Here is a 55,736-nt window from a genome sequence, read left to right as displayed (position 1 = left end):
AAATATATTCAGGCCCCGAATACATCAGAAAAACTGACGCTGAGCTTTCTCTCTCGCTTTAACATTATTTTTTTTACCACGAACCACACGAACAACGACAAGATATGTGCTAAAAGTTCGTGGTGTTCGTGCGGTTCGTGGTAAATTCTTTTGTTTCCTCTATCTCAGAAAATGCGTCATAGAGAAAGTTATTCAAGAAAAGCATTTTGTCTTTTTCTTTCCATTTTTTTAAGGTTTCGGGAATACATTCTTCAAGCGTGAGACCAAAACGGCTCTTGAACAATTCCCTGTCTGGGCCTTCTTTGAGGCGGAAACCCATTAAAATTACGTCTTTTAAAAGAGCGGTTTTATCAATGTTTTCACAACGCGCGGAAGTTATCAACGGTGATTTTATATAGGAGTCAACATCATTAGCGTAAGTAAAACGCTTCGCCCCAGCGGTTTCTTCGTTTATCAAGGTGCCTGACGCGGAAGGTCCCGCTCCAATCCAGTTTTTCATTTGCCAATAACGAATGTTGTGAAGACACTGTTTCCCATCCTGAGCGAAATTGGAAACTTCATAATGATTGTAACCTTCGCTTGTAAGCAAATCGCGCCCGAAAAGCCAAAAGGAATCGGATTTATCACTGTCAGGCAGAATTATTTTTTTGGCTTTTATTTTTTCTTCCAAGTCGGTGTTTTTTTCTACGGTCAGACTGTAAAGCGAAATATGCGAAGGGTTGTGGGCGCGAATACGGTTTATGTCTTCCATGACAATTTTTTCGTCCTGATGCGGGAGGCCGGTCATAAGATCAAAAGACAAATCCGCATCCGTTTGAGCGCCGGGAAAATATTTGCAGGCGAGGCTTAATTGGCTCTCCAAAAAACGAGCGCTTCCTTTCCTATTCACGGAAAGACGCGAAGGCTCATGAAAAGTTTGCGCTCCAAGACTCAGCCTGTTCACTCCACCCCGCCTGCAAAGAGCGAGAAATTCTTCCGTAATTGATTCGGGATTCGCCTCCACCGTAAATTCTTCCGGTGAAAAAAAGGGGATTTTTTTTAACGCGTCAAATATGCGGGATATTTTTGCTCCAAGAACGGACGGCGTTCCGCCTCCTATGTAAACGGTTGGAATTTTGTTAATGTCAAAATAATCTATCTGGAATTTTATGTCGTTTATAAGAGCGGTAATAAATGATTCAATATAGCCTTCATTTAAATTTTTCACGGTTACCGAATAAAAATCACAGTAATCGCAGAAGGAATCGCAAAAAGGAATATGAATATACAATGAAGCGCTTGTTTTCAATTTTAAAGCAGTTCAATTTTCGCGAAAGGCCAGAACCTGAGCAAAGCTCTCGTTATGATTAATGAAGGGGAGACAGCCCCCCAAGTCCGTGAATCGTTTGTGTTGCTTCTGTCGTCTGAAATTACAAAACATTCGTCAGGACCCAAAATAACGGTATCCATACTGCCCGAAAAAGGAATTGAGCCGTCCCATAACTCCGGCATTTTGGGAATATTCGGCTGATACGGCTTTTCTGAAAGTTCGAACTCTGTAAGGCTATACGTGCTTCCTGCGGCTTTTACCCTAAATACATAATTACTCATGGAAATCTCATCGCCGGGAAGCGCGATGACTCTTTTTAAATAGTATTGCCCTTTCCCGGAAAAAATGCTTTTCTTTTGCGCCGTAAAAAACCTTACAATTCCGTCAATAATACGCAAAGGCATTTTCTTGTCTTTATAATGCCCCATATCTACCAATACGATATTTCCGCGCTTAAACGGAAAATAATTTTGTTCATTCTTGTTACGGAGCCATGAAGGAGTAATAAATGACGTGAATATTAACTGATCTCCGGAATTAAGCCCCGGTTGCATTGTGTTATTATCAACTGACCATACCGAAAAGAAGAACGCGTTAAAACAATTATATATAACATACAAAATGATAAAAATAAAAAGATATTTAAAAAGCTTGTTTCTTTGTTTTTTTTGAGCGGTATATGAATATTGCGTCCATTTGTCAAACATATTTACCCTAATTCATTATTCCCATTCGCCACCACGGCCAATAAATAAACATCCCTTTTCCAAGAATTTTTGACTTCTTTACGGGGCCAAAATAACGCCCGTCCCTGGAATTGTCACGGTTGTCCCCCATCGGTAAAATCCTTCCGTTAGGCACATACCAGCCAAGACGGTGTTTCGCCAAAAGCGCGGCGTAACGCGCCTCGCCGGGAGACGCTTTTCGCAGCGTTTCAATCCTTATTTTTTCATAAGTAAGATAGTCGGGAAACCGCATTTCACTTGACGGCTGAGACTTTGAATATAAAGCCTCGGAAGGGTTCAATTTAGCGTCAATCCATCCCGCAGCTTTGGCAGCCGCGCTTAGGGCGGGATATTGTTCATACTGCATTAATCTGCTTATATGGTGGTTCCACCCGACAGCCGCGTTATATTCATTTTCATTTATCCAGCGGTCCTCTCCTGAAAAACGTATCTTCATGTTGCCATTCTCCATGATTAAATGATCCCCCGAATATCCGACGGCCCTTTTAATAAGAAAATGAACCCTTGGCTCCCCTTTTTCGTCCTTATCAATATCAATAAATGTTAAGGTAAGCATATAGATAATGCGCTGAGTTACGTCAAATGCGACCCCTTTGGAAATATATGAGGGATTTTCAAAGATAATAATATCATTACGCTTAGGGCTCATAAGGCTTGGCAGTTTAAAAAAACCGGGCAGTAATTCAGGCCCATAAACAATTTTATTAACAAAAACAAAGTCGCCGATATTAAGCGTGTCTATCATTGAACCTGACGGAATCCTGTACGCCTGTACCAGATATTGATTTGCCAGTAAAACCATGCAAGCCGCCCAAATAAACGCGTCCAACCAGTCTAAAACGGGGTTTTTTGCCTTGCGTTTTTCCTTTTTTTCATGGCGGAGACGCGCCCGCTTAGTCAGGAATTTTTCCGTAATTACTTGAATGTGGTCAAAAAAGTCAGCCTGTTTTGATGTATTCGACATTTATTCTATCTTAGCATGAATTGCAGTTTTAAAGCAAGTGGTTAGTGATTAGCAGGTGAACCTGATAATGAACTTGACAATATTTCTTTTATTTTGTAATTTTTAAATAAATTAGGAAGAAATGCAAAAAGTATTTAAATATCCATGGTTAATTACCGCTATTATCGCTATTATTACAGCCTTTTTCTGTTTTCAACTGCCAAAAGCCGAATTGGAAAATAACAACCTCCGTTTTGTGCCGCTTGATGATCCCGCCCTTAAAACGTCACGGTGGATTGACGGAATGTTTGGCAGCTCATTTTTTATTCTTGTAGGGCTACAGCGGCAGTACGGTACGGTTTTTGACGCGGATTTTATTAACAGCATAAGGGATTATACGGAGAAGGTTGAAGACATACCCATTGTTAAAAGCGTTACTTCATTAATCAACGCGGAATATATAACGGCGGAAGACGACGCCATTGTAGTAGAAAAACTTTTAAAAGACGGTTTTACGGGAACGCGGGAAGAAATAGCTGAATTAAAACGCCGTCTTCTCTCCTGGGATATGTATGAGCGCGCGCTTTTTTCTGATGATTTTACCGCGACTCAAATTTTAATACCGTTGTCGATAAACTCCGAGCAGGCAAGCTCAAAACAGACAAACGAATACTTTATTAAAATCAGGGACATAGCGCACAATATTTTTGACAATTACGCGACAGTCCATGTTACGGGGATGCCCGTCATTATCGCCACAGTAAACGAGGCGATGAACGCCGATCTTAAACTGCTTATTCCCGTTGTAATTCTTGTCGTGCTGTTAATACTGTTTATCTCTTTCCGCTCTTTTACCCCCGTCGTACTGCCCCTTATTTCGGTAATTATATCGGTAATATGGTCTGTAGGGGCAATGCCTCTTTTTAACATTAAACTTTCTGTTATTTCCACCGTTCTGCCCGTCATACTGGTAGCGGTCGGGAGCGCTTACGGAATTCACATTGTTACCCATTATCTTTTAAGGCGTGAAACAGATAATTCCGATATAAGCCGCGAAGAACACAACGCTCTTGTTGTTGAAACTGTAAATAAAATTATAAAGCCGGTCTTTCTTGCGGCGTTAACCACATTTGTAAGTTTTCTTTCATTTTGTTTTACGTCCGTGGCCCCTTGCAGGGAATTCGGCTATTTTTCAAGTTTCGGGGTAGCCGCAGCGTTTTTAGTTTCAATTTTGCTTATTCCTTCGCTTTTAATTTTAAGAGGGCCGAAAAAAATTAAAACCTTCAAAGGCTCGGGCGCAAAAAATAAGGGGGTAAGCGTTTTCCTTGCGGATAATCTTTCCGTCCTTGCGCTGAGAAAAAAGACGATTCTTTTTATTGCTTTTATAGTTGTAATTTTTTCCGTTTACGGTTTGTCAAAATTAATTATTGACAATGTAATGGTTGAATATTTCAGGCCAAATACCGAGATTTACATTGCGGATAAATTTATTAGACAGCAATTTGGCGGTTCAAAAGTTGTAAGCGTTGTCGCGAGCGCCGAAAGTACGGAAATTATCTTGCACCCGGATACCCTTGCGGCCATGGACGGGCTTTCTTCTTATTTGCAAAAGAACGTTCCCGGCGTAGGCAAAGTAATGGGTTTTACAGACCTTGTAAAGCGCATTAATCAGGTTTTTAACGCGAATGAAAGCCCCGATGGACTTCGCGTAACGTCATCCTCTTCCGCCGCCAATAATGTTTCCGACAGTTTTGGATTTGGCGATTTTGTTGACGATGATTTTGGATTTGCCTCTTTTGAGAATGATAACTCCGCCGTATCGTATTCTAATAACTCAAGTAATTCAAGCGCGGACAAAGATAAAGTTTACACTCAAACTGAATTGATAGAACTGTTTGACCGCGCAGCCGGAAAATCCCGCGCAATGAATGTTAATGACCTTATTTGGGAACTTAAAAAGCAGATCAATTATGAAGGCTCAGCTTATTATGAAATACCCGTTGATCCCAAACGTTACGGAAAAGAAAGTAAGGAAGACTTACAAAAATTAATAGCAAATTACCTTGTCCTTCTTTCGGGAAACATCAGCGAATACGCAAACGATCCCCTTGAACCTACGGCGTTTAAATCAACGGTTCAGCTTCGTACTGTGGGAATGGAAGACAGCCACGCCATTTTCCGCACGATAGAACAATATGCCGCAGCTAATTTTCCCTCAGGCGTAAAATTTACTTTGGGCGGCACTACAATGGTGGAAAGCTCTTTAAACGATCAGGTCGTGCAAACGCAGGTTGTTTCCATGTTATTTTCCATCATTTGCGTTTTTATTATAGTATCGTTAGCCAACAAATCTATAATAGCCGGCATTATCGGAATTATTCCGCTGTCAATTTCCATACTGATTAATTTTGCCGTTATGGGATTTGCCGGTATTAAACTGAATCTTGGCACTTCGATGGTTGCCGCCGTCGCCGTAGGCATTGGCATTGATTACTCCATTCATTGCATGGAAGCGTACAAGCGCGAATATCTTGCCTCAGGCGGCAAGGGCGATTTTTTGCGCCAGGTTTTTTTCAGTTCGGGGAAAGCCATTATCATCAACGCTTTGTCGGTTGGCGCCGGGTTTGCCGTTTTGATATTGTCTAATTTTGTAATGTTATGCGATCTTGGAATGTTAATCGCGATTACCATGTTTTCAAGCGCGTTTGTAAGCCTGACGGTCCTCCCCGCCTTGCTCGCGCTGATTAAGCCAAAATTTATTTATAAGTAGAATATTTTAAAGGGCCTGAAAAGAAGAAGTTTTACCGCGAACCACACGAACACCACGAACTTTTAATACATAGCTTGCCGTTGTTCGTGGAAAAAAATTCTTTTTTTATCATGTATTAATTTTTTATTTATTAAGATATAATTATTCTATGAACATATTAATAATAGGCGGCGCGGGATACATAGGCAGCCATGTTGCAAGGGAATTCCTTGATAAAGGCTGCAACTGCGCCGTTTACGACAATCTTTCAAGCGGGCTTCGTGAAAATCTTTTTTTGGAAGCGAAGTTTATTCACGGCGACATTCACGATTACCAATCGCTCCTCGCCGCCATGAAAAGCGATGCATTTGACGCTCTCATTCATCTGGCGGCGTCCAAAGCAGCCGGTGAATCAATGCTGAATCCTGAAAAATATTCCCGCAATAACATCTACGGAACGCTTAATATTTTAAACGCCGCCTGTGAAGCCGGAATCAAACGTATCGTTTTTTCATCAAGCGCCGCCGTTTACGGAGAGCCTCAATACCTGCCTATTGATGAAAAACACCCTACAAATCCTGAGAATTATTACGGTTTTACAAAACTGGAAATCGAGCGTTTTTTAGGCTGGTATGAAAAATTAAAAAATATCCGTTATGCCAACCTCCGCTATTTTAATGCCGCAGGCTACGACGTAAAAGGCAAAATAAAAGGCCTTGAACAAAACCCCGCGAATCTTCTCCCCGTTATCATGGAAACAGCCTGCGGCATTAGAAAGGAAATGCAGGTCTTCGGCAGCGATTATGACACTCCGGACGGCACTTGCATACGCGATTATATCCATGTTAGCGATCTCGCGTCAGGGCATTTCATGGCGCTTGATTACATTATAAAAAATAATAAAAGCATAACCGTTAATCTTGGAAGCGAACAAGGTTTTTCCGTAACCGAAGTTCTTGAAACGGCGCGTAAAGTAACAGGAAAGCCAATACCCGCTAAAATTACAGACCGCCGCCCGGGAGACCCCGCAAAACTTACGGCTTCCGCGTCTCTTGCGCGTGAATTATTGGGCTGGCAGGCGCGTTACTCTGATATAGAAACGCTGATAAAAACAAGCTGGAGCGCGTATTCAAAATGAAAGAGAAATTATTATCATATATCAATAATTCTGCGGATTTGGCGGTTGAACTTGAAACTGAACTTACCAAACGCCAAGCCATTTCCCCCGAATCGGGCGGAGACGGCGAATTGGAAAAGTGCCTATTCCTTGAGAAGTGGCTTCGCGCTCACGGCATAACGCGGCTTGAGCGTTTTGACGCGTCCGATGACAGGGTAAAAAGCAAGATTCGCCCGAATTTAGTCGCGACAATTGACGGCGGCACGGACAATAAAGACGCGGGAAGACTGTGGATTTTAAGCCACCTTGACGTTGTGCCGCCCGGAGAAGAAAAATTATGGGAAAGCGATCCGTGGACTGTTATACGCAAGGATGATTCACCCGGCCCTAGGGTTATCGGGCGGGGGGTGGAGGACAACCAGCAGGGATTAACGTCTTCTGTTATTACTGCGCTGGCTTTTGTAAGTCAGGGATTAAAACCTTCGCGGACAATAAAGCTTTTATTTGCGGCTGACGAAGAAGTGGGATCCGCTTTTGGAATTGAGTGGCTTGTAAAAAATCACGGCGAATTATTTAATAAAAATGACATGGTACTGGTGCCTGACGGAGGGGACATAAAGGGCGAATGTATTGAAATCGCGGAGAAGCATATTTTTTGGGTGAAGTTTGTTACCCACGGAAAGCAAGCGCACGGTTCAATGCCGGATTTGGGCAGTAACGCTTTTTTGGCGGGGGCGGCTCTTGCTACACGCCTTCATCATGGGCTTTCGGCAAAATTTAAAAAAAGAGATTCTATGTTTGACCCTGACTACTCCACTTTTCAACCTACAAAAAAAGAAGCAAACGTCCCTAACATCAATACTATTCCAGGCGAAGATGTTTTTTACATGGATATGCGCGTCCTTCCCTGCTATTCAAAAGATTCGGTATTCGCGGAAATTGACAAAATAAAAACTAAAATAGAAAAAGAATATCACGTTACGGTTGAATACTCTTTATCGCAGTCAACGCAGTCAAAAGCTACCGATGTAAAAGCGCCGATTGTCACTTTACTGAATAATGCTATACCTCAGGTCTATTCAGTCAGGCCGCGCCCTATAGGCATCGGCGGCGGCACAATGGCGGCATATCTTCGCAACATTGGAATAGATTGCGCGGTCTGGACAAAAACGCAGGAAACCCTTCACCAGCCGAATGAGTACGCGCTTTTGGAAAATATTCTTGGGGATGCCAAAGTTTTCGCGTTATTGGCGATTAGTTAGCGTTTTTATGGGAGGGGGAGAAAATCAGCGCGGCAAAAATCATCGACTGCGAAAAAATAATAGCTTCCCTATGCGAAGGCGGATCTGTAGCGGAACTTCTTTCCTCCTATGAGCCGCGCAAATCTCAGCTTGACTTGCTTGCCCTTATTACCCGCGCCTTTAACGAAGACGCTCTTGTTATGGCGGAAGCGGGTACGGGCGTGGGAAAATCATTCGCCTACCTCCTTCCCGCCATGCACTTTGCGCTCGCAAACAAGGAAAAAGTTGTAATCTCAACCGCTACCATTACCCTGCAACAGCAGTTATTTGAAAAAGACATCCCGCTTGTCGCTTCAAGCATGCCGGACGTTAAAATTAAATCTGTTATAATGAAAGGAAGGGGCAATTATCTGTGCCTGCGCCGCCTAGACGACACGTTACGCGAAGGCCTGCTTTTTGACTTTGATAAAAATGAAATTGACAATATTGTTGAATGGTCGCGGAAAACAAAAACAGGGGCAAAGTCGGAACTTGCCTTTATGCCTTCCGAAACCCTATGGGCGGGCGTATGCTCCGAATCTGATCTATGTTTGGGAAATCACTGCCCTTGGAGGGATAAGTGTTTTATACTTGCCCTCCGCAGGGAAGCCAATAACGCGCACATAATCGTAGTGAATCATCATCTGCTTTTCGCGGATTTGGCGGCAAGGTATCAGGGCGCGGGTTATGAAAGCGCGGTAGTTTTGCCGCCTTTTAACCGGCTTATAATAGACGAGGCGCACACAATTGAAAACGCCGCGACTTCATTTTTTTCGCAGGAATTTGCAAGAACAGGAATTTTCCGCCAACTTTCAAGGCTTTACAATACGCGCAAAGCAAATATGCGCGGCTTACTTGTAAGACTGTGCGCGATACTGCCCACAGGCGAAGACAAGTTAGACGATATGGCGGATGTTATTCAAAAAATACGCTCGTCAGTTGAAAGTCTTGACGATTGCGCCTTGGAACTCTGCGGCATTGAGGGGATTTTTAGGCTTTCCCCGTCCGTTGATGAATCATTTTTAAAAAAAGCGTTATTCCCAAATTTTAAGGCGTTGCGAAAAGACATACTCAGCCTTACAAATATGATCCGTGATATTTTAGAAAACCTTGACGATGAGCAAATGGCTGACCCTATTGTTTGGGAGATTAAAACTATTGTAAGAAGGTTAGACGGCGCGGCTGAAATTTGCAATGTTTTTTGCCTTTATAAAAAACACGATGACCATGTTTTATGGATAGAAAAATTACGGTTAAAAAATAACCCCTGGGCCGTCTTTACAAAAACGCCTCTTGATCTGGCTCCAATACTGAAAGACAGCGTATTTTCGCCAAATAAAACCGTGGTCTGCGTATCCGCGACATTGGCAATTAACGATGATTTCACTTTCTGGGCAAGCCGTTGCGGCATCGGCAGCATCAATTCTCGTCAGCCGCTTTCAGGATGTTTCCCTTCTCCCTTTCCCTACTCAAGCGCCGTCCTCCTTGCCTCCCCGCAAGACGCTCCACTCCCAGATGAAGAAGGGTATCAGGAATTTGTCAATAAAGCAGTGGCAAGTCTTGCCGCCGTAGCAGGAGGCTCTGCCCTTGTGCTATTCACTTCTTATCAATCGTTAACAGGCAGTTACAACGCCGCTTTAGCGGAACTTACCCCAATGGGCATACGCTGTCTGAAGCAGGGGGATGACGACCGTACCCGCCTGTTACAGGCGTTTCTGTCCGATGAAAGCTCCTGCCTTTTTGCCACAGACTCGTTCTGGGAAGGAGTAGACGCGCCCGGCGACACCCTGAGGCTGGTCATTATATGCAGACTGCCTTTCCGCACGCCAGGCGACCCTGTTCACGAAGCGCGAAGGGAAGCTGTGGAAAAGCGCGGCGGAAACCCCTTTTTAGAGCTTTCCCTGCCCCAAGCTGTCATGAAGTTTAAGCAGGGCTTTGGAAGGCTTATGCGCAGAAGCGCCGACAAGGGCGTGGTAGCGGTTCTTGACGGGCGAATTTTAAAAAAAGCTTATGGTAGTTTATTTCGACAATCTCTGCCCGAAACAAAAACAAGCTTTAGCAATCTTAACAATATTTTACAAGACATAGAAAACTTCCTATATTAATGGTATAATTGACATAGAGGTAACGAATGTCAGATTATACGGATTCTGAAGAACTCGTGCAGGAGTCCGCAGAAACGGTAAACAGTGAAAAATTCCTTGTCTTCTCCATATTGGGAAAATTATACAGTTTTCCGTCCCGACTGATTGGGGAAATCGCGTTATTTGACAAAGTATTCCCGTTACCGCTCATGCCTTCTTATGTGCTTGGAGTTGTAAACAGATATTCGGCTCCTTACGCCTTATTTGACATCGGGCTTTTATTCCAAAAGACTCCAAGCCCGCGCAATAAAATAATAATTCTTAAAGAAGAAATTGACAGAATCGCATTTCTTATTGACGATGTGGCGGGCATTGCGGACATACAGAACGAGGAGCTTCTTATTGTTGAAAGAAATTCCGATTCAGGGGATCTGACGGACTTAATTTGCGCGTCTTTCAAGTGGGAAAACGGCGATGTTTTTGTTCTTGACGCGAACAGTATAATGAGCCGCGTCTCAAAGGAGATAGCTTAAAGATGAGAGTGTTCATTTGTTCCTATTCATGGTTTTCTCTCGCTATTCCAATGGACAGCGTTTCTTCAATTTTTCTTCATCAAGATAATTTAATTCATAAAATTGATTTTAATAATGAAAACTGCAATATTCATATATCCCTTCCATTGCTTTTTAATTGTCCGGACGCGAATGTAAAACACGGAATTATTTTAAAAGACGGCAGTAACAACCATGATTCAACGGACAACAGGGTGATATTATTCAGTACGGCGGTTGAAAGCGAAAGGGACCTCGCCGCCGAAAAAATTTATCCGTTGCCAAAAATCATGGGCGTTATGCAATTTGCGCTTATTTTTAGCGGCATTTTTTTTAATGACTGCCAAAGTGGCGCACCTAAAGAGAGCGGCGCGGTTGAAGACAAAACAAAAGAACTTGTCCTCCTGCTTAATCCGCACAAGTTGGTTAAAAATATTCATAAGGAATTAATAACATGATTAGAACATTAATTGTCGATGACAGCCCGCTGGTTCGTTCAATTCTGCGGGATTTTCTAGAAAGCGAAGGCTCTTTTGAAATTGTCGGCGAAGCCGAAGACGGGCGTGACAGCGTAGACAAAGCAAGAAATTTAAATCCTGATCTCATAACAATGGATTATGAAATGCCCGTAATGAACGGGCTTGACGCGATTGTAGAAATCAGGAAATTCAGCCAATGCGGCATAGTCGTAGTAAGCACCCACGATACCGCAAAGATGGCCTATGAAGCGGCCGTTAAAGGAGCGCATGAATTTTTCGCAAAGGATAATTTTACTTCTAAAATCAGCGACAGTCAGAGAAGCGAAATATTTAACACGTTAAAACATATAGCGAATATTAAGAAAAAATTTCCATTACAGGAAGCTTTAGGACAAAACAACGTTGTTCAAAAGAAAATTAAATGCGTAGTTATAGCGTCTTCCACTGGCGGTCCTATGGCCCTATGCCAGTTATTTTCCGCTCTTCCCGCAACTTTTCCCGTGCCGATATTGCTTGTACAGCATAATACATCGGGGTTTGACAAAGGTTTTGTGCAATGGCTGGACGGTTATTCACAACTTAACGTACAGATTGCTGAAAATGGAATTTATCCTTCAAGGGGAAATGTTTATGTAGGTCCTACGGAAAAACATCTTATTATAGGATCATCAGGCATCGCGTTTGACGACAGCGCCCCTGTCAACAGCCAGAAACCGGCGGCTGATTTTTTATTTAAGAGCGCGGCGGAACAATACGGCAGTTCCCTTGTAAGCGTAGTTCTTACCGGCATGGGCAATGACGGCGCGGAAGGCACCCGTTTAGTAAAAAATGCGGGCGGCATAACTATAGCTCAGGATGAGGCGACTTCCATGATCTATGGAATGCCCGAGGCCGCAGTTCAAACGGGCTGCGTGGACATGGTGCTGCCGTTAAACGAAATAGCGCTCAAATTAATATCGTTAACGGGGGGAGAAAGTTAAAAATGCCATTAAACGCAGCGGCTTCAGATAACGCAGTGGAAGTTCCGCCTGAAATACTCTGTGACCCCGCATTGTTATTCTTATATTACCGCATTGAACAGATACTTGGCATAAGGGCGGGAAGCGAATCTCTTATAAAACTAAATGAATATCTGGAAAATAACTGCGGCTCGTCTTTTATTAAAAACCCAGCCGCTTATGAATATCTTCTTACTTCCCGTGAACAGATATTCAGCATATCAAAATTTCTTACCGTCAACGAAACATATTTTTTCAGGGAGGGCGCCCATTTTGATCTTCTCGCGGGCGTTTTGCCCGAATTGGCTGAACTTGGCCGCCCGTTACAAATATGCTCAGCCGCCGTTTCAATCGGGTGTGAAGCGTACAGTATCGCAATGCTTCTTGATTACCATATAAAAAACGGGCTTAATTTTGATTTTACCATTGACGCGTTTGACGTAAGCGTTGACGCCATAGAAACCGCAAAAAACGCCCGTTATACATCAAACGCGCTGCGCTCTGACGGTTCCTCATGGAAACATATTCTTGACTCATACTTGATTCATGATAATAATGAATTTATCGTATCCCAAAATATCCGCAGAAAAGTGCGTTTTTTCCCGCATAACATCATGCGCGGGCTTGAAAAACAGTATGATATAATATTTTTTAGAAATTCCTTAATTTATTTTTCAAATAAGAACAGAATATTTGTCATTAATAATCTTGCGGAATCGCTCTTTAGTAACGGCCTTCTTTTTATGGGCATTTCAGAAACATCCGCCGTAAGACATCCTTTGCTCACGAATAAAAATTCCAGTGACGTATTTTATTTTCAAAAAACCGGAACTCCGTTTATTTACGATCAATTAGGAACATATAATAATTTGACGGAACCATATGCAAGTAACAATTATCAAAATAAAAAACAGGATAAACCCGCCGTAGAAAAACATACGCGGCATATCCAGCCAAGAAGGGAAGAAATTTCCGTAAGTTGCGCCGAAATAACGGAAATTTTAAAAACAGAAGACGGCAAACCAAACGCGGAAAAAACTCTTAATGCCCTTACAAATGAATATTTTTCCGCTCTTTCAGGAGGCGCTCTTGCGGCATCCGCCATTTATTTTTTAAATACGCAGGATTTGGAAAACGCGGATACTATTATTTCATACCTTGAAAAAAACAATTCAGGCGCGTTTACAAAATTCTTAAGGGGTGAACATTATTTTCACCGTAACATTTTACAAGAAGCGGAAAAATTCTATGTTGAATCTTCGGTAAAAGACAAATATTTTTGGCCCGCTTTTTACAGAATTGCCGTTATTGCCTCCGAAGGAAATCCCACAAGATATGAATATAAAATAAAAAAAACAATTGAAAGCATAGAACTTTTGCAAAACCTGGAACCCAACGGCGAACGTAATTATGAATGTTTTATGGGAGGATTTTCTCCAGATTATTTCCTGAGAATTTTGGAAAAGAAATTATCGTAAAAGAGGTTTTGCATGGAAACAAAATTAAAAAATATAAAAATAAAATTAATCACCAAATTAACGGTCAGCGCTTTTGTTTTTTTATTACCGTTGGGAATAATGCTACATTCCGTTATTTCCGCATCTTTTTCTTCGATAAAAAAAGATCGTATTGAACTTAAAGGGATTGAAGTTCTGCGCCCCGTCTTTGAGTTAATGCAAAACATTCCTTTTTATATCCGCATATATATTGATAATTCTCCGGGCGATATTGATTATACCAAACAACATATAACGGAATTACTTTTTGAAATAAAAGATAAATATGAAGAATATTTTTCAAATGAAGCTTATGTCGTGTCTCCCCAGACTCTTATTGAAAATTGGGAGAATATGTCAAAAACGGTGATTCGGGATTCTGTTTTATGGGCATACAGGCAGATAATGCAGGATTTAAATAGAATAATAGTTTATATAGGGGATATTTCAGGGCTGGTTACGGACAGTGATATTGAAAGCGCGTATCTTATCGCCGCATCAATTAATGAACTGCCTCAGGCGCAGGACAGGGTGGTTTTAATAGGAAATTTGTTAAGAACTATTGAATCCGGCGCTTTCACTCAAAGACGCAGAACGGAACTTCAGCTTAATCTTGAATTATTACAGTATTCAGACAATTCCAGGATACAAAACAGGTTTAATACCGCGGGAACTATGAGGAAAAAAAATACTGACACTCTTGAATCTTTTGAAATTCTTTTAAAAGCCTGTTATGACAACATCGCTTATTATGCGAGTACGGTAGGAAGTATAATTAATGAACCTGAATTAAATACTCAAGTTATTCCGGCTCTTTATGACGTGGCAAGCAGAGTAAACAACGCGACTTTTCGCCTTCAAACCGCTTCCCTTGACCGTTTGGAAGCCCTCATTTTAAAAAGAATTTCAACATACCGGCTTAGGTTAATATTATCGCTTACCGCCGCGATTTTTGCCACATTATTCGCGTTTGTTATAATTTTTATTACAAATTTCGGCATTCGTAAAGCTACTGACAACATGAGCGTAGTATTTAAACGATTAAATGAAAACGATCTTACCGTAAAAATAGAATCGCTTTCAAATGACGAACTTGGCGATTTTATGAAAGCGTTAAGCGTATTTTTATCAAAGTTACAGAATACATTTTCGTCATTTAATAAAAATACTTCAATGGTCTCCACGTCCGTATATGAACTTTCTTCAACAACAAAAGAAATGACCGCCGTCGCCAACGAACAATCCGCAAGCGTTTCCGAAATTGTAACCACAATGGAAAACAACAGAAACATTTCCGCCCAATCTGCCGAAAAAACCTCGGAAGTGGCGCATCTTGCCTCACAAACGCAGGAACTTAGCAGGCGCGGCGCTGAACTTAGGGAAATAAATGAAAACATGATGCTTGACGTGCGCAATCAAAACGCTAAGATTATTGAAATAATCAGAAACCTCGCCGAAATGCTTTCCAGAATTGACGAGTCGGTAAAACTAATTGACACAATCGCGGATCATACCAAACTTATCGCTTTTAACGCGGCTCTTGAAGCGTCGTCATCGGGTGAAGCCGGTTCCCGTTTCTCGGTAGTGGCTTCAGAAATACGCCGCTTTGCCGACAATGTCGTGGAGTCCGCTTCCGAAATAAAAGAAAAAATTTCAGAATTGCAGGAAGCTTCGCAGAGCCTGTTAACTGAAGCAAATAACGGTTCGCGTAAAATTGACATAGGTTACAACAGAATTGTCGAACAAAAAGAAGTTTTTGAAAATATAGTGGACGCTTCCAAGAATGTCGCAATACGCACGCAGCAGATTTCTTCCCTAACCAAACAGCAGGAATACGCCGCAACTCAGGTTTTCTCCGCGTTAAAAGAAATTTCCGCAGGCGTAAATCAATTTGTCCACGCAACAGTCATTACGTCGGAAACGGTGAATAAACTTAATAATATGTCAAAAGAACTAAAAGAAACTCTTGCAAAATATCATATAACGGGCGGTAATAATTAATGATGCCAGTTGCAAGAAAAGATTCATGGGAGAAGCCATGGCGATAGACAAGGAAAAATTCATCAAAAAATATATTGATGAAGGACTTGAAATTTTATCCACGGTCGAAACCCTAATATTTGACATAAAAGACGGCGTTTCGGTAGAAGATGATCTCGCCACTTTACTGCGCTCCCTTCATACCCTTAAAGGCACTTCCCGTATGCTTGAGTTTAAGCGTATCGAAGAATTAAGCCATCTGCTTGAAAGCGTTTTTGTCGCCATACGCGAGCAAAGAATAGGTTTTTCCGAGAACGCGTTAAAATTAATCCTGTCTTCTTTAGACATTCTTAAAGACGGCATCAACGTATTGCAAAATACAAAAGACGACAATATTGAAATTGGCGAATATGTAAAAAATCTTACTCTTCTTGCGGCCGGTGAAGAATATTCATTGCCAAAAACGGAAAAATCCGCTTCAATAAAAAAACAATCTTCGGAAAAAGATGCGGTTATGCCGCAAACATCCGAAACGGCGCAAGCGCCCGCTGAAAAAGAAACGGCAAATAAAACTCAAGTCCCGGAAAAACACAAAGATACAAAAAGCGAGTCAATACGCGTTCCTCTTGAAAAAATAGATGAAATAATAAAAAGCATCGCTTCTTTGCATACGCTGGAAATTTCTGCAAAAAGCCTTTCTCAAAACAGCATGGAAATTACCAAGCTTATGAAGGATTTTTCAAAATCGTTTAAAGAGTATAAAAAGTATGATCCCGTACAAGCGGCAAATTTCAGGAAACTGGAAAGAATGGGAGAGAGGTTAAATTCAGCTTTAAAAAATTACTTTATTGACGCTGAAACCAGCATAAGAACCGCTTATGACAGGGTAATTTCACTGCGTACCCTTCCAATTTCCACAATTTTTGACAGTTACCCCCGTTATGTGTTTCATCTCTCTCAGGAACTCGGCAAAAAAGTACGGCTTGTTATTGAAGGGCAGGAAAATGAAATAGATAAAAACATTATTGAAACAATATCGGAAGTATTTATTCACCTTGTGCGTAACGCGGTTGATCACGGAATTGAAACGCCGCAGGAACGCATTACCGCCGGAAAAGATGAAACCGGCATAATATCCATAATTTGTTCGCGTGAAAGCGGCAATATGAAAATAATTATTTCCGATGACGGACGCGGCATTGACCTTGAGAAAATCAGGCAGAAAGCGGTAAAAGGGGGATTTGTTACGGCGGCGGCGGCGGCAGGGCTTTCTAAGGAAGAACTGATAAATTTAATTTTTCAAAGCGGTTTTTCAACATCGGGCAGTTTAAGCAGCGTGTCAGGCAGGGGGGTCGGAATGGACGTGGTCCGCGAATGCGTGGAATCTTTAAAGGGAAGCATTCTTGTAGACAGCGTCCAGGGGGAAGGCTCAAAATTTACCATTATTGTCCCGCTTTCCATCGCCGCCCTTATGGGCTTTCCAATTGAATGTAACGGAATGAAATTTATTATTCCCGCTAATTTTGTCGAAGCGATAATGCTTTTAAACCGCGATGAGATAATTACCGTGGTGGACAAGCCTGAAATAAAATATAACGACCGTATTATTAAATTATATTACCTTAGCCAGATTTTACAAATTAAAACAGATGCCGCTGGAGTCTCGGATATACTTTTTGTCGTAATTATCCGTTCTTATGATGATATAGCGGCTATTGCCGTTAATAACATAGACAGCATGAGATCCGTAATTCTTAAAACAATGCCCGCTTTTATGGAAAACATGAGCATTTTTTCCGGTATTGTTTTAAACGAAGACTATGAAATGGTCAGCGTTTTGCATATTCCAACCGTAATTAAAATGGCAAAACGCATAAAAGCTCTTGATATTAAAAAGCACGCCATTGAATTTGACAAATTAAAAAAATCAATTCTTATTGTTGACGATTCGCTTCCCATACGTGAAATTGAAAGTGAAATTCTTTCATCGGAAGGATACGTTGTTGATACTGCGGCGGACGGGGCGCAGGCGTTAAAGGCGGCAAAAACAAATCATTATGATTTAATATGCACCGATTTAAATTTACCGGTTATGGACGGCTTTATGCTTATTGAAAATTTAAAAAAGAACGAAGACCTTTCAAAGATTCCAATTATTGTAATTTCATCCATGGATAATGAAGAAGAGCAAAAACGCACCTTTCAGCTTGGAGCTTCGCGGTATATTGTTAAAAATTCTTTTAATAATCATAATTTGCTCGATGCCGTTAATTCACTTGTAGGAGCGGGATAATGAGTGAAGAATTAAAACGCATATTAATTATGGAAGATTCCGATATTTTCGCGGAAATGCTGATAAGCTCCTTTGATCAGTCAAAATATAATATTCAAAGGGCGGTAAACGGGTTTGAAGGCATTAAAAAAGTTTTCGGCTTTATGCCCCACCTTATTATCTCTGACGTTGAAATGCCTCTTTTTAAAGGGTATCAGGTTACGCGCTTTTTAAAGTCGCGTAAAAATACAAAGAACATCCCCGTAATAATGTTCACGTCCCTTGATGAAACAAAAGATAAATTTTGGGGTCTGCAAACGGGAGCGGATTATTACATTGAAAAATCGCCTGAAAATATTAATATGCTGATTACCCTTATTGAAAAAATATTTTCTTCCGCGCATGAAATTGATTTTGACGCTATTGAAAAAGAAAGCAGAAAAATTAACGACGACTCCATTATAGAAATAGTAAATAACCTTCTTGATAATAAACTTTTCCAAACTACAATTATCGGACTTCTTTCTGATTTGTCAAAAAGGGTAAATTCAATTGAAATGACGGCGCAGGGAATAATTGAGCTTCTTCACACGGTTTGTGAAGCGGAAATTGTAACTTTAATAATCAAAGGAAATAACGGATTTGTATATGTTTATACGGATAATTTCAGCTCGTATTCAAAAGAAATATACGATAATTTTTTAGGCGTATGCACGTCTGATTTTAATAACTTGTTTCAGGGCTTTAAAATTATTTCCAACAGGATAAAAAATTTCCGTCCAACAGGACAAAACAGGAAAACCATATCTTCCTATATTTTTATTCCCCTATCTTCCGCAGGCGAGAGTTTCGCTTCCCTGCATATCGCAAATTCAATAAATGAGTATTTTACGCCGGCAATTATGGAAAATGTCAATGTGTTTGCAAGCTCGGCATCCCCCATCATCGCAAACGCGCTTTCCATCCATAATTTTGTCGAACTTCAAAAAAGAACCCGCGCCGCGTTCGCCCGTTATGTTCCCGGGGATGTGATGGACGAGATAATCAATGAAACCGCGAAAAAAACCATCTTAAGCGAAAATAGAAAAGTATCGGTGCTGTTCTGCGATATTAGGGATTTTACAAATATGTCCGAACATTATGACGCGCAGGTTGTCGTTGATTTTTTAAATAATTTTTTCGCTAAAATGGGAAGCGAAATAATTTCTGAAAGCGGGCATGTTGATAAATTTATAGGCGATGCCATTATGGCCGTATTTGGGGCGTTTAAGAATAATGAAGAATCCCCTGAAAACGCGATAAAAGCGGCGGTAAAAATGCTCGCCGCGCTTGAAAAAATAAACAATACGAGCATGGAGTTTTTTAAAGATAAAGTAAAAGTCGGAATAGGCATAAATTACGGTGACTGTATTTTAGGAAATATCGGGTTTAAGAGCAAAATGGACTACACGATAATAGGCGATACGGTTAATCTCGCCTCCCGGCTTGAGAGTCTTACAAAGGCATATTATCATCCTCTTATAGTTTCCGAAGCCGTATATGAAGCCGCTAAAGAAAAATTTCTTTTCCGTAAAATCGATAATGTGCGGGTAAAAGGAAAGGATAAACCCGTAGGCATATACGCCGTTTATTCGGGTTTTCAGGGCTCCGACGGAAAAAAACTGCGTTCTGGAGAAACCGCCGATATAACTTCAGTGGAGTCTCTTTTAATTAACCGCGATACGCTTGTAAATTACAATAAAGGGCTTAGGGTTTTTTACCTGCGCGAATGGAAACTCGCGCAGGAGTATTTTAACAATGCGTTGGAAAGCGATAAAGATGATTTTTTGTCAAAACTTTATCTTGAACGCTCTATTAAACTGTCGCAGTCGCAGGTGGGCGATGATTGGGACGGGGTAATTACGTTTACTGAAAAATAAATTATAAAGGAGTATAACATGACCAGCAAAGAATTAAATGAAAAAATCAGACGCGATGAATACGATGGAGAAAAACTGATAAACAAATTCAGATTTTTTCTTGCCCTGATTTTTATTCTATCCATTATTGTTGTTTCATTTTTAAGGAAATTAAGCGGCCTTGAGCATTTTCCTTTTAGGGCGTATACGTTTACGTCAGGTTTCTTGCTTTACTCAATTTTACTGTATTTCTATATAAAAAGAAGAAATACTCTTCATTCTTACTTTAAATATATTTGCGTAATTTTGGACTCGTTTCTTATCAGCGGCGCCATTTGGGCGGGCTGCACTTATCCTGAAATATCGCCTCCAATCACATTTCTTTCCATACAAGCCCTTTTTTATATCGTGCTTATCATGGCCGGCGCTTTCAGGTACAGCGTTCCTTGCGCGTTCTTTTCCGGCATCTTTTCAGCCGTTTGTTATCTGATTGTAGTCGTTGTTAATGGAAAAGTTCTTGATCTGCCTTATTCATTTACGCTTAACGACAAAGTAATACCTTTAAGTTTTCCCCTGTATAATGAAATGCTCCGCGTCATTGGGATGGTTATAGCGGGGGCTACGGCGGGAATGGCTTGTAAAAGGCATCTTACATTATTTAAAGGTATGATAGAATCCCAAGTTGGAGCCGCCGATGCGGCTTTAGCGACGGTAGAGCAAACCCGTACAATGGCTAAGGTTATAAAAAAATCTACTAATGACATATTCTTTTCATCTAAGGATATTTTTACAACGGCAAATAATCAGGCCGCAAGCATTCAGGAAATTGAAAGCACAATAAACGAAAACACCCAAATAGCCGGCGATATATCCGAGAAAACGGCAAGCGTATCCACCATCGCATCCAAAATGGAAAACGACGTTATTCAAGGATTTTCCGTACTTGAACGCAACGTTGACCAACTGGAAGACATTAAGAAAAAGAATGACGGCGTAATTACGGGCATTATAAACCTTGGAAACAAAATATTAAAAATACGCGATATTGTAAAAAACATAAATACTATAACGGATCAAACAAAAGTTATAGCGTTTAACGCAGCGTTGGAAGCCGCGAGCGCAGGGGAACGCGGCAAGCGTTTTTCCGTCGTGGCGAGCGAAGTAAACAGGCTTGCGGACGACATCGCCTCCCTTACAAGGCAAATTCGCGAACAAGTTGAAGAAATACAGAATTCTTCCTCATCATTAATAATTTCCAGCGAAGAAAGCGCGGATAAAATTACGGAAGGCAATAACCTTATCAAAGAACTTGAAGACATTTTCCGCGAAATTCGTTCAGGCGCGGAAATAACGGCAAATCAGGCCCAAACGATTACAATATCAACCCAGAAACAGCAAAAATCAACTGAACAAATTAACATAGCAATCTCTGATATTTCAAAGGGGCTGTCAAATTTTATACAATCAACAAGGGTGGCAACTTCGTCAGCGGAAGAACTTACGGGGATGATTCAGAAACTTGATTCCATTTTAAAAGGAGAAACGCCTCCATCAGATACGGACAATAAGTCAAAAGAATGAAATTAAATTTAAAAAAAATTATTATAATGGCGCTGTTTTTTCTTTCCGCCCTTCCCCTCTTCTGCCGCGATATTACCGTATTGGTGCTTGACGGAGACTTGGAGCTTCCCTTAGAAGGCGCGACAGTGCGCGCAAGAGGCGGAAATGAATACGTATGCGGCAAAGACGGAAAGGCTAGAGTTTCTGTTCCAGATGACAGGCAGATAATTCTTTACGCCGCATATCCGGGCTATGAAACAAGCGCCATAACAATTCCCGTTACGGGCAATTCTTTTACGGTCTCTTTAAACCTTTCAGGATTTTTGCAGGGTCGTGAACTTGTAGTCGAAGCGTCAAGACCCGGAACAAGCGAATCAAAAACAGGCCGCAGCGTCGCCGTAAGCGAGAAAGAAATAACCCAAACTGCGGAAATCGGAGTAATAGAAGACGTTATGCGCACTATAAAACTTCTTCCCGGCGTAGGTTACTCAGGGCTTTTTAACGCCGAGCCAAGTATCCGCGGCGGCCACCCCGGAGACATGAACGCGTCTTTGGACGGTTTTTATATCAATAACCCGTACTTCTGGGGCGGCGGCTTTTCAATTTTCGATCCCCGCATGGTAAAAAGCGCGCAGTTATCCCACGGCGTATTTTCCACCCGTTACGGGCATACAATTTCAGGGCTGCTTGAAGTAACGTCCAAAGAGCCTTCACCTACGGAGACTGAATTTGAACTTGGCTTAAACACAAGCGCCGCGAATTTTAACCTTTCTATTCCGTTGAACGGAAAGGGAGGCATACTTTTTATGGGGCGCGTTACATATTATGACCCTGTAATATGGGCCGCTAAAGAATTGTCAGTCATAATCCCTGAATTGGAAGTAATCAGTTATATAGACAGAGCGCCTTATATCAGATCGGCGACAATCAACGGTAATTATCGCTTTACTGACAACGTTGTTTTAACCGCGACAGGTTTTTTGGGGATGGACGGGGGAGGCGTAAATTTTTTAAATGAAAATAGAACGCCAAAATTAGACAGCGATACGTCTTTAAATTTTGATTATGTTAACTATCAAACCTTTTTAACGTCGTCTTTATCATGGAATCCCCATAATGACATGCTGTTAAAATTTATTGTAGGCGCGGGATATGAAGGTTCAGATTTAGACGGAAAAATAACATACAATATTCATAATAAATATTTTACTGATGGATTTTCCCAATTTATAAAAAATTTCTTAAAATCTAAAGGCATGGACGATGAGAAATATCAATATTCTCGAGACATGATCATAGCTTGGGTTGATTCTAAATACAACGTACAGGGACGCATTGATTATGACTGGAAATTATCAAATAGTTTCCTTGCCGCCATTGGAATACAAGAATTATTTTCATTCTCAGAAAATAAAGGCGAACAGAGAGCGGCTAATGTCACCCTTTTTAAGAATATTGATGAAACCGCAAAAAATAATATTAAAGCTTTTTTGGGGTTTGATCCAGGAGATAATTTTTTTGTTGAAATGCCTATGCTTTATAATCCTGTTTCACAAAATAAACTTATGACGACTTCCGGTTATCTGCTTGGAGAATTCAATACTGAAGAAAACCGTTTTAGTGCGGAATTTGGCATCCGCCTTGATCATTTTATGTTATTTGGAGACGGTTTTACATTGCAAAGCGAGCCTGTATTAAATCCGCGCATAAATCTAGATTATAATATTTTACGCAACAAAGGCATATTAAACTCGCTTGACATTTCCGCCGGAACCGGGCTTTTTTCATCAATAAACAGCATCGTTTTTGACGCGGAAAAAAAATATAACATTGATTACATAAAACCCAACAGAAGCTGGACATCCGTCCTTGGCGTCAGATTTGAATTCCCCGAATCAATAATTTTAAATATTGAAGGTTACTATAAAAAAGTATTTGACAGAATGTATATTCCAGTAAGCCCCGGAAATGATTCAGTTACAATTAATCCTCAATTTGACGGCGAGGGAAGGGTATGGGGAATAGATGTTATGCTGCAAAAAATTCAAAGCCGGTTTTGGGACGGCTGGCTTTCTTATTCATATACATGGGCGCAGTACCGCGATCCAAACGGCAATTCCGGCGGAACGGGAATATCCGGCGGAAACCAGGGCAACGACTGGTATTTCCCGTCATATCACAGATTTCATAATCTTAATTTGATATTAAATATTAAACCGACGCAAAGAATTAATATTTATCTGCGTTTTGGAATTGCATCAGGCGTACTATTGGCAAAAAGAGAAGGAGACGGACCTATAAGCTATCCTGTGTTAGTTTATGAAGGAGATAAAAGTTACTTTATAGAACAATTCTTTTGGCCTTCAGTTACTGATGAGAATAACCGCACTACCCCATCGCTGCCGATGGATTTAAAGATTTCATTCTTTGGCGGCAATAAGAACGGAAAAACAAGATATGAATTTTATTTTGCGATAGAAAATGTTCTTGGATTATTATATACTGCACAAGGGAATACAAGTTTTAACTCTTATACGGGCGAAATTGACACAGGTAATGATTCGGCGCGTTATGAAATACCTATTCCAATACCGTCATTTGGGTTTAAAATCAGTTATTAAAGGAAAATATGAAAGTTATAAAGATTTTTATTTTAATTATCTCAACATTTTTTCTTTTTAACTGCGTCTCTATTATGGAAAAAACAGGACAAGTACTTGACGGATCTGCCTTCAAATTTAAAACTCTTTCCGTTTATAAAACATCAGGCAAAGAAGAAAATCAACAGGAAATAAAAATCTCTGTTGTTGAAAAAAAAGATAAGGAAAAATCAATAATAATAACATTAGAAAATTTCCCCATGATAAAACTGCTTGGTTCATTCCCTGACGAGGACGGCGTTTTTATTCTTACAACGCTTGAATTCCTTTCAGGAAGCGTCCATGGCTGGAATGAATACGTAATGGAATTAACGGGTACGGGGAATTTAAAATTTGAAGATACTGCAATTCTTAAAATCGAAGAAATTGAGCCTGTTAAAATTACAAAAGGACGCGTTCAGCGGTACGACACCCGTTTAACTGGAAACGAAGCTTTGTCGGCATTACGCAACAGGCGCGAGCGCATACTCGCCCTTACGGATTGGTTGTCTCCTAGCCATGAAAAAGGGAAGAAAATTGACGATTTTGAAAGATTTTGGCAGCCAATTCTTTTACCGGAGACGGTATCAAAGGAAAAAAGGCCAAACGGCTGGATTCAGGGCGAAGACCAATTCCAAAAAGCCGACAGCATAAAATGGAATACCGGTTACACGGAGCGGACTTTTCCTGAAGAATTATGGCCTATAAGAAACTCAGGCACTTTACTGCGCGATTGGGAAGAAGCAATTGGTTGGATATATCTGGAATATGAATGGAAAAATATTGTAGAATTATTATCAAAAGAAATAATCTTAAATAAAATTAAGTGAGGTAAGAAATGGAAACTGAGACTTTTTCAGTATTGGAACTGTTTAACCTTGGGGGCATTTTTATGTGGCCCCTGCTTTTATTTTCTATCGCCGTCATCGCAATCTCTATGGAACGCGTTATTTTTATTCTTTATCATGATCTAAGGGTTGATGATTTGTACGATAAAGTTTCCAACTATGTAAAATCAAACGATTACTCCGGGGGATGTGAGTATCTTTCCGGTTTGTCAAAACGGCGAATTGGGGCGCGTATTATTTTAACCCTTTTAAAACAGGTAAGCCCAAAACAGGCGTTTTTAGCACACCGCGCCGAACGCGCCGTAGAAACCGAAGCGAAGAACTGCATCAATTCCCTTGAAAACGGTTTTGATTTTCTTACCGCCCTCGGCTCCCTGTCCCCGTTAACCGGCTTTCTTGGAACCGTATCGGGAATGATTGGCGCTTTTAAATCAATCGCTGAAGCTACTGAAGTAAACGCGCAGATTGTCGCAAACGGCATCTATGAAGCGCTTATCACCACGGTATTCGGGCTTATAATAGCCATCATCGCGATGATCGCGCACTCCATTTTAAGCCATATCGTTGATAAATTTGCCGCAAGAGTGGAAGGCGTTTGTTCGGATTTAATCGCGGAAATGGAAAGCAGCCAGCCTGCGGGAAAGTAAACGGCAAAATGAACATATCGCGCCGTAAAAAAAGCGGCTTTCTTGAATCAAGCGCCGCAAGCGACCTCGCTTTCCTTTTAATTATATATTTTCTTGTTATTGCAGGTTTTAACGTAAACAAAGGCTTTATAATTAACCTTCCCGCAAAAGACTCTACAAGAATGATATTAAAAGAGGAATTGGTGCGCTTTGAAATGGATTCAAAAGGGGAAATATTGCATAACGAGGAAGTATTATCTATCCCAAAGGCAAAATCAATAATTCAAAGCGCCCAAAGGGAAAATCCCAACATAGCGGTTATTATAACAATTGACAGTAAGGCCCATTGGCAAAATGTCGTGTCATTTGTGGAACTTGCCCAAGACTTACAAATTGATTCATTTTCGTTTTCCATGAAAAAGGATAATTAATGAATTTTAGACGGCCCAAAAAACAATTTAATATTCCCCTGTCTTCCATGTCGGATATAGGATTTCTGCTTTTAGTTTTTATTATGCTTGTCTCTTTAATTAATTACCGCAAAGAAGTAAAAATAGAATATCCTGAAGCGCAAAAAGCGCTTAGAACTACCGAAGAAAGAAACCTTGAAGTATGGATCGACTTGGAGGGAAATATTTATCTTGACGGAACTCCCGCCGACCGTAACGCTTTTGAGCAAAAGATAACAAACCTGTATTTATTGGCCCCTGATACAAGGGTGCATATAATCGCGGATAAAAATACCCCTTATGAAAATATTAACAACGTATTGGAAATAATGCAGCTTCTCCAATACCGCGTTGTTAGCTTTGTGGTAAAAACCAATGAATGAAAAATATTTACGCTTGATTATTTTTATTATTACCGCCGCGCTACATTTGCTTGTAATATTTTTTCTGGTTTTTAAAACCGGTGGGGTTATTCAGGAAATTTCAGAAAACGCCAGGGTTATGAAGCTGACAGACATTGACGAGCTTCCCCCTCCTCCGCCTGAGGAGCCTGAAATTCCGCAGGTGGAAGAAATAGCCGAAGTAATGATAGAAACCGATATTCCCCCTGTTCAAAATGTAGTCCCTGCGGGAACTTTAAATGTTACTGTAGAAAATTATGAAGATTATCTTAAAATGCATGAAGTTTCTAAAAGGCCGATATTTAACGAAGAAGACCTTACATCAGCTTTAATTTATCCTCCCATAGCTTTACGCTCAGGTATCGAAGGCAGGGTTGTTCTTGAATTATTTGTAGATCGCGCGGGTTTCGTGCAAAAGATAACCGTTTTACGCGAAGAGCCTGAAGGCAAGGGATTCGGAGAGGCCGCCGTCAAGGCGTTTACAGGCAGAAAAGGAACCCCCGCCTTCGCAAACGATGAACCCGTCTCCTGCCGTTACCGCTATCCTGTGGTTTTTAGGATAAAATAAATTTTTACGCAAAGACTTCACACAAAGATCACAAAGGGGGGAAAGGGGTTCTTGTCCGAAGGCTATATTCGTAGCTTCACGAAAAGATAACGGACAACAACCCCTTATTCCTCTTTGTGATCTTCTCTTTCTTCGTGTTCTTTGTGTGAAATATATTAGGGAAAAATTTATTATTAGTGAAGTAACATAGCGTCGCCATAGCTGAAAAAGCGGTATCCCTCACTAATAGCTTCTTCATAGCTTTCAAGGATCAATTCTCTGCCGGCGAAGGCTGAGACTAACATCAGTAATGTTGATTCGGGGGTGTGAAAATTTGTAAAAATAGCGTCCACTACTTTAAATTTATAACCCGGGTAAATAAAAATTGAAGTTTTGTTTTCTCCCCGTTTAAGTTTTCCATCAGGCAGCCACGCGCTTTCCAGAGTTCTAACGCTTGTGGTTCCCACCGCGATAATTTTTCTTCCCGCTTTTTTCGCTTCTTCTATTTTTACGGCAGTCTTATCATCAATATAAAAACATTCACTGTGCATTTTATGATCTTCAATATTTTCAGTACGGACGGGAAGGAATGTTCCCAATCCTACATGCAAAGTAATAAATACGCTTTCTATTCCACGGGAATTAAAAGCGTCAAATATTTCCTTTGTAAAATGAAGCCCCGCAGTAGGAGCCGCCGTAGAGCCTGTTTGCCTTGCGTAAATGGTCTGATAACGCTCAGTATCCGATGATACATCTTCCCTCCTTATATACGGCGGCAATGGGACATGGCCGTTTTTTTCAAGCCACGCGTCGTTTATGGGGTTTTCAAATTTTAAAAGAATATATTCGTCTTCAAAACCGCTAATAACGGCCTTTATCCGCTCCTGAACGTCCGCAGGAAACAAATAAACGTCTCCTATCCGTTTTCGGCGCGCGCGTTTTGCCATAACTTTCCATAATAGGCCGTCACTATTAACGTCGTCTAAAAGCAGAAACTCAAGTTTTGCGCCGGTTCTCTCGTTAATAGCGTAAAGACGCGCCTTGCGTACTTTTGTGTCGTTAAAAACTAAAAGCGGCTTTTCGCCGCCGGCGCTTAAGAATTTTCTGCCGCATAGAATATCCGGCAATTGACATACTTCCGTATGCGCGCGCGCGCCAGATAGGCGATCAAGCGTCATTAACTTGCTCTGCCCGCGCTTTTCGACAGGGTATTGCGCGATTAAATTTTCCGGAAGATAAAAATTAAAATCGCTTTTTTTCATTAAAAAAGAGAACCTTCATTATTTACTGCATTGTTAGGCGCTAATCCAAGGTGGCCATAGGCGAAATTTGTTACTACCCTTCCCCTCGGAGTGCGCTGTATAAGGCCGGCCTGTATTAAAAACGGCTCATAGTAATCTTCCAGAGTTTCAACGGATTCTCCAATTGAAATAGCAAGGGTGTCCGCCCCAACAGGGCCGCCATTATAACGTTCAATAATTATTTTTAGGATTTCCCGATCTTGTTTTTCAAGGCCAAGTTCGTCTATTTCAAGACGCGACAGGCCGTTGTGAACAACAGCCAATGTAATGGAAGGCTCTCCCGCATATTGGGCAAAATCCCTCATACGCTTTAAAAGTTGATTCACCACACGCGGAGTGCCCCTTGAAGATTTCGCAAGAAGGGATGCGGCATCGTTATCAATTTTTACTTTTAAAAGACCTGCTGAACGGCGGACAATGGCTTCCAAATCCTGCTGTTCATAAAATGAAAAACGGCAGGTAATGCCAAACCTGCTTATCAGAGGACTTGAAACAACGCCCGCCTTTGTCGTAGCTCCCACAAGCGTAAACGGCTTAATCGCAATTCGCATTGTCCTTGCGTTTGGCCCCTGCCCTATAACCCAGTCAATTCCGTAATCTTCCATCGCTATGTAAAGAAGTTCTTCTATGGCGGGCTTAAGACTGTGTATTTCGTCAATAAAAAACACGTCGCCTTTTTTTAAATTAGTTAAAAAGCCTACAAGGTCTTTTGGTTTTTCAAGCGCGGGAGCCGTAGTTTGAACAAAACCGGTTCCCATCTCATTTGCCACAACCTGCGCCATTGTAGTCTTGCCAAGCCCCGCAGGCCCGATTAAAAAAAGATGATCTAGGCTGTCCCCGCGTTCCTTCGCGGCGGAAATAAAGACTGATAAATTTTCCTTCATTCCCTTTTGCCCTAAAAATTCTTTCAGATTGCGGGGACGAAGAGCCATGTCCTGCGCGTCTTCAATAATCAATTCAGGCCTTACGGGGCTTTTTTCTTTCATTTTACGCGCCGCTTAAAGATAATACCGCTTCTTTAAATATCAATTTTTCTTTTTCAGCGGCGGGCAAATCAGAAGTTACGGATTTCTCCGCTTTAGCCAAAGCCTGCGCCGCCTGCCTTCTGTCATAGCCCATGCCGACAAGCGCCTCAACAAGCTCATTGTAGGGAGAAACAATGTCAATCGGCTGCATTTGAACAAGTTTCCCTTTTAACGAAAGCAGCATTTTTTGCGCCGTCTTCTTGCCAAGCCCGGGGACGGCTTCAAGCCGCGCAAGGTCTCCGCTTTCAAGCGCCTTTTCAAGGTCGTCCTGACTTATTCCGCCCATTATTTTTATCGCGCCCTTGGGGCCTATGCCTTCGACTTTTATCAGTTCTAAAAACGTATTCCGCCGGTTTTCATTACAAAAACCAAAAAGCTTCATTTGATCATCCCTGTGGTACAGCCATGTAAAAACCCGACATTCGCCGTTCAGTAACAGAGTTTGCATATCATTTATTGGCATGGCAATTTCCCACTCAATATCGCCTGAAAGGATAAAAACCGCTTCGCTACCCTTCCCGCTGACAATACCATAGATACTGTTAAACATAGGATGAGCATATCATTTTTTGGAAAAAAAAAGAAGAATTCACTTGACAGAAGCAGTAAAATATAGTATAGTCTGACTAGACAGACTATACTATATAAGGATATAAAAATGAATGTAAAGACAAAAGAAAAAGCCAAATGGCAATTACAGGAGGCAAAAGCCATGTTTAGTGAAGTTGTTAAAGAGGCGGAATTTTTACCTCAAATTATCACGGTTCGGGGCAAGGAAACGGCGGTTATTCTTTCTTATGAAGAATACAAAAAATTATCAAGCCCAAAACAGACGCTCTTTGAATTTATCCAGAATTCCCCACTGCGCGACATAGAACTGGAATTACCGCCGCGCCTTGTGGAAAAAACAAGAGAGGTTGTCCTGTGAAATACCTTCTGGATACCAATGTAATATCCGAAATGCAAAAATCAAATTGCAGCGAAAATGTCAAATCTTTTATGGATACGCTTCCATGGGATGACTTGTACATACCGGCAATTACCTTAGGGGAGTTATGTTACGGTATAGAAAAACTCCCTTACGGCAAAAAGAAGCACGAGCTTTCTATTTGGCTATACGCGGAATTACCGCAGTGGTTTGACGAACGTATCATTACATTTGATGCCGAAGTAATGCTGGAATGGGGAAAAATAAGAGCGGATATAAAAAGGACATTGCCGGTCGCCGATTCATTAATCGCCGCTACCGCTATTGTTCACCATATGTTTCTCGTTACAAGGAACACAAAAGATTTTGAAGACATCGAAGGGATAAATTTACTTAACCCTTGGGAGTTTTAAGAGTGTTGTTTACCGCGCAAATAGCGGCTCCCAGAGCGTCTGCGGCGTGGTCGGGTCTCGGGATTTTCTCCAGTCCCAAAATAAGCCTGACCATTTCCTGCACTTGTTTTTTATCCGCCGCGATTACTCCGGTTACCCCCTGCTTTATCGCGTTAGGTGTAAACTCATGAAGATAAATGCCTTTTTCCGCTATTGCCGCAGATATTACCCCCCTGGCTTCGGCTACCGGAATGGCGCTTGAGACGTTCTTGCCAAAATACAGGGTTTCTATCGCCGCTTCCTGCGGTTTAAATTTTTTTAATAAATTGCGTATACATTGTAAAATAAAAAAAAGGCGATCCGCTCTTGGAGTGTCCGCTTTTGTTAAAATAACGCCGTGATCTAAATATTTTATTTTTCCGTCAACGGAATCAAGAACGCCCCAGCCTGTGCTTGCAAGACCGGGGTCAATTCCTATGATTCTGCAAAATTCGCCTTCTTGCGGTTTTGGTTTAGCCAGCGTCAAACCCTTCGGGGATTGCTATATTTGAATAAACATTCTGCACATCATCGTTCTCTTCAAGCTTGTCAATTAACTTGAGCGCTTTAGCCGTCCCGTCATTATCCAATGAAACTTCCGCCTCGGCGACCATGCTTACTTCCGCGCTCATAGTTTCAAAATTTTTAGCCTGTAGCGCGTTCAATACATTTTCAAAATCCTCGGGCGCGGTAGTTACTTCGACAATGCCATCCTGCGCTGAAACGTCTTCCGCTCCGCCTTCAATAGCCACTTCCATTACATCGTCTTCAGTGTATTTTTCTCCGTCCATGGTAATTACGCCATGCCGTTTAAAAAGTCTGGAAACAGAGCCGGAAGTGGCAAGTTGGCCGCCGGCCCGCGTCAAAATATTACGGATGTCGGCTGCGGCGCGGTTTTTATTATCTGTAAGAACTTCGATAAAAATAGCGACTCCGCCTGGAGCATAGGCTTCGTAAACAAGCTCTTCATAGTTTACGCCTTCAAGCTCTCCTGTGCCTTTTTTCACCGCCCTGTCGATGTTATCTTTTGGCATATTAGCGGCTCTGGCTTTTAGAACGGCCGTCCTTAACCTTGGATTGCCGTCTAGACTGCCGCCGCCCATTCTGGCGGCAATAGAAATTTCTTTAATTAATTTAGTGAACATCTGGCCGCGTTTTGCGTCTGCGGCTCCTTTTGCGTGCTTAATCGTCGCCCATTTGCTGTGGCCCGACATGGTAACTCCTTATTTTAGTAGAATAAAACGTTGCCTTTTTATCAGGCTTTTCCTTTTTGAACTGCTTTTGAAAAAATATCATCTACATATTTTTCATACCAGTCAGTCTCATAAGGGTCTTTTGCCCTTATCTGGTTTTTAATTTGAAGTTCCAAAGTATCCTTACATGCTTCGCAAACGCTATAATCCGCATAATAGAAGAATGTCCTGCCCGTCATCGGATCATCCACTTTTTTCTTACAAACATCACAATAAACGCTCTGCATAAAGCCTCCTAATTTATTATCTTGTTATAGTATACAAAAAATTTTAAAATGTGTCGAGTACTTATATGAATGAAAATGAAAAAAATTTGTTAATAATTGGGGAGTCTGTATATTGCTCCAAAAACCCGCTTATTATCGCCGAATTGGGCACATCCCATAATGGCGATATTAAAAAAGCAAAATTGTTGATTGATGCCGCTTCTGTCTCAGGAGCAGGGTGTATAAAAGTCCAAATGGTCTATGCCGATGAAATTCTGCACAAAAATACAGGGGAAGTGCCGCTTCCGGGGGGTAAAATCAGGCTTTATGACCAATTTAAATCTCTTGAAGCGCCTGTAGAATTTTACGCGGAAATCAAAGAATACGCGGAATCAAAGGGGCTTTTGTTCCTTTGTACCCCATTTGGCCTGAAAAGCGCGAAAATTTTAAAGGAAATGCAACCCAAAATAGTAAAAATTGCCTCTCCTGAGTTGAATTTTATCGGTTTACTGGAGGAAATTGCCGGTTGGGGGCTGCCAATTTTGCTTTCCTCGGGTGTTTCACGGCTGTCTGACATTGAAAATGCGGTGGAAGCATTTGGAGAATTACGTAAAAAGACTTCGATTTGCCTTTTACATTGCGTAACCTCCTATCCTGCGCCTGAAACCGACTATAATTTAAAGGTTCTTCCAAATCTCTCGGCTATTTTTGGCGTTTCTGTCGGGGTGAGCGACCACAGTTCAGATCCGGAGCTTGTTCCCGCTCTGGCTGTGGCTATGGGCGCTGTTGTGATAGAAAAGCACTTCTGCCTTTCCAAGACAGACGGCGGCCTTGACGATCCAATCGCCCAACCGCCTGAAGAGTTTTCACGAATGGCACGCGCCATCCGCCGCGCCGCCGAAGCCGGCGTGAAAGAGACAATCGCTTACTACAGCCGTGAACGCGGTGAAGACTTTATAAGCCAAATTTTAGGAAGCGGCGTTAAAGAGCTTGCCCCTTCTGAAAAAGCCAATTACCGCCTTACTAACCGTTCCATTCACGCGCTTAGGGATATTGCGGCTGGAGAAATATTGAAAGAGGGCGATTATGCGTGTTTAAGGACTGAAAAACTCCTGCGTCCAGGGCTTGAGCCATGCTGGGAAAAAGCCATTAAAGGACGAACTGTAAGGAATTTTATTCCCTCAGGCGAAGGGATACGTTTTGAGGATATTTAAACTTCTTATTGTCATATTATTAATTTTTTGATTCTTTGCCACAGAGCTATTATGCGCCGTTTACCCTGCAAGAGACGACAGTTTTTCGCGGATAAATTCGCTTTTTTCTTTTAAGCCTATACTGCCTGTTATAAGCAATATCGCGTTCGCGCATTTTGGGTCAAGTTTTATTTTACCGGCGGATTGCTGCATTAAGCGCACAAGCCTTTCCACTTTTACGCGCGCTACTTTAGCGAACTCTATCCGCACAACTCCGCCTCTCTCTTTTAGCGAAGATACCGTCAGTTGTCTGCATATAATCCTAATTTCAGCAAGGGCAAGCAGGGACGCGGCTTCATCGGGTAACGGGCCAAAGCGGTCGAGTAACTCTGAGTATACGCGATCTAAATCTTCTTTGTCGCGTATTGCGGCTATCATTTTATAAACTTCCATTTTCTGCTGGGAAGAATCAATGTACGAATCGGGGATAAAGCCCGTATATTCAAGCTCAAGCAAGGTTTCAGTTTCAGCTTCATAATTAGAGTCTTCAAGACGCTTTACCGCCTCGTCTAAAAGCTTCACGTACAAATCAAACCCGACTGAATAAATATCTCCCGACTGTTCCCTGCCCAAAAGATTTCCCGCCCCCCGGATTTCCATGTCTTTCATAGCAATTTTAAAACCGGAGCCAAGTTCCGTAAAATCGGAAATTGTCTGTAAACGCTTCATGGCTATTTCCGAGAGGGACTTTTGATCGGGGTAGAAAAGATACGCGTATGCCACGCGGTCAGACCTGCCTACCCTTCCCCTAAGCTGGTATAACTGCGACACGCCGTACATATCGGCGCGGTCTATGATAATCGTGTTGACATTTGGAATATCAATGCCGTTCTCGATAATCGTAGTCGATACAAGAACATGAAAACCGCCGTGAATAAAACGGCGCATAACGTCTTCAAGTTCCTGCGCGTCCATCTGCCCATGCGCTGTTTCAATCATTATTTCAGGCATTAAATGTTCCAGTTTAATGCGGATGTCTTTTAACGTTTCAATTCGGTTGTGCAGGAAAAATACCTGCCCTCCCCTCTCAACTTCTCTGCGGACTGCCTGCGCTATTAAATGATCATCGTATTCTTCGACAAACGTCTCTATCGGGTGCCTGCCTCCGGGAGCGGTAGCCAAAAGGCTCATGTCCCTAATTTTTACAAGGCTCATGTGAAGCGTGCGGGGAATGGGCGTCGCGGTAAGAGTCAGGCAGTCCACGTTTGTTTTTAGTTCCTTTAAGCGTTCTTTGTCTTTAACGCCAAAACGCTGTTCTTCGTCAATGACAATTAAGCCTAGATTTTTAAATTGCACGTCGCGTTGAATAATCCTGTGAGTGCCTATCAATAAATCAATCTCGCCTTTTTTTAACTGTTCAAGAATTATTCGCGTTTTTTTTCCGTCTACAAACCGTGAAAGCATAGCGACTTTTACGGGGAAGCGCGAAAATCTTTCTTCAAAGTTTTCATAGTGCTGTTCTACAAGAATTGTCGTGGGGGCAAGGAAAGCCGCCTGTTTCCCGCCCATAATCGCCTTAAAACAGGCGCGAAGGGCGACTTCCTTTTTGCCAAAGCCACCGTCGCCGAAGACAAGCCTGTCCATGGGCGAGACGCTCTCCATATCCTGCTTTATCTCCTGAATACAGCGAAGCTGATCTTCAGTCTCGTCAAACGGGAAGGCGGCTTCAAACATTGTCTGCCACTCGCTGTCTTTGGGGAAGGCGAACCCCTGCGCCCGCTTCCGTTTTGAATAGAGTTCTATCAGTTTTTGCGCAATGTCCTCTACGGATTTTTTTACCTTTCCTTTTCTATTTTCCCAGCTCTTAGAGCCGAGCTTGTCAAGGCGCGGCGATTGCAAGCCGTCATTTCCGATATACCGCTGTACAAGGTTAAGCTGTTCCACCGGGATAAAAACGGTCTCCTCGTCAGCGTATTCAATTTTTATATAGTCTCTTTCATTTCCGCCTGAGGATAATCTTTCGATACCCTTAAATAGGCCGATGCCGTGGTTTACATGAACAATGTAATCGCCGGGATTAATTTCCAAAAATGTGTCTATCGGGCTTGAACGCGCGGTTTTTAAAGAACGGGGAGGAAGCTTTCTTCTGCCAAATATCTCATTTTCCTGCACCAGCATAAATTTAATGTCAGGCAGGCAGAAACCGGCGGTAAGGGGAACCGCCATAATAGACAATGATTTATGCGGTTCAAGCAGCGCTTTTATGCGGTCGGCCTGCACCTGCGATTCGGCTGCGACTGCGATTTGCCAGCCGCTTCCAAGCAGGGAGGCAAACTCTTCTTTTAGATAATTGATGTTGCCAAAAAAACTGCGCGCCGGTTCACAACTTAACTCAATGTGGCAGGCTCCCTTTTTCGCCTCCCCCTTAATCGATCTGAATGAGATCATGCGGGAAACGGAAGAAGCGTATTCATTGAGCATTTCATTAAAATTAAAAAGCAGTTTCTCAGGAAGCGGGTATTCGCATTTTTCCCTTACCGCTCTTGAATACAAACCGTGGTATTCGCGCACAAGGTTTTCATGGGTATTTTCAAGCCGTTCCCTGTCTATTAAAAATAACGCGCTCTTTTGCCCAATATAATCAAGCAGACAGCTTGGTTTTTCAAAGGCAAGTGAAAAAAACATTTCTTCGCCCTTTACGCTCTGAGTGGAAATCAGGCTTTCAATAACGGACTTTCCACCGTCTGAAAATTCCTTACAGGCAGACAGGTTTTTTTTCAGCGCCTCAATTCTGTCATCAGTCCAGATAACTTCTTTCATGGGGCGGATAATCAACTCCGGCAACTTTAAATTACCCGTACCCTGCATTAAAGGGTCAAAATTTTTAATTGTCTCCACTTTGTCAAAGTCAAAAAGAACCCGATACGCGTCTTCGTCGCCGCCCATGAAAATATCAAGCACTTCCCCGCGAAGGGCGAACTCTCCCTGAACCTGCACGCGAGGAACCCGCGTGTACCCGTAGGTGACAAGCGTTTTTGAAAGAGCGGGGGTATCAATTTTACAATCCGTTTTAAGGGAAATTACCTGTTTTTTTATATAGCTTTCAGGAGGGACAGGGTTAAGCAGCGCCCTTTGCGGGATAATGACAATACCCTCTTTTTTAAGAGCCATGTCCGTTAAAACTTTTGCCCTTTCCCTAAAGACTAGGGCAAGCGGGGACAATTCCCTGTATGGCGCGTTTCCCCACCATGGAAATTTAACGCAAGGCAAGCCTGAATTAGCCAAATCCGCCAAAAGGCCGTCAGCCGCGTCCTCGTGCGGGACAATGACAAAAATATTTCCTCCTAAAATCTTGTAAATTTGGGCGATTAACAGGGAATTTAGCGAGCCTTCGCAGCCCTCAATATCTATTGGGAATTTCCCCTCTTTTACGGCGGCAAAAAGGGTTGAAATACTGCGGCATACGCCTGTCTTTTGTAAAAGTTCAGGAAATGATAAGGTATTCATAGAAATCTACCGATTACTATAATATAGAAGTGTGTTTAATGTGAACACCAAAAACAAGGGAGTTATAATGAAAAAATTAATCCGGTTTGGGATATTGAGCTTTTTGGTATTAACAAGCCTTTCCAACATTTACGCTCTTGAATCGCCCGGCACGGTGGATTTTAGCATCCGTTTTTATGACAGGCGCGTTTACTATGCTCAAACAGATCCGATTTTCGTTCAAATAATCATTACCAATAACAGCCCGTCCCCATACCGTTTTAAGCTTGCCGATGACAGGGCGTTTTCCGTTGATTTTGACATAAGAACGATGTCCAACCGCCCTTTACAACAGGCTGATTCGTTAATAAGAAAACGGACTGTAACCGGGCAGGTTTTTTTCCGCGAAGTGGCGATTGAATGCGGCGAATCGTTCTCTTTTGTAGAGAATCTTTGCGATTATATCAATTTTGGGCAGACCGGCTCTTTCAGGGTCAAGGCAAAGATATACCCGGAACTTATCAAATCAACCGTAGCTCAAGCTGTCGAAACAAACTACCTCAGCCTGACCCTGCGTCCTGCCCAAATTAAAGGTCCGGACGGCATTCCGGTTGAAATGGACATCGCCACAGGCGCGGTTCTTGTAAGGCAGAGAATCCCCCCCGATGAGGTTGTCGCCTATATGATTAACGCCCGCCAGACTTCACAATGGGAAAAATTCTTTTTATACCTCGACCTTGAAGCCATGCTTAAAAAAGACCCTGTTCAAAGCCGGAAATACAATGCGGAAAACGAGGAAGGCAGACGGCGGATGATTATCGCTTACAGGCAAAACCTTCAAAATGCGGTAATTGACGGGGATATTGTGGTTGTTCCCACTTCTTTTGACATTTTAAAAACCCAATATAACAATGATGAGGGAACCGTCGTAGTCCTCCAACGGTACAGGTTCCCAAATTACACGGAATTAAGGGAATACACGTACTATCTTGAGAAAGAAGACAATTTCTGGAGTATTGTAAATTACTCGGTTCAAAAAATGGGAACCACAAGTAACGATTGACACTTAAATAAAAATATTATAGGATGATAAGACAGTGAGCAAAAAAGCATTAATTATAACCGATGGAACTGAATCAATTAATTCATTAGCGGAGCCGATTAAAACCGCCCTTGCCGGTTTTGACGTAAAAATCAGAAACGCGGATAAATTTGAGGGAACCGATTTACTCCCAGCCGATATATTTTTTATTGGCTGTGAAAAACCGTCTCCATCATCGTTTGCCTATCTTGAAGAGATGCTCTCTCATATCAATCTCGCGGGAAGAAAATGCGGTATTTTTTCAATAAATCAAAAATCGCTAAAATACCTCAGTGGCATTTTAAAAGATTGCGAAGCCGCTTTGGGCGAAACCATGCTTTCCACAGACGGCGGCTACCAGCAGTCTGACATGGATAAATGGGTTAAAGGATTGATAAAATAATGTCCGATTTTAATCTTGACGACTATATTAGAAAGGTTCCCGATTTCCCAAAAAAAGGCATTCTTTTTTATGACATAACAAGCATTCTTGCCACTCCCAAAGCTTTTAAGTACTGTATCGACAAAATGACTGAAATTTACACAGGGCACACCATTGACGCGATAGCCGCGATAGAGGCAAGAGGTTTTTTATTTGCCGCGGCTTACGCGTATCACAACAGCATCCCCGTAATACCAATCCGCAAAAAAGGCAAACTTCCCGGCGTTACCCTCTCTAAAAAATACGATCTTGAGTACGCCCAAGCCGAGATTGAAGTTCATGCCGCCGACGTTCCAAAGGGAAAGCGCATACTTCTTACCGATGATCTTATCGCTACAGGCGGCACATTAAACGCCGCCCGCTCCCTGTTAATCGAAGGCGGCGCGATAGTACCGGAAATTTTCGGCATTGTAGGCCTGCCCTTCCTCAATTACGGCAAAATACTCTCTCCCACTCCTGTTACTACATTGATAAATTATAACGTTGAGTAATTAGCCCCTAGGAGAATCGAACTCCTCTTTTAAGATTGAGAATCTCATGTCCTAACCGATAGACGAAGGGGCCTCAATTAAATATAGCCATTTAATTTTTTAGAGTCAATGATTGACTTGTTGGGAAACTGAAATTTCCCAACAACTATAATTTTTAGCCAATGTGTTCTTTGATAATTGATACTAGCGAATTATGATTGAGCCTTACGATATTTTGTTCCCTCTCATAGCTTTCTGCGGAATCAGAAGCGTGCGCGGTGTTTACCATTACATTACTGCCAAATTCTCGGCGGACGGTGCCGTCCGGAGCTTTGAGCGGATCCGTAGGTCCAAGCACATCCCTAATTTTTTTAACCGCGTTCTCACCTTCGTAGACAATGATCATACATTTAACATCACCGGGTTTTTCCATGTCTTCAGGCGGATAGCCGCAAGGCCGTCTTCCCGACATAAACTCTACAATACTGTAAAATTGATCTCTTGCGCATTCCGCGCCAAACCCCGCTCCTAAAACATTAGATAATTCATTACTTATTGTAAAATTAAATTCTCTTTCTAAAAGCTCAATCGCCCTCTTGCCAAAATTGGGGGCTAATTTTTCTTTTAGTACGTCTTCCACAGGCCCGTAAAAATCAAGAGCCTGCGCAAGTGAAAAACGGTGAACTTTAATTCCTATTATGCGAAGGCCGGTGCGGGAAAACATGTCGATAATAGCGCCGGGACGGGAAGAATTATATTTCCAGTTATCGGGCTTTATAATTACAAGGGTTCTTTCTATTTTTGACGGATCGGGATACACGACATTTTGAACAATGTTTTCCTTGCCGTCAAGAAAATTGGCGAACATTTTCAGATCGTAATTCGCCTCATCCTGAGACCTTGGAGTAAGAACGGCAGGTTCAAAATAACGGACTTCTTCGGAATTCTCGGCGGAAAAAATTAAATCCGAATACGTATCGCGGATTGTCTCTCCGGCTAGAGCGTCAACTTCGACATGCTGGGTGTATAAATGACCGCATACGTTTAAAAGTTTTTCGCAGGGGTTTTCCCCTTTAAATAAAAGAAAAAGCGTTCTGTGCGGCCTTCCGCCTGACGGGCCAAAATACTGCTTTACATAATCCGCCAAAAGAACAAGCTGGTTCTGAGGCGCCCTTTTTCTAAGTGAAAGCGCGTATTCATCCGCAAATTTCTGATCAGCCGCGAATATCTGCGCTCCTGCCAATTCCAAATCGGTACGCGTTAAAAGCCGCGAAAGCACTCCGCCGGTTCTGCTTTTAGCGACAGTGTAAGGAGTTACAAGAACATAAGACAAACCTATACTCATATTTAACTTATCTTAACTTATTATCAAATATTAAGCAACAGAAATTAGTTGGCAGCGGATTGTTATTAACAGGCAGTAATTAATGATATGTTAATAATTGTTTTTATGGATGTCACTCTTGAAAATTATTCGAAAAATTTTTTAAAAACAGTCAAGCAAAACCACTACTCTCGCTCCGGGCGCACTACTCGGGCTAAAGCCCTCGCGCATTATTCATCTTAATACTTTTATTGAGCGCCACGCCATGTTAATTTATTCAGCCACACCGCTTAACGCGGTGCATACTTGGGCGCCATATATAGGTAACAACAATTTTGTTGTTAAGGAGAGTAAATGAAAAATCAAAATCCTACTCAGTACGAGTGGGGCCCTTTCCCTTTCGAGGGCGGGACGCAAGTCTTTGACATCCGCCACGATCCGGTGTTCAAAGCCGTATTCACAAGAGACACCGCAAACTCGAGAGCCGCGTTGTCTGATCTGATTTCGGCGCTTATAGGCAGCGTTATTAAAGTGGAGACGATCACCGCCAACGAACCGCCCGTCAGCGATCTGCGGCAGCGGTATTTGCGCTTCGACATCGCCTGCAAAACAAAAAAAGGCGAGCCGATAAACGTTGAAATGTCCTTTAACCCAAAGGCTAACGAGCATGTGCGTCTTGAGTACCACGCCGCGAGATTATTTGCAGGACAGGAGCTTCACGGAAAAGGCAAAAATTATACAGATTTGAAAAAAACGTATCAAATCGCCATTCTGGCGAAGAAAAAATTTTTCCCTGACAAAGACCTAATACACGATTTTATCTATTACGATCCCAAGACCCGTATTTCTCTAGGCGGAAAGACCAGAATAATAACCGTCGAACTTGAGAAAACGAAACCCATAGTAGAAAAACCGATTGAAAAGATGACAACTGCGGAACTATGGGCTGTATTTATAGAATATTTGACAGATCCCGAAAAAAGGGGTAAAATTGTTGATATAATCAATCGAGAGGAGGGCATAGCGATGGCGGTAAAAACCATGAAAGGCTTCACGCAGAGGGAATTGGATTACATACGCGAGTCTTATCGCATAAAATGCGACATGGACTATCAGGACGAAGTGGTAACCGCCCAGCGCGAAGCCCGTAAAGCCCTTAATAAAGGCCGAAAAGAGGCCAACCTTGAAAATGCCCGAAAAATGAAAACAATGGGCTTTTTGACGGAACAGATACAAGCTGTTACAGGGCTGTCAACAAAAACAATTACCCGATTATAACATAAAACTTAAAAATTAATTCGCCCAAAGACCTCACACTAAGATCACAAAGAGGGAAAAAAGATTTTTCTTCGCTATCTTATCACAAAACCCACGCACAGCCCTCGAACAACAACCCCTCATCCCTTTTCTTCGCTTTCTTTGTTCGCTCCTTGTTCGTGTGGTTCGTGGTAAAATTCTTCCCTCTCCAAGCAAAAAAAAGGCTCCCCTAACGGAGAGCCTTTTTCGTCTGACCACTCTGGAGTGGTCAGACTATGCAGTCAAATTAGAACATTACCATAATTGCTACAGGAACGCCCCAAGAAATTTTGCCGTCTTTGCCATCCCAACCGCTTTGTGAGTAAAGTTGGACGCCGACTAGGAATTGCGCGCCCCATTCTTCTCCAATACGGACGTATGGGTTAAGATGCCAACCCAATAATGTGTCACCATCTTCAGGCACTGTCATAGAAAGACCAACGCTTAAAAAAGCCGCAATGTTGTCGCCGAGGGGGATATAGGGGAGTAATTCAGCCAGTATTGCAGTAAGCTTATCATCGCCACCCAATGTTGCCGCTGCGCGGAATTTAATGCCGAACGCGTCAGTAGCATACTTCACGCCTAAACCAACGCCGATGGGGAAAGTAACACTTTCGTCTGCCTCGTTTTTCCCGGCAAGCTTATAACTAAAACCGAAATCAATGCCTAAATCTCCAAAAGAGCCGCCGTAATACAGATAAATTTTGGACTGGTCAAGACCTTCTCCGCTGGCGCCCTCATAGCTAAGGGCGATATTTCCAAAATCAAGCTTTACATCCACTTGCGCAAATAAATTTTTGAACACATCCTCTGTTTTTCCACCGTTCTGGAACGGAATAGCGATGTTAATGCCAAGAATGTCAATGGGGGTAATGTTCAGGTGCAAAGCCTTTCCGCCATAGCCGCCGTAGAATACGTCTCTGGTCTTAATAGGTTGACCATAGGCATTTGCCGCGCCACCAAAGCTACCATAATAATTATTTCCCCATCCCCAAATGTTGTTGCCGCCAAACGCGACTCCGCCATCATAAGGATTCCCCTGGAAACCCCAACCGGTTACGCCTTCTTTTCCATAGAAGCCATCGCCATTTCCACCAATGAGTATTTTTAACTGGTCAATGGGTTTCCAAAACGCATAAGCATCTGGGACACTAACATCATCACCCTGAAAGCGAATATAGCCGCCGAATTTGCCGTCTTGCACTTCAGCATAACCATCAAGGCGAAGCCTATTAAACCCGCCGCTTGCCGTAACTGCGGTATCATCGTCACTGAGATCTACGCCCATGGCATCTTTACCTGATGCGCCACTGAACGGCGTTACGATTCCGAATACGTTGGCGCCCACATCCACAGCAAAAGCGGCTGTAGCCACTAACGCGAAAACCACTGAAAGAACAATCAGTTTTTTCATTCTAAAATTCCTCCTAACATTTGATAAGAGAGAACGCCGCACGAGCGTTCTGTGCCTCTTTATCTCCCACTCCCCTCCCTGATGGGAGGTTTTTTTAGACCCGTTTTTTTACGCATGGAGTGCGCAAAATAAACGAACCTTTTTTTTGAGCAATTAATTGCGTTCAATATTAGGCGTTTTGAGGATTAAATATAAAATGTTTAACCTTCTGTTATGTGATATTTTTTAAAAAATAGTGATGAAAAAATTCGTCTTCGTTCCCCGAACGCTTTCCGATCGATAATAACAGCTTCTTCGTGATCTTCTCTTTCTAAGCGTTCTTCGTGAGAACCTCTTCTCTCTACCAGTACAAAAAAAGGCCCTCCTAGCGGAGAGCCTTTTTCGCATAATAGGGATTTATTCCCTATTCGCTAAATTAGAACATTAACATAATTGCTACAGGAACGTTCCAAGAGATTCTGCCGTCTCCGCCATCCCCAGCGCTCTGTGAGTAAACTTGGACGCCGACTAAGAATTGCGCGCCCCATTCTTCTCCAACGCGGATGTACGGGTTAAAATGCCAGCCCATTATAGCGTCACCCTCATCAGGCGTTGTCATAGAAAGACCGAGGCCTACAAATGCCACAAGGTTGTCGCCAAGGGGGAAATAGGGTTGTAATTCAGTCAGTATGCAGGTTAACTTATCATCGCCGCCCAATGTTGCCACTGCGCGGAATTTAACGCCGAATGCGTCAGTGGCATATTTCACGCCTAAACCAACGCCGATGGGGAAAGTAACACTTTCGTCAGCTTCGTCTTTACCGGCAAGCTTATAACTAAAACCGAAATCAATACCTAAATCTCCAAAGGAGCCGCCGTAATACAGATAAATTTTGGACTGGTCAAGACCTTCTCCGCTGGCGCCTTCATAGGTAAGGGCGATGTTTCCAAAATCAAGTTTTACGTCAAGTTGCGCCATGGTGTTTTTGAACACATCCGCTGTTTCTCCGCCGCTCTGGAACGGAATTGCAATGTTAATGCCAAGAATGTCAATGGGGGTAATGTTCAGGTGCAAAGCGTTTCCGCCATAGCCGCCGTAGAACACGTGTCTGGTCTTAATAGGCTGGCCGTAGGCATTTGTATCGCCAGCTTCACCACCACCATAATAACCCGTAGATCCCCAGCCCCAAATGTTGTTGCCGCCAAACGCGACTCCGCCGTCATAGGGGTTCTCGTTAAACATCCAGCCGGTTATGCCTTCTTTTCCGTAGAAACCATCGCCATTTCCCCCGATGAGCACTTTTAATTGGTCAATGGGCTTCCAAAACGCATAAGCATCAGTAACTGTGGTATCACCATTAAAGCGAATATAGCCACCGAATTTGCCGTCCTGCACTTCACCGTAACCGTCAAGGCGAAGCCGCTCAAATCCGCCACTTGCAGTAACTTTGGTATCATCGTCACTAAGATCTGTGCCGTCGGCATTTTTACCGGACGCGCCCTGGAACGGCGTTACCTTTCCAAATACGTTGGCGCCTACATCCACAGCAAAAGCGGCTGCAGCCACTAACGCGAAAACCACTGAAAGAACAATCAGTTTTTTCATTCTAAAATTCCTCCTAACATTTGATAAGAGAGAACGCCACACGAGCGCCCTGTGCCTCTTTATCTCCCACTCCCCTCCCAATAAAGGGAGGTTTTTTGGCTCAATTATTTTTACGCGTTAAACGTGAAAAACAAACGAACCTTTTTTTTGAGCAATTAAGCCCATTTAGCACAGGCGGTAATCAACGATTACTTTTTTGCCTGTGCATACTACTAATATACAATCTATCATACTTTTGTCAAGTATTCAACTAAATTTTAAAAATATTAATTCATTTTTTGACTAAATTTTTTATTTAGATTGACAAAAATGAAAAGAAGAATAACACCAAAATTCAAAAAATAATCTTAATATATTACATATTTTCCAAATTATGTGGTAAAATATCTAAAATTCTCCGTCAAATTTTAGACGTTTAAATTAATTCTTATTTTCTTTTCAATTATATATGAGAAGAAATATTGAAATTGCCAAGAATTTTTCCGGCAACTTATCTTATACAATAAAAATTCTTAAATAAAAAGGTTACAATCCTAGCTATTTTATTTATTGTCAAATTAGTCCAATATTTCTCGGCAATTTCTTCAATATTTTCTCATTTTGCGATAAAAATTTATTTTTATCGAATTTATTATCAATTTTTTTTCTTTTTAATTATCACATAACAAGCGTTAAACATTTTTTATTTAATCCGCTAACCCCCCTAATATTGAACGCAATTAATTGCTCAAAAAAAAGGTTCGTTTATTTTACGCACTCCATGCGGAAAAAAACGGGTCAAAAAAACCTCCCTTTATGGGAGGGGAGTGGGAGATAAAGAGGCACAGGGCGCTCGTGCGGCGCTCTCTCTTATCAAATGTTAGGAGGAATTTTAGAATGAAAAAACTGATTGTTCTTTCAGTGGTTTTCGCGTTAGTGGCCACAGCCGCGTTTGCCGTGGATGTAGGCGCCAACGTATTTGGAATCGTAACGCCGTTCCAGGGCGCATCCGGTAAAGATGCCGGCGGCAATGATCTCAGTGACGATGCTACCAAAGTTACGGCAAGCGGCGGGTTTGAGCGGCTTCGCCTTGACGGTTATGGTGAAGTGCAAGACGGCAAATTCGGCGGCTATATTCGCTTTAATGGTGATACTAAAGTCACTGATGCTTATGCGTTTTGGAAGCCCATTGACCAGTTAAAAGTGCTCATCGGCGGAAATGGTGACGGTATGTACGGAAAAGAAGGCATAACCGGCTGGATGTTCCATGAGAATCCCTATGACGGCGGAGTCGCGTTTGGCGGCAACAACATTTGGGGCTGGGGAGGTAATGGTAAATATTATGGCGTTTCTGATGATGATAAAGGACCTATAAATAGCTATGGTCAGCCTATTAAGACCAGAGACGTGTTCTACGGCGGCTATGGCGGAAACGCTTTGCACCTGAACATTACCCCTATTGACATTCTTGGCATTAACATTGCAATTCCGTTCCAGGGCGGCGGTGAAACAGCGGATGCGTTCAAAAAAACCATGGCGCAAGTTGATTTAAAACTTGATTTTGGAAATATCGCACTTACCTATGTTGGCGGTCTTGGCTATGATAAAGGCGATTATGTCCCAGGTACTGGTGGTGTTTCTGCTCCCGACGGTGCAACTATAATTAGTGATGGTACTGATAAATACTTTTTTAATGGAACAGGTTATACAAAAATTGTTGCAGGTACTCCCGCTACAGGAACCAAGGGCTATGATGACCCTGCTTCAATCTTCCTTTATTACGGCGGAACTTTTGGCGATTTAGGCATTGATTTCGGATTTAGTTACAAGCTTGCAAGCCATGACTCTGCAGGAGATGAGGTCGTTAATCCCATCGGCGTTGGTTTAGGCGTAAAATATGCGACAGACGCATTTGGCATTAAATTCCGCACGGTAGCAACATTGGGCGGCGATGATAAGTTTACCAAAATACTTGCTGAATTAGTCCCCTATTTCTCCCTCGGTGACAACCTTGCGGCTTTTATAGGCGTTGGTCTTTCTATGATAACGAATAGTGATGATAGCGATCACAGTTTAATGGGCTGGCACTTTAACCCGTACATCCGTATTGGAGAAGAATGGGGCGCGCAATTCCTGGTCGGCGTCCAACTTTGGTCACAAAGCGGCATCGATGGCAAAGACGGCAGAATTTCTTGGGGCGTTCCTGTAGCAATTATGGTAATGTTCTAATTTGACTGCATAGTCTGATCACTCCAGAGTGGTCAGACGAAAAAGGCTCTCCGTTAGGGGAGCCTTTTTTTTGCTCGGAGAGGGAAGAATTTTACCACAAACCACACGAACAAGGAGCGAACAAAGAAAGCGAAGAAAAGGGATGAGGGGTTGTTGTTTGAGGGCTGTGCGTGGGTTTTGTGATAAGATAGCGAAGATTTTTTTTTCCCCCCCCTCTTTATTGATTATATCAACAATTTAATTCCTTAATTTTCTCCAAAGAGAGTCCTGTAATATCATGCACAAATTCAGGCGTTGAACCTTTTACAAGCAAATTTTTCGCGATTATTAGTTTCTCTTCCTCGCGGCCTTTTTTGCGTTCTCTGCGGCCAACTTTAAGAACTTCGCGCTGGGCGGTTACCACTTCGTCCTGATAGTCCATATCGCATTTTATCCGATAAGACTCGCGTATGTAATCCAATTCCCTCTGCGTGAAGCCTTTCATTGTTTTTACCGCCATCGCTATGCCCTCCTCTTTATTAATTATATCAACAATTTTAGCCCTTTTTTCGGGATCTGTCAAATATTCAAAAAATACAGCCCATAGTTCCGCAGTTGTCATCTTTTCAATCGGTTTTTCTACTATGGGTTTCGTTTTCTCAAGTTCGACGGTTATTATTCTGGTCTTTCCGCCTAGAGAAATACGGGTTTTGGGATCGTAATAGATAAAATCGTGTATTAGGTCTTTGTCAGGGAAAAATTTTTTCTTCGCCAGAATGGCGATTTGATACGTTTTTTTCAAATCGATATAATTTTTTCCTTTTCCGTGAAGCTCCTGTCCTGCGAATAATCTCGCGGCGTGGTACTCAAGACGCACATGCTCGTTAGCCTTTGGATTGAAGGACATTTCAACGTTTATCGGCTCGCCTTTTTTTGTTTTGCAGGCGATGTCGAAGCGCAAATACCGCTGCCGCAGATCGCTGACGGGCGGTTCATTGGCGGTGATCGTCTCCACTTTGATAACGCTGCCTATAAGCGCCGAAATCAGATCAGACAACGCGGCTCTCGAGTTTGCGGTGTCTCTTGTGAATACGGTTTTGAACACCGGATCGTGGCGGATGTCAAAGACTTGCGTCCCGCCCTCGAAAGGGAAAGGGCCCCACTCGTACTGAGTAGGATTTTGATTTTTCATTTACTCTCCTTAACAACAAAATTGTTGTTACCCTATATGGGTGCGAGGTAGCGGTTTTGCTTGACTGTTTTTAAAAAATTTTTCGTTTAATCCTTAAAATACTTTCATAGTTGAATAAATTTAATTTCTTGTCTAAAATGACCTATGCTTTCGACAATGCGGAACATCGGCATAATGGCGCACATTGATGCCGGCAAGACGACTACCACGGAAAGAATTCTCTTTTATACCGGAAAAAGCCACCGTATCGGCGAGGTTGACGACGGCGAGGCGATCATGGACTGGATGGATCAGGAGCAGGAACGCGGCATAACGATTCAAAGCGCCGCCACTACCGCTTACTGGAAAGGGTTCCAAATCAACATTATCGATACTCCCGGCCATGTCGATTTTACCGCCGAGGTTGAGCGCTCCCTTCGCGTCTTGGACGGCGCTATCGCTATTTTTGACGCAGTTCATGGAGTGGAACCTCAAACGGAAACCGTATGGCGGCAAGCGTGCAGATATAACGTCCCGTGCGTGGGTTATGTGAATAAAATGGACCGCGCCGGAGCGGATTTTTTTAATGTTATTGAAGACGTAAAAAATAAATTAAAAATTAACACTCTCGCCCTGCAAATACCAATTGGGAAAGAAAGCTCTTTTGAGGGCGTAATTGATTTAATCGAAATGAAAGAAATCCGCTGGGATAACAACGGCGAAGATATGGTTTTTTCTCCGATAGCGCCTCAACGGCAAGACACTGCAAAACAATGGAGAGAAAAACTGATTGATGCTCTGTCGGGCTTTTCTGACGCGATAACGGAAAAATACCTTGCCGGTGAAGAAATAGAGGCCTCTTTGATAAAGAGCGTTATTCGCAAAGCAGTGATTAAACGCGACGTGCTTGTGATGTTTGCGGGCGCGTCACGGCGTAATTTGGGCGTTCAGCCGGTTATTGACGCGGTTGTCGATTACCTTCCCGCGCCCGACGAGTGCGCTCCCGAAGTCGGGCATAATTTAAAAAAAGAGGAAGACATCAGTATTCCATGCAATCCCGACGGGAACCCGCTCGGCCTTGTTTTTAAAATTCAAAATGACAGAGAAGCCGGAAGCCTTTGTTATGTGAGGGTTTACTCAGGTTCTTTTAAGTCAGGCAGTTCCGTTTACAATGTAGGCAAGAAAAAACGCGAAAGGGCGAATAGAATTTTAAGAATGCACTCGAATAAATCCGAGCCGATAGACAGCCTTATCGCGGGAGACATCGGCGTTATTATCGGTATGAAACTTGCGCAGACTGGAGATACAATTGGAAGCGAAGGATGGCCTGTAGTGCTTGAAAAAATGCAGTTTCCCGAACCTGTAATTTCAATTTCCATAGAGCCGAAAACAATTTCCGATCAGGATAAATTAAAGGATATTCTAGCGATTCTTTCCAAAGAAGACCCCACTTTTACGACAAGGGAAAATGAAGAAACAGGGCAATTAATTATTTCCGGCATGGGGGAATTGCACCTTGACGTTCTTGTTACGCGCATATTAAGAGAGTACAAACTTGGAGCGAAGGTAGGCAATCCGCAGGTAACATACCGCGAGTCAATTAGCGCGGTAAAAGAACACAGCGAAAGTTTTTCTAAAATTATCGCCGGAAAAGAAAACGCCGCCGGCGTTACCCTGCGCGTAGAACCGGCAGGGCGCGGCAGCGGCAATAAATATATTTATACTGCAAAAACATCTTCCGGCAAAAGCGAAATTCCACAGGAGATAATCGAGGCGGTTGAGCGCGGAGTTAATGGGGCGTTTTCATCGGGCATAGTAATGGGATACCCCTGTATCGATATAACTGCGACTGTAACAAACATTCAATATTCGGAACAAACGGGAACCGCCTTCGCGTTTGAAGCCTGCGCCAGCATGGCTTTTGACGAAGCGTGCAGAAACGCCAGCCCCATCCTTCTTGAGCCGATAATGGCGGTCGATTTAAATACCCCACATGATTTTGTCGGCGAGGTGATGAGCCTTGTCACGCAAAGGGGCGGACAGATAATCAGCATGAATTCAAAATCCGATATTGACGAAATAAAAGCGCAGGCGCCGATGGAAAAAATGTTCGGGTTTATGACAAGCCTTCGCAGCGTATCGCAGGGAAGGGCAAGTTTTACGCTGCAATTTTCACACTTTGAAAAGAAAGCGTCTGAGCGATAAGAATACTATTTACAATAAATCATTATAAAATCATTTGTTACCGGCATAGACAGGTATTGTTTTTATCTGAACACTGATACTGTTGGAAGATTTTTCAGGTGAGGAAATAAAGCAATCCCGGTCATATTCCCGCATTTCTTTGTCGTTGATTACTCCGGCTTTATGTAACGCTTGCGCGTCCGTGTGGAGAACCATTAGAAGCTCACTTTTATATTTTCCTTTCCACTCCATATCATTTTCCATTTTTATCTCCTTATATTATTTCCAATAAAGTACCGTTCATTAGTTGTATCTTTATCTGTTCATCGGATTGGGCAAAATATTTTTTTGCCTGCTTTTTCATTACTTTTAACTCTCCCTTGTTTATATTATCTAATGTTGACTTAGCAAAACCATAGCGAAAAAATGTCCGTTCATCTTTTTTGAAAAACACAATAACCCGATACCCTCCCGCCTTTCCTTCTCCGGAACGGGCTATCCGTACTTTATAAACGCCGCCTCCCAAATCAACGTCGGCCTGTCCGATCTCAAGGACATTATTCACTATGTCTTTAAGTTCGCTGTCTTGTATACCCTCTTTAGAAGCAAATCTGGTAAACCAAGGGTTTTTGAATATCCTCACTTATAAATAATACTTAAAAGTAGCGGTTATTTCAAGGTAAATAATCGTACAATAACTGTTACCGAAATCCCCTATGGAGCCAAAGCCTGATTCATTATAGGCACAAAGTAAGTAATAAAAATCCCCGAACAAATAGCCGACCCAATTACGCCAGAAACAAGCGGCCCCATCGCGTGCATTAAAAGGTAATTATCGGGGTTATACTTTATGCCCATTTTCTGGGAAATACGAGCCGCCATAGGCATGGCGGAAACTCCGGCGTTGCCGATAAGCGGATTAACTTTTCCGCCTGTTAATACATTAAGAAGCTTGGCAATAAGAATGCCGCCGACTGTTCCAAAGGCGAACGCTATAACGCCGCAAACAAGAATAATTATCGTCTGGAATGTAAGGAAGATTTCCGCAGTAGCTGAAGAGCCAATTGAAAAACCTACAAAAAGAGTAATGATACTTAAAAAATCTCCCTGTAACGCCCTTGCGATACGGTCTACAGCGCCGCTTTCTTTAATCAAATTTCCAAGACATAACATCGCAATTAACGCTCCGGCTGCGGGAATCAGCAATAACACGCCGATAGCCAATAAAATTGGGAACATTATCTTTTGACTTTGCGTAACGTGTTTGGGTTCTGGCATTACAATCACGCGTTCTTTTTTGGTTGTAAGCAACCTCATAAAAGGCGGCTGGATAAAAGGAACAAGCGCCATGTATGAAAAGGCGGCTATACTAATCGCGGGTAATAATTTAGGAGCGAGCATTATCGACGTATATACGGCGGTAGGGCCGTCCGCGCCCCCGATTATGCCGATAGCGGCGCATTCCCAAATCTTAAACTCGTCTAAACCGGGAATATACGGTGAAAGAAATTTTCCCGCAAAGTAGGAAATTCCCATTGATACAAATATTCCAAACTGCGCTCCAAGGCCGATAAGGAAGCTTTTTGGGGAAGCTATAAGCGGTCCGAAATCCGTCATGCTTCCTATGCAAAGGAAAATCATCGGCGGGAAAACTACCAGTTTTATGCCTTTATATATTATATTTAACAGGCCGGGATTACCGCTGACCGGATTAACATAATACGAAGAAAGAGGCGCCGCGTTTGCCGCCGCCCTCGCAACATCTTCAAGCGCGTTTAAATCCACGCCCATTGTTCTTGAACTGGGAAGATTGGCGATCAACATCCCAAACGCCAGCCCAAGCAAAAGAAGCGGTTCAATTTTTTTAGCGACGGAAAGGTATAGAAAAAACAACGCGATAATTATCATTATTCCCTGATGGGGCGTCATATTTAGTATGCCAAAACTGTCTACAATACTTTTTAAAAAATTTATCATTTCTGTTCTCTCCTCAATGTATTAACAAATTACACAGAATGGAAAAAAAAGTCAAGTGGACTAATTAAGAGATTTACCACGAACCACACGAAAGTTCGTGGTAAATTCTTCTTTTATGGACAGCCGTAAAGCATTTGTTTATACTGGTTTATGCGATTTTTATGCGGAGTGCCGTTATTTTTTCTCTTTTTTTCCTGTGTCGGGCGCGTGGTTACGCCAATTATTGAAGAAGAAATCACCATAATTGAAGAAGACCCGCTCCGTGTAAGGGCGCGTGAAATAGCCGATTCCCTAGACAACCGGCTTCTTGTTTCTCAGGTACTCATAAGCGGCACAGGCGGCAAAGAGGGTATGTCCGTCAAGATGATCAATTTATTTACCGCGATACCCGCAGGCGGGATAATGCTATTCAAGTACAACCTCAATACTGATAACGACACTATTCATGCCCATCTCGCTCAAATTGAAAAGTTAATTAAAAACGAATCTAATATTTCCCCATTTATCGCTGTAGATCACGAGGGCGGAACTGTTAACCGTTTCAGGCGAGGCGTGGCGAACCTGCCCGCCGCGTCTTCTTATTACGAGCATATTTCACAGGGAAGAACGGAAACGCTTTCAGCAATAGAAGCCGACAGTTTAAAAGCGGGCAAAGAGCTTCATAATTTGGGCATTACAATGAACCTTGCCCCTGTGGCGGAGTATCTTTTTGACGGCAACCGTAAATTTCTTTTAAGCCGCTCTTACGGGCCGGATCCGTTTTTTACCGCGCAGGCCGCCGAAGCTTTTATTCGAGGAATGGAACAGGCTGGAGTTCTATGCGTAGTCAAGCACTTCCCCGCAAGCGCCGGTCCCGACCCCCACCGCTCCCCGTCCGTGCTTGACATGGACAGAGCCGCTCTTGATAATCTTGTTTCTCCTTTTGCCTCCCTAATTAAAAATGGCGCAAGGGCAATTATGGCCGCCCACACTCTCGCTCCGTCGATTGACGATAAAATTGCCAGTCTTTCTCCCGCCGTTATGGGAAACTGGCTCAGGGGCGATTTAGGCTTTGAAGGAATTATTATTAGCGATGATTTTATAATGGCGGCTGCGGGAAGTACCAGTCCCGAAGAAGCGGCTGTTTTTTCCATCGCCGCCGGAGCGGATATGATTCTTGTCTGGCCTGACAATTTACAAAAAACCCATCAGGCAATAATTACCGCTATTGAAGACGGACGGCTTTCACGTGACAGACTACAAGATGCGGCTCAAAGGGTTATTTATGAAAAGTTAAGAATGGGATTGATAGATGGAGAATAATTCTATAATTCCCGTTAAATCCCGCATCCTCTATCAAAGCGCGGCGTGCGTTGTTGTGAACAAGTTAATAGGCGAGGCGGTTGAAGGCGCAAAAGGGGGCATGATGGGTTTGCCCAAAGAACTAGCCAATGCGATTAGCAATGGGGAATTAACAATTAGCAATGAGCAATTAACAATTAGCAATGAGAAATTAGCAATGAATAATAAGCAATTAGCAATTAGCAATGAGAAATTAGCAATTAATAATGAGCAAATTGGAAATGGGGTGGAACTTGTTGAGGCTGTACATCGGCTTGATGTGCCTGTTACGGGGTGCGCTCTTTTTGCGTTAACTAGAGACGCACTTTCCTTTTTAAATGCTGCTTTTGCGGGGGATAACGTACTGCCCTGCCCTGTCGAAAAAACTTACTGGGCTGTAATAGAAAAGCCTTCCCGCCCTCTGCCTGAAAGCGGAGAGCTTATTCACTGGATAGAAACTGTTTCCAGTAAAAACAAATCATTCGCGCATAAAAAAGACGGTCCTAACCGTAAAAAGGCGGCATTGCGTTACAGAGTTACGGGCGAAGGACGGAATTATCTTTTTGTAGAAGTACAACTGCTTTCAGGCAGACATCATCAGATACGCGCGCAATTTGCCGCCGAAAAGCTCCACATAAAAGGCGATCTCAAATACGGAGCGAAACGCAGTGAAAAAACCGGCGGCATCCGCCTTCACGCAAGGTCGCTTTGCTTCCCCGATCCATTGAACAGAAGCGAAATAATTCGCGTAACAGCAGATCCGCCGGTGATGGATAATTTGTGGAAAGAGTTTGAACAGTGAGCAATGAGCAGTGAGCAATGGGGAGCGGGGTTGTTATTTGTAAGCAAAGCGTATTACTTTCACGCGCAGAGTAGAGAGTGGGATTATTGTTAGCAAGCGCAGCGTATTACTTTCACGCGCAGATAACGAACAACAACATTGCTAATTGCTCACTGCTCACTGTTCATTGGTTTTCACTCCCCTCATACTCTCGAAGAAATTTAAGCAGCGGCTCCTCCCATGATTTTGCGGTTTTTTTCTCTTCAAGAAACTGATTGTACAATTTAAGAATGTGGCTCCTTATCCGCGCCTTGTCTTCTTCTTGAATCTTTGTTAATGGGGCGGCGGACGGGTGTACGCGGATTTTTTTCAATGCTTCACAGGCTTTTGGCGCGGGAGAGAAAAGAAGAGCCGTAAACGCTTGCGCTTCCTGCGGAGGAAAGAGGTCGGGGCTGAAACAAGTCATTGCGTATAACGCAGCGGGTATGCAGTTTACGCTGTGCTGTTTTACAAAAAGAATCGCCTGGCTGATAGCCAACGCGCCTTGTTTTAATTCCAGCGCCTGATCTTTTAATTTTTCATACTCTCCCAATTTTTTGGCGGTTTCTACAAATTGCAAATAAGTGTGAATAACTATCATAACGTGAAGGCTTGGAATGCACATCAGGTGGGGGTCCATTAAATGAATCACAAAAAAACGCGGCCTTGCTATATAAAACGGGCGCTTTGTCGTTGACATATTTTTTTTGTAAACTTCAGCCGCAAAAGCGTAGAGTCCGCCAATTGAATAAATAAAATCTTTCATCGGGATATGCGCTTTGCGTTTATAGCGCTTAAGAAAAAAAGTTATCATTCTTATCCAAAAATGAATAAAGTCAAGGTAGATTGTCACCCATGACGGGACAAACGGGATTTTTTCATCCAGCGCGTGATCGACTTTTGTAACCGGAATCCTGCCCGGCAAATACGCCGCCCGAAACTGACGAAAGAAAAAATTGTAAAATATTGAAGGAACGCTCTTACAAAATGCAGGACGCAGAGTTGGTATCAAAAATGAGTTAAAAAACGCATAAAGCCAATTCTCGCTGTAAACGCTGTCTTTGATGTTCATAATTACTTAAATTATCATAAAATAATACCTTTGTCATCTATAATAAACAGGCAAATCATGCGTTTTTTACCACTTCCAAAAAAAATCCATTTTTGGTATACTTATTCATTAAAACTTATTAAAGAGGATAAAAATGATTCGATGCGGAGAAATCGTTAAAGGAACCTGTCTTTTACAAAAAGGCCAGCCCTATATTGTAGTTGAAAGGGAATTTCACACGCCCGGCAAAGGGACGGCAATCGCCAGAATTAAAATGAAAAGTATTAAAGACGGCTCGGTGCTCAGCATTACAGTCCCCACACAGCAGGAAGTGGAAGACGCGCAGGTCGATGTTCACGCCTGCCAGTACCAATATGCCGATCAGGACAATTACCATTTTATGGATAACGAAACTTACGACCAGTACGAAGTTTCCATATCTGATAACCCGGATAAAAAATTGTACTTAAAAGAAAACGACGTTTACCAGCTTACCATTTGGGAAGGAAAAGTTATTGATATTCAGATTCCTTACAAGGTGGTCTTTACAGTCGCGGAAAGTGAGAATTATGTAAAAGGCGATACAGTATCAGGCGCGACAAAACCCATTGTCACGGAG

The 55,736-nt window shown here is 42.4% G+C and carries 48 protein-coding genes and 1 tRNA gene; 30 read left to right on the top strand and 19 right to left on the bottom strand.

Translation table 11 applies throughout. The features are described from left to right. Window positions 1-109: 109 nt before the first annotated feature. Genes hemW through lepB (ACYVRH_RS00920) form a run of 3 tightly spaced genes read right to left on the bottom strand, consistent with a single transcriptional unit; the run spans window position 110 to window position 3,019 of the window. Window positions 110-1,270, bottom strand: coding sequence for a radical SAM family heme chaperone HemW (hemW, locus tag ACYVRH_RS00930; RefSeq protein WP_461255056.1), 1,161 nt, complete (start codon window positions 1,268-1,270; stop codon window positions 110-112). Between the two features lie 20 nt (window positions 1,271-1,290). After that, window positions 1,291-2,016 (bottom strand): signal peptidase I, encoded by a 726-nt coding sequence (lepB, locus tag ACYVRH_RS00925; protein ID WP_461255055.1) that lies wholly within the window; start codon window positions 2,014-2,016, stop codon window positions 1,291-1,293. Window positions 2,017-2,023: 7 nt separating this feature from the next. Continuing rightward, window positions 2,024-3,019, bottom strand: coding sequence for a signal peptidase I (gene lepB / locus ACYVRH_RS00920; protein WP_461255054.1), 996 nt, complete (start codon window positions 3,017-3,019; stop codon window positions 2,024-2,026). A 121-nt stretch (window positions 3,020-3,140) separates the two neighbouring features. Here lepB (ACYVRH_RS00920) and ACYVRH_RS00915 point away from each other — a divergent pair, with 121 nt between their 5' ends. The 18 genes from ACYVRH_RS00915 (at window position 3,141) to ACYVRH_RS00830 (ending at window position 26,993) form a co-directional block, all read left to right on the top strand. Beyond that, complete coding sequence (locus tag ACYVRH_RS00915; RefSeq protein WP_461255053.1) at window positions 3,141-5,768, top strand: efflux RND transporter permease subunit; 2,628 nt, start codon at window positions 3,141-3,143, stop codon at window positions 5,766-5,768. A 148-nt stretch (window positions 5,769-5,916) separates the two neighbouring features. After that, window positions 5,917-6,885, top strand: coding sequence for a UDP-glucose 4-epimerase GalE (galE, locus tag ACYVRH_RS00910; RefSeq protein ID WP_461255052.1), 969 nt, complete (start codon window positions 5,917-5,919; stop codon window positions 6,883-6,885). Next, window positions 6,882-8,126, top strand: coding sequence for a M20 family metallo-hydrolase (locus ACYVRH_RS00905; RefSeq protein WP_461255051.1), 1,245 nt, complete (start codon window positions 6,882-6,884; stop codon window positions 8,124-8,126). Before galE ends, ACYVRH_RS00905 begins: the two co-directional genes overlap by 4 nt. 134 nt (window positions 8,127-8,260) lie before the next feature. Continuing rightward, the gene (locus tag ACYVRH_RS00900; protein ID WP_461255050.1) at window positions 8,261-10,249 is read left to right on the top strand and encodes an ATP-dependent DNA helicase; all 1,989 of its coding nucleotides are present in this window, start codon (window positions 8,261-8,263) and stop codon (window positions 10,247-10,249) included. Window positions 10,250-10,275: 26 nt separating this feature from the next. Beyond that, window positions 10,276-10,761 carry a chemotaxis protein CheW gene (locus ACYVRH_RS00895; RefSeq protein WP_461255049.1) on the top strand — a complete coding sequence of 162 codons (486 nt, stop codon included), beginning with the start codon at window positions 10,276-10,278 and terminating at the stop codon, window positions 10,759-10,761. A 2-nt stretch (window positions 10,762-10,763) separates the two neighbouring features. After that, complete coding sequence (locus tag ACYVRH_RS00890) at window positions 10,764-11,237, top strand: hypothetical protein (protein ID WP_461255048.1); 474 nt, start codon at window positions 10,764-10,766, stop codon at window positions 11,235-11,237. Further along, entirely contained in the window at window positions 11,234-12,238 is a 1,005-nt protein-coding gene (gene cheB / locus ACYVRH_RS00885) for a chemotaxis-specific protein-glutamate methyltransferase CheB (protein WP_461255047.1), read from the top strand. The genes ACYVRH_RS00890 and cheB overlap by 4 nt, the downstream gene beginning before the upstream one ends. A gap of 2 nt (window positions 12,239-12,240) precedes the next feature. Beyond that, on the top strand, window positions 12,241-13,734 hold the full coding sequence (locus ACYVRH_RS00880) for a CheR family methyltransferase (RefSeq protein WP_461255046.1): 1,494 nt from the start codon (window positions 12,241-12,243) through the stop codon (window positions 13,732-13,734). Between the two features lie 12 nt (window positions 13,735-13,746). Beyond that, window positions 13,747-15,753, top strand: coding sequence for a methyl-accepting chemotaxis protein (locus ACYVRH_RS00875; protein WP_461255045.1), 2,007 nt, complete (start codon window positions 13,747-13,749; stop codon window positions 15,751-15,753). 37 nt (window positions 15,754-15,790) lie between these two features. Then, window positions 15,791-18,025, top strand: coding sequence for a hybrid sensor histidine kinase/response regulator (locus tag ACYVRH_RS00870; protein WP_461255044.1), 2,235 nt, complete (start codon window positions 15,791-15,793; stop codon window positions 18,023-18,025). Beyond that, complete coding sequence (locus ACYVRH_RS00865) at window positions 18,025-19,923, top strand: adenylate/guanylate cyclase domain-containing protein (protein ID WP_461255043.1); 1,899 nt, start codon at window positions 18,025-18,027, stop codon at window positions 19,921-19,923. The genes ACYVRH_RS00870 and ACYVRH_RS00865 overlap by 1 nt, the downstream gene beginning before the upstream one ends. Before the next feature lie 18 nt (window positions 19,924-19,941). Further along, window positions 19,942-21,483 (top strand): methyl-accepting chemotaxis protein, encoded by a 1,542-nt coding sequence (locus ACYVRH_RS00860; RefSeq protein WP_461255042.1) that lies wholly within the window; start codon window positions 19,942-19,944, stop codon window positions 21,481-21,483. Next, a complete protein-coding gene (locus ACYVRH_RS00855) occupies window positions 21,480-24,083 on the top strand; it encodes a TonB-dependent receptor plug domain-containing protein (RefSeq protein ID WP_461255041.1) in 2,604 nt (867 codons plus the stop codon). The genes ACYVRH_RS00860 and ACYVRH_RS00855 overlap by 4 nt, the downstream gene beginning before the upstream one ends. 8 nt (window positions 24,084-24,091) lie before the next feature. Next, entirely contained in the window at window positions 24,092-24,931 is an 840-nt protein-coding gene (locus ACYVRH_RS00850; protein ID WP_461255040.1) for a hypothetical protein, read from the top strand. Window positions 24,932-24,939: 8 nt separating this feature from the next. Further along, window positions 24,940-25,596, top strand: coding sequence for a MotA/TolQ/ExbB proton channel family protein (locus ACYVRH_RS00845; RefSeq protein WP_461255039.1), 657 nt, complete (start codon window positions 24,940-24,942; stop codon window positions 25,594-25,596). Between the two features lie 8 nt (window positions 25,597-25,604). Next, complete coding sequence (locus ACYVRH_RS00840; RefSeq protein WP_461255038.1) at window positions 25,605-26,006, top strand: ExbD/TolR family protein; 402 nt, start codon at window positions 25,605-25,607, stop codon at window positions 26,004-26,006. Continuing rightward, window positions 26,006-26,407: an ExbD/TolR family protein gene (locus ACYVRH_RS00835; RefSeq protein WP_461255037.1), complete on the top strand. Its 402-nt coding sequence runs from the start codon at window positions 26,006-26,008 to the stop codon at window positions 26,405-26,407. Before ACYVRH_RS00840 ends, ACYVRH_RS00835 begins: the two co-directional genes overlap by 1 nt. Then, window positions 26,400-26,993, top strand: coding sequence for an energy transducer TonB (locus ACYVRH_RS00830; protein ID WP_461255036.1), 594 nt, complete (start codon window positions 26,400-26,402; stop codon window positions 26,991-26,993). The genes ACYVRH_RS00835 and ACYVRH_RS00830 overlap by 8 nt, the downstream gene beginning before the upstream one ends. A gap of 173 nt (window positions 26,994-27,166) precedes the next feature. Here the strand turns inward: ACYVRH_RS00830 and queA are convergent, their stop codons facing one another. Genes queA through ruvA form a run of 3 tightly spaced genes read right to left on the bottom strand, consistent with a single transcriptional unit; the run spans window position 27,167 to window position 29,848 of the window. Next, window positions 27,167-28,234 (bottom strand): tRNA preQ1(34) S-adenosylmethionine ribosyltransferase-isomerase QueA, encoded by a 1,068-nt coding sequence (queA, locus tag ACYVRH_RS00825; protein WP_461255035.1) that lies wholly within the window; start codon window positions 28,232-28,234, stop codon window positions 27,167-27,169. Further along, window positions 28,234-29,259: a Holliday junction branch migration DNA helicase RuvB gene (gene ruvB / locus ACYVRH_RS00820; RefSeq protein WP_461255034.1), complete on the bottom strand. Its 1,026-nt coding sequence runs from the start codon at window positions 29,257-29,259 to the stop codon at window positions 28,234-28,236. Before ruvB ends, queA begins: the two co-directional genes overlap by 1 nt. Window position 29,260: 1 nt before the next feature. Beyond that, on the bottom strand, window positions 29,261-29,848 hold the full coding sequence (gene ruvA / locus ACYVRH_RS00815; RefSeq protein ID WP_461255033.1) for a Holliday junction branch migration protein RuvA: 588 nt from the start codon (window positions 29,846-29,848) through the stop codon (window positions 29,261-29,263). 108 nt (window positions 29,849-29,956) lie between these two features. On the opposite strand from ruvA, the gene ACYVRH_RS00810 reads away from it, so the two are divergent. Together ACYVRH_RS00810 and ACYVRH_RS00805 are read left to right on the top strand one after the other, a co-directional pair. After that, entirely contained in the window at window positions 29,957-30,226 is a 270-nt protein-coding gene (locus tag ACYVRH_RS00810) for a type II toxin-antitoxin system Phd/YefM family antitoxin (RefSeq protein ID WP_461255032.1), read from the top strand. Next, complete coding sequence (locus ACYVRH_RS00805; RefSeq protein WP_461255031.1) at window positions 30,223-30,639, top strand: PIN domain-containing protein; 417 nt, start codon at window positions 30,223-30,225, stop codon at window positions 30,637-30,639. The genes ACYVRH_RS00810 and ACYVRH_RS00805 overlap by 4 nt, the downstream gene beginning before the upstream one ends. On the opposite strand, the gene ruvC is transcribed toward ACYVRH_RS00805, so the two are convergent. From ruvC to ACYVRH_RS00790, 3 genes are read right to left on the bottom strand one after another with little or no spacing between them, the layout of a single operon-like run. Further along, entirely contained in the window at window positions 30,620-31,144 is a 525-nt protein-coding gene (ruvC, locus tag ACYVRH_RS00800) for a crossover junction endodeoxyribonuclease RuvC (RefSeq protein ID WP_461255030.1), read from the bottom strand. The two genes, ACYVRH_RS00805 and ruvC, sit on opposite strands and share 20 nt — an antisense overlap. Next, window positions 31,131-31,871: a YebC/PmpR family DNA-binding transcriptional regulator gene (locus ACYVRH_RS00795; RefSeq protein ID WP_461255029.1), complete on the bottom strand. Its 741-nt coding sequence runs from the start codon at window positions 31,869-31,871 to the stop codon at window positions 31,131-31,133. Before ACYVRH_RS00795 ends, ruvC begins: the two co-directional genes overlap by 14 nt. 41 nt (window positions 31,872-31,912) lie before the next feature. Beyond that, window positions 31,913-32,137 carry a hypothetical protein gene (locus ACYVRH_RS00790; protein WP_461255028.1) on the bottom strand — a complete coding sequence of 75 codons (225 nt, stop codon included), beginning with the start codon at window positions 32,135-32,137 and terminating at the stop codon, window positions 31,913-31,915. 65 nt (window positions 32,138-32,202) lie between these two features. Between ACYVRH_RS00790 and ACYVRH_RS00785 the strand changes: the two genes are divergently transcribed. Continuing rightward, a complete protein-coding gene (locus ACYVRH_RS00785; RefSeq protein ID WP_461255027.1) occupies window positions 32,203-33,330 on the top strand; it encodes an N-acetylneuraminate synthase family protein in 1,128 nt (375 codons plus the stop codon). 60 nt (window positions 33,331-33,390) lie between these two features. On the opposite strand, the gene mfd is transcribed toward ACYVRH_RS00785, so the two are convergent. Further along, on the bottom strand, window positions 33,391-36,816 hold the full coding sequence (mfd, locus tag ACYVRH_RS00780; RefSeq protein WP_461255026.1) for a transcription-repair coupling factor: 3,426 nt from the start codon (window positions 36,814-36,816) through the stop codon (window positions 33,391-33,393). A gap of 67 nt (window positions 36,817-36,883) precedes the next feature. Between mfd and ACYVRH_RS00775 the strand changes: the two genes are divergently transcribed. From ACYVRH_RS00775 to ACYVRH_RS00765, 3 genes are read left to right on the top strand one after another with little or no spacing between them, the layout of a single operon-like run. Then, the gene (locus tag ACYVRH_RS00775) at window positions 36,884-37,858 is read left to right on the top strand and encodes a hypothetical protein (RefSeq protein ID WP_461255025.1); all 975 of its coding nucleotides are present in this window, start codon (window positions 36,884-36,886) and stop codon (window positions 37,856-37,858) included. A gap of 34 nt (window positions 37,859-37,892) precedes the next feature. Continuing rightward, window positions 37,893-38,279 (top strand): hypothetical protein, encoded by a 387-nt coding sequence (locus ACYVRH_RS00770; protein WP_461255024.1) that lies wholly within the window; start codon window positions 37,893-37,895, stop codon window positions 38,277-38,279. Then, window positions 38,279-38,809 carry an adenine phosphoribosyltransferase gene (locus tag ACYVRH_RS00765; protein ID WP_461255023.1) on the top strand — a complete coding sequence of 177 codons (531 nt, stop codon included), beginning with the start codon at window positions 38,279-38,281 and terminating at the stop codon, window positions 38,807-38,809. The genes ACYVRH_RS00770 and ACYVRH_RS00765 overlap by 1 nt, the downstream gene beginning before the upstream one ends. A 1-nt stretch (window position 38,810) precedes the next feature. Here the strand turns inward: ACYVRH_RS00765 and ACYVRH_RS00760 are convergent. Together ACYVRH_RS00760 and ACYVRH_RS00755 are read right to left on the bottom strand one after the other, a co-directional pair. Next, window positions 38,811-38,882: transfer RNA gene (locus ACYVRH_RS00760), tRNA-Glu, on the bottom strand. Between the two features lie 81 nt (window positions 38,883-38,963). Next, window positions 38,964-40,133 carry a nucleoside-diphosphate kinase gene (locus ACYVRH_RS00755; RefSeq protein WP_461255022.1) on the bottom strand — a complete coding sequence of 390 codons (1,170 nt, stop codon included), beginning with the start codon at window positions 40,131-40,133 and terminating at the stop codon, window positions 38,964-38,966. Window positions 40,134-40,466: 333 nt separating this feature from the next. Between ACYVRH_RS00755 and ACYVRH_RS00750 the strand changes: the two genes are divergently transcribed. Beyond that, window positions 40,467-41,390: an Rpn family recombination-promoting nuclease/putative transposase gene (locus tag ACYVRH_RS00750; protein WP_461255021.1), complete on the top strand. Its 924-nt coding sequence runs from the start codon at window positions 40,467-40,469 to the stop codon at window positions 41,388-41,390. Window positions 41,391-41,655: 265 nt separating this feature from the next. Here ACYVRH_RS00750 and ACYVRH_RS00745 read toward each other — a convergent pair whose 3' ends face one another. Both ACYVRH_RS00745 and ACYVRH_RS00740 read right to left on the bottom strand, forming a co-directional pair. Further along, complete coding sequence (locus ACYVRH_RS00745; RefSeq protein ID WP_461255020.1) at window positions 41,656-42,822, bottom strand: hypothetical protein; 1,167 nt, start codon at window positions 42,820-42,822, stop codon at window positions 41,656-41,658. A gap of 415 nt (window positions 42,823-43,237) precedes the next feature. After that, window positions 43,238-44,407 (bottom strand): hypothetical protein, encoded by a 1,170-nt coding sequence (locus ACYVRH_RS00740; RefSeq protein WP_461255019.1) that lies wholly within the window; start codon window positions 44,405-44,407, stop codon window positions 43,238-43,240. Between the two features lie 876 nt (window positions 44,408-45,283). On the opposite strand from ACYVRH_RS00740, the gene ACYVRH_RS00735 reads away from it, so the two are divergent. Continuing rightward, on the top strand, window positions 45,284-46,615 hold the full coding sequence (locus tag ACYVRH_RS00735; protein WP_461255018.1) for a hypothetical protein: 1,332 nt from the start codon (window positions 45,284-45,286) through the stop codon (window positions 46,613-46,615). A gap of 229 nt (window positions 46,616-46,844) precedes the next feature. Here ACYVRH_RS00735 and ACYVRH_RS00730 read toward each other — a convergent pair whose 3' ends face one another. Continuing rightward, window positions 46,845-47,786 (bottom strand): Rpn family recombination-promoting nuclease/putative transposase, encoded by a 942-nt coding sequence (locus ACYVRH_RS00730; protein ID WP_461255017.1) that lies wholly within the window; start codon window positions 47,784-47,786, stop codon window positions 46,845-46,847. Window positions 47,787-47,930: 144 nt separating this feature from the next. Here ACYVRH_RS00730 and fusA point away from each other — a divergent pair, with 144 nt between their 5' ends. Next, window positions 47,931-49,970 (top strand): elongation factor G, encoded by a 2,040-nt coding sequence (fusA, locus tag ACYVRH_RS00725; protein ID WP_461255016.1) that lies wholly within the window; start codon window positions 47,931-47,933, stop codon window positions 49,968-49,970. Window positions 49,971-50,000: 30 nt separating this feature from the next. On the opposite strand, the gene ACYVRH_RS00720 is transcribed toward fusA, so the two are convergent. From ACYVRH_RS00720 to ACYVRH_RS00710, 3 genes are all read right to left on the bottom strand, one after another. Further along, window positions 50,001-50,213, bottom strand: a complete 213-nt coding sequence (locus ACYVRH_RS00720; protein WP_461255015.1) for a hypothetical protein — start codon at window positions 50,211-50,213, stop codon at window positions 50,001-50,003. A 10-nt stretch (window positions 50,214-50,223) separates the two neighbouring features. Then, a complete protein-coding gene (locus ACYVRH_RS00715; RefSeq protein WP_461255014.1) occupies window positions 50,224-50,592 on the bottom strand; it encodes a type II toxin-antitoxin system RelE/ParE family toxin in 369 nt (122 codons plus the stop codon). 71 nt (window positions 50,593-50,663) lie between these two features. Further along, window positions 50,664-51,926 carry a sodium ion-translocating decarboxylase subunit beta gene (locus ACYVRH_RS00710; protein WP_461255013.1) on the bottom strand — a complete coding sequence of 421 codons (1,263 nt, stop codon included), beginning with the start codon at window positions 51,924-51,926 and terminating at the stop codon, window positions 50,664-50,666. Between the two features lie 168 nt (window positions 51,927-52,094). On the opposite strand from ACYVRH_RS00710, the gene ACYVRH_RS00705 reads away from it, so the two are divergent. Then, window positions 52,095-53,228: a glycoside hydrolase family 3 N-terminal domain-containing protein gene (locus ACYVRH_RS00705; protein WP_461255012.1), complete on the top strand. Its 1,134-nt coding sequence runs from the start codon at window positions 52,095-52,097 to the stop codon at window positions 53,226-53,228. After that, window positions 53,218-54,048, top strand: coding sequence for an RluA family pseudouridine synthase (locus tag ACYVRH_RS00700; RefSeq protein WP_461255011.1), 831 nt, complete (start codon window positions 53,218-53,220; stop codon window positions 54,046-54,048). Before ACYVRH_RS00705 ends, ACYVRH_RS00700 begins: the two co-directional genes overlap by 11 nt. A gap of 163 nt (window positions 54,049-54,211) precedes the next feature. On the opposite strand, the gene ACYVRH_RS00695 is transcribed toward ACYVRH_RS00700, so the two are convergent. Next, window positions 54,212-54,991 (bottom strand): hypothetical protein, encoded by a 780-nt coding sequence (locus tag ACYVRH_RS00695; RefSeq protein WP_461255010.1) that lies wholly within the window; start codon window positions 54,989-54,991, stop codon window positions 54,212-54,214. A 280-nt stretch (window positions 54,992-55,271) separates the two neighbouring features. On the opposite strand from ACYVRH_RS00695, the gene ACYVRH_RS00690 reads away from it, so the two are divergent. After that, the coding region (locus ACYVRH_RS00690) for an elongation factor P (protein WP_461255009.1) at window positions 55,272-55,736 on the top strand (465 nt) is incomplete at its 3' end.

This window comes from Treponema sp. R80B11-R83G3, from assembly GCF_054786115.1.
This window is presented reverse-complemented; position numbering and strand designations above follow the sequence as displayed.

Excerpts from the sequence above, each read along its gene's own strand:
- lepB (WP_461255055.1), bottom strand. The coding sequence starts at position 2,016 with ATGTTTGACAAATGGACGCAATATTCATATACCGCTCAAAAAAAACAA.
- lepB (WP_461255054.1), bottom strand. The coding sequence starts at position 3,019 with ATGTCGAATACATCAAAACAGGCTGACTTTTTTGACCACATTCAAGTA.
- ACYVRH_RS00915 (WP_461255053.1), top strand. The coding sequence starts at position 3,141 with ATGCAAAAAGTATTTAAATATCCATGGTTAATTACCGCTATTATCGCT.
- galE (WP_461255052.1), top strand. The coding sequence starts at position 5,917 with ATGAACATATTAATAATAGGCGGCGCGGGATACATAGGCAGCCATGTT.
- ACYVRH_RS00905 (WP_461255051.1), top strand. The coding sequence starts at position 6,882 with ATGAAAGAGAAATTATTATCATATATCAATAATTCTGCGGATTTGGCG.
- ACYVRH_RS00895 (WP_461255049.1), top strand. The coding sequence starts at position 10,276 with ATGTCAGATTATACGGATTCTGAAGAACTCGTGCAGGAGTCCGCAGAA.
- ACYVRH_RS00890 (WP_461255048.1), top strand. The coding sequence starts at position 10,764 with ATGAGAGTGTTCATTTGTTCCTATTCATGGTTTTCTCTCGCTATTCCA.
- cheB (WP_461255047.1), top strand. The coding sequence starts at position 11,234 with ATGATTAGAACATTAATTGTCGATGACAGCCCGCTGGTTCGTTCAATT.
- ACYVRH_RS00880 (WP_461255046.1), top strand. The coding sequence starts at position 12,241 with ATGCCATTAAACGCAGCGGCTTCAGATAACGCAGTGGAAGTTCCGCCT.
- ACYVRH_RS00875 (WP_461255045.1), top strand. The coding sequence starts at position 13,747 with ATGGAAACAAAATTAAAAAATATAAAAATAAAATTAATCACCAAATTA.
- ACYVRH_RS00870 (WP_461255044.1), top strand. The coding sequence starts at position 15,791 with ATGGCGATAGACAAGGAAAAATTCATCAAAAAATATATTGATGAAGGA.
- ACYVRH_RS00865 (WP_461255043.1), top strand. The coding sequence starts at position 18,025 with ATGAGTGAAGAATTAAAACGCATATTAATTATGGAAGATTCCGATATT.
- ACYVRH_RS00860 (WP_461255042.1), top strand. The coding sequence starts at position 19,942 with ATGACCAGCAAAGAATTAAATGAAAAAATCAGACGCGATGAATACGAT.
- ACYVRH_RS00855 (WP_461255041.1), top strand. The coding sequence starts at position 21,480 with ATGAAATTAAATTTAAAAAAAATTATTATAATGGCGCTGTTTTTTCTT.
- ACYVRH_RS00850 (WP_461255040.1), top strand. The coding sequence starts at position 24,092 with ATGAAAGTTATAAAGATTTTTATTTTAATTATCTCAACATTTTTTCTT.
- ACYVRH_RS00845 (WP_461255039.1), top strand. The coding sequence starts at position 24,940 with ATGGAAACTGAGACTTTTTCAGTATTGGAACTGTTTAACCTTGGGGGC.
- ACYVRH_RS00840 (WP_461255038.1), top strand. The coding sequence starts at position 25,605 with ATGAACATATCGCGCCGTAAAAAAAGCGGCTTTCTTGAATCAAGCGCC.
- ACYVRH_RS00835 (WP_461255037.1), top strand. The coding sequence starts at position 26,006 with ATGAATTTTAGACGGCCCAAAAAACAATTTAATATTCCCCTGTCTTCC.
- ACYVRH_RS00830 (WP_461255036.1), top strand. The coding sequence starts at position 26,400 with ATGAATGAAAAATATTTACGCTTGATTATTTTTATTATTACCGCCGCG.
- queA (WP_461255035.1), bottom strand. The coding sequence starts at position 28,234 with ATGAAAAAAAGCGATTTTAATTTTTATCTTCCGGAAAATTTAATCGCG.
- ruvB (WP_461255034.1), bottom strand. The coding sequence starts at position 29,259 with ATGAAAGAAAAAAGCCCCGTAAGGCCTGAATTGATTATTGAAGACGCG.
- ruvA (WP_461255033.1), bottom strand. The coding sequence starts at position 29,848 with ATGTTTAACAGTATCTATGGTATTGTCAGCGGGAAGGGTAGCGAAGCG.
- ACYVRH_RS00810 (WP_461255032.1), top strand. The coding sequence starts at position 29,957 with ATGAATGTAAAGACAAAAGAAAAAGCCAAATGGCAATTACAGGAGGCA.
- ACYVRH_RS00795 (WP_461255029.1), bottom strand. The coding sequence starts at position 31,871 with ATGTCGGGCCACAGCAAATGGGCGACGATTAAGCACGCAAAAGGAGCC.
- ACYVRH_RS00790 (WP_461255028.1), bottom strand. The coding sequence starts at position 32,137 with ATGCAGAGCGTTTATTGTGATGTTTGTAAGAAAAAAGTGGATGATCCG.
- ACYVRH_RS00785 (WP_461255027.1), top strand. The coding sequence starts at position 32,203 with ATGAATGAAAATGAAAAAAATTTGTTAATAATTGGGGAGTCTGTATAT.
- mfd (WP_461255026.1), bottom strand. The coding sequence starts at position 36,816 with ATGAATACCTTATCATTTCCTGAACTTTTACAAAAGACAGGCGTATGC.
- ACYVRH_RS00775 (WP_461255025.1), top strand. The coding sequence starts at position 36,884 with ATGAAAAAATTAATCCGGTTTGGGATATTGAGCTTTTTGGTATTAACA.
- ACYVRH_RS00765 (WP_461255023.1), top strand. The coding sequence starts at position 38,279 with ATGTCCGATTTTAATCTTGACGACTATATTAGAAAGGTTCCCGATTTC.
- ACYVRH_RS00755 (WP_461255022.1), bottom strand. The coding sequence starts at position 40,133 with ATGAGTATAGGTTTGTCTTATGTTCTTGTAACTCCTTACACTGTCGCT.
- ACYVRH_RS00750 (WP_461255021.1), top strand. The coding sequence starts at position 40,467 with ATGAAAAATCAAAATCCTACTCAGTACGAGTGGGGCCCTTTCCCTTTC.
- ACYVRH_RS00745 (WP_461255020.1), bottom strand. The coding sequence starts at position 42,822 with ATGAAAAAACTGATTGTTCTTTCAGTGGTTTTCGCGTTAGTGGCTACA.
- ACYVRH_RS00740 (WP_461255019.1), bottom strand. The coding sequence starts at position 44,407 with ATGAAAAAACTGATTGTTCTTTCAGTGGTTTTCGCGTTAGTGGCTGCA.
- ACYVRH_RS00735 (WP_461255018.1), top strand. The coding sequence starts at position 45,284 with ATGAAAAAACTGATTGTTCTTTCAGTGGTTTTCGCGTTAGTGGCCACA.
- ACYVRH_RS00730 (WP_461255017.1), bottom strand. The coding sequence starts at position 47,786 with ATGAAAAATCAAAATCCTACTCAGTACGAGTGGGGCCCTTTCCCTTTC.
- fusA (WP_461255016.1), top strand. The coding sequence starts at position 47,931 with ATGCTTTCGACAATGCGGAACATCGGCATAATGGCGCACATTGATGCC.
- ACYVRH_RS00720 (WP_461255015.1), bottom strand. The coding sequence starts at position 50,213 with ATGGAAAATGATATGGAGTGGAAAGGAAAATATAAAAGTGAGCTTCTA.
- ACYVRH_RS00710 (WP_461255013.1), bottom strand. The coding sequence starts at position 51,926 with ATGATAAATTTTTTAAAAAGTATTGTAGACAGTTTTGGCATACTAAAT.
- ACYVRH_RS00700 (WP_461255011.1), top strand. The coding sequence starts at position 53,218 with ATGGAGAATAATTCTATAATTCCCGTTAAATCCCGCATCCTCTATCAA.